The sequence below is a fragment of the Nonomuraea sp. NPDC049625 genome, from assembly GCF_040675285.1.
GTDB lineage: Bacteria > Actinomycetota > Actinomycetes > Streptosporangiales > Streptosporangiaceae > Nonomuraea > Nonomuraea angiospora_A.
In genome coordinates this window covers 279,356-335,978 of record NZ_JBFAOQ010000006.1, presented here as the reverse complement: position 1 = coordinate 335,978, position 56,623 = coordinate 279,356, and the positions used below count along the sequence as shown (strand labels likewise).

50 protein-coding genes and 2 pseudogenes (2 of these 52 cut by a window edge) are annotated in these 56,623 nt (G+C 71.0%); 26 read left to right on the top strand and 26 right to left on the bottom strand.

Translation table 11 applies throughout. The features are described 5' to 3' along the window. Both AB0J87_RS27490 and AB0J87_RS27485 read left to right on the top strand, forming a co-directional pair. On the top strand, positions 1 to 1,668 hold the 3' portion of the coding sequence (locus AB0J87_RS27490) for a PDZ domain-containing protein (protein WP_363969618.1). The gene continues 1,437 nt to the left of window position 1, outside the view; only the last 1,668 of its 3,105 coding nucleotides appear in the window; its start codon lies off the left edge, out of view; the stop codon is at positions 1,666 to 1,668. A gap of 157 nt (positions 1,669 to 1,825) precedes the next feature. Beyond that, on the top strand, positions 1,826 to 3,139 hold the full coding sequence (locus AB0J87_RS27485) for a glycosyltransferase family 4 protein (protein ID WP_363969616.1): 1,314 nt from the start codon (positions 1,826 to 1,828) through the stop codon (positions 3,137 to 3,139). Between the two features lie 12 nt (positions 3,140 to 3,151). Here the strand turns inward: AB0J87_RS27485 and AB0J87_RS27480 are convergent, their stop codons facing one another. The 3 genes from AB0J87_RS27480 to wrbA all read right to left on the bottom strand — a co-directional run bounded on the left by AB0J87_RS27480 (position 3,152) and on the right by wrbA (position 6,243). Continuing rightward, complete coding sequence (locus tag AB0J87_RS27480; protein WP_363969614.1) at positions 3,152 to 4,072, bottom strand: trypsin-like peptidase domain-containing protein; 921 nt, start codon at positions 4,070 to 4,072, stop codon at positions 3,152 to 3,154. Between the two features lie 81 nt (positions 4,073 to 4,153). Then, positions 4,154 to 5,587 carry an MFS transporter gene (locus AB0J87_RS27475; protein ID WP_363969612.1) on the bottom strand — a complete coding sequence of 478 codons (1,434 nt, stop codon included), beginning with the start codon at positions 5,585 to 5,587 and terminating at the stop codon, positions 4,154 to 4,156. Beyond that, positions 5,584 to 6,243, bottom strand: coding sequence for an NAD(P)H:quinone oxidoreductase (gene wrbA, locus AB0J87_RS27470; RefSeq protein ID WP_363969610.1), 660 nt, complete (start codon positions 6,241 to 6,243; stop codon positions 5,584 to 5,586). Before wrbA ends, AB0J87_RS27475 begins: the two co-directional genes overlap by 4 nt. Positions 6,244 to 6,322: 79 nt before the next feature. Here wrbA and AB0J87_RS27465 point away from each other — a divergent pair, with 79 nt between their 5' ends. Then, the gene (locus tag AB0J87_RS27465; protein ID WP_363969608.1) at positions 6,323 to 6,784 is read left to right on the top strand and encodes a MarR family winged helix-turn-helix transcriptional regulator; all 462 of its coding nucleotides are present in this window, start codon (positions 6,323 to 6,325) and stop codon (positions 6,782 to 6,784) included. A 130-nt stretch (positions 6,785 to 6,914) separates the two neighbouring features. On the opposite strand, the gene AB0J87_RS27460 is transcribed toward AB0J87_RS27465, so the two are convergent. Next, complete coding sequence (locus tag AB0J87_RS27460; RefSeq protein ID WP_363969606.1) at positions 6,915 to 9,818, bottom strand: AAA family ATPase; 2,904 nt, start codon at positions 9,816 to 9,818, stop codon at positions 6,915 to 6,917. A gap of 353 nt (positions 9,819 to 10,171) precedes the next feature. On the opposite strand from AB0J87_RS27460, the gene AB0J87_RS27455 reads away from it, so the two are divergent. Further along, positions 10,172 to 10,642, top strand: coding sequence for a hypothetical protein (locus AB0J87_RS27455; protein ID WP_363969604.1), 471 nt, complete (start codon positions 10,172 to 10,174; stop codon positions 10,640 to 10,642). On the opposite strand, the gene AB0J87_RS27450 is transcribed toward AB0J87_RS27455, so the two are convergent. Then, complete coding sequence (locus AB0J87_RS27450; RefSeq protein ID WP_363969602.1) at positions 10,577 to 11,425, bottom strand: LLM class F420-dependent oxidoreductase; 849 nt, start codon at positions 11,423 to 11,425, stop codon at positions 10,577 to 10,579. The genes AB0J87_RS27455 and AB0J87_RS27450 overlap by 66 nt on opposite strands. 561 nt (positions 11,426 to 11,986) lie before the next feature. Then, a complete protein-coding gene (locus AB0J87_RS27445; protein ID WP_363969600.1) occupies positions 11,987 to 12,571 on the bottom strand; it encodes a TetR/AcrR family transcriptional regulator in 585 nt (194 codons plus the stop codon). Between the two features lie 160 nt (positions 12,572 to 12,731). Here AB0J87_RS27445 and AB0J87_RS27440 point away from each other — a divergent pair, with 160 nt between their 5' ends. The 3 genes and pseudogenes from AB0J87_RS27440 (at position 12,732) to AB0J87_RS27430 (ending at position 15,873) form a co-directional block, all read left to right on the top strand. Further along, a complete protein-coding gene (locus AB0J87_RS27440) occupies positions 12,732 to 13,535 on the top strand; it encodes an alpha/beta hydrolase (protein ID WP_363969598.1) in 804 nt (267 codons plus the stop codon). Between the two features lie 47 nt (positions 13,536 to 13,582). Beyond that, positions 13,583 to 13,951, top strand: a pseudogene (locus tag AB0J87_RS27435) (dihydrofolate reductase family protein); the annotation flags it as partial. Further along, positions 13,879 to 15,873, top strand: a complete 1,995-nt coding sequence (locus AB0J87_RS27430) for a carboxylesterase/lipase family protein (RefSeq protein WP_363969596.1) — start codon at positions 13,879 to 13,881, stop codon at positions 15,871 to 15,873. The pseudogene AB0J87_RS27435 and the gene AB0J87_RS27430, both read left to right, overlap by 73 nt. 225 nt (positions 15,874 to 16,098) lie before the next feature. Here AB0J87_RS27430 and AB0J87_RS27425 read toward each other — a convergent pair whose 3' ends face one another. Beyond that, complete coding sequence (locus tag AB0J87_RS27425; protein ID WP_363969594.1) at positions 16,099 to 17,238, bottom strand: serine hydrolase domain-containing protein; 1,140 nt, start codon at positions 17,236 to 17,238, stop codon at positions 16,099 to 16,101. A gap of 379 nt (positions 17,239 to 17,617) precedes the next feature. Here AB0J87_RS27425 and AB0J87_RS27420 point away from each other — a divergent pair, with 379 nt between their 5' ends. The 3 genes from AB0J87_RS27420 to AB0J87_RS27410 all read left to right on the top strand — a co-directional run bounded on the left by AB0J87_RS27420 (position 17,618) and on the right by AB0J87_RS27410 (position 19,545). Further along, positions 17,618 to 18,499: a sigma-70 family RNA polymerase sigma factor gene (locus tag AB0J87_RS27420; protein ID WP_363969592.1), complete on the top strand. Its 882-nt coding sequence runs from the start codon at positions 17,618 to 17,620 to the stop codon at positions 18,497 to 18,499. Positions 18,500 to 18,575: 76 nt separating this feature from the next. After that, positions 18,576 to 18,962 carry a VOC family protein gene (locus AB0J87_RS27415; protein WP_363969590.1) on the top strand — a complete coding sequence of 129 codons (387 nt, stop codon included), beginning with the start codon at positions 18,576 to 18,578 and terminating at the stop codon, positions 18,960 to 18,962. A gap of 175 nt (positions 18,963 to 19,137) precedes the next feature. Continuing rightward, positions 19,138 to 19,545: a hypothetical protein gene (locus tag AB0J87_RS27410; RefSeq protein WP_363969588.1), complete on the top strand. Its 408-nt coding sequence runs from the start codon at positions 19,138 to 19,140 to the stop codon at positions 19,543 to 19,545. 58 nt (positions 19,546 to 19,603) lie between these two features. Here AB0J87_RS27410 and AB0J87_RS27405 read toward each other — a convergent pair whose 3' ends face one another. Both AB0J87_RS27405 and AB0J87_RS27400 read right to left on the bottom strand, forming a co-directional pair. Continuing rightward, entirely contained in the window at positions 19,604 to 21,163 is a 1,560-nt protein-coding gene (locus tag AB0J87_RS27405; protein WP_363969586.1) for an endonuclease/exonuclease/phosphatase family protein, read from the bottom strand. A 309-nt stretch (positions 21,164 to 21,472) separates the two neighbouring features. Beyond that, entirely contained in the window at positions 21,473 to 22,504 is a 1,032-nt protein-coding gene (locus AB0J87_RS27400) for an Rv2578c family radical SAM protein (protein WP_363969584.1), read from the bottom strand. Between the two features lie 134 nt (positions 22,505 to 22,638). On the opposite strand from AB0J87_RS27400, the gene AB0J87_RS27395 reads away from it, so the two are divergent. Then, positions 22,639 to 22,923: a DUF3040 domain-containing protein gene (locus AB0J87_RS27395; protein ID WP_350732026.1), complete on the top strand. Its 285-nt coding sequence runs from the start codon at positions 22,639 to 22,641 to the stop codon at positions 22,921 to 22,923. A gap of 564 nt (positions 22,924 to 23,487) precedes the next feature. Next, positions 23,488 to 24,150 (top strand): DUF4097 family beta strand repeat-containing protein, encoded by a 663-nt coding sequence (locus tag AB0J87_RS27390; RefSeq protein ID WP_363969582.1) that lies wholly within the window; start codon positions 23,488 to 23,490, stop codon positions 24,148 to 24,150. A 151-nt stretch (positions 24,151 to 24,301) separates the two neighbouring features. Here the strand turns inward: AB0J87_RS27390 and AB0J87_RS27385 are convergent, their stop codons facing one another. After that, positions 24,302 to 24,910, bottom strand: a complete 609-nt coding sequence (locus AB0J87_RS27385) for a TetR/AcrR family transcriptional regulator (RefSeq protein ID WP_363969580.1) — start codon at positions 24,908 to 24,910, stop codon at positions 24,302 to 24,304. A gap of 144 nt (positions 24,911 to 25,054) precedes the next feature. Between AB0J87_RS27385 and AB0J87_RS27380 the strand changes: the two genes are divergently transcribed. The 3 genes from AB0J87_RS27380 to AB0J87_RS27370 all read left to right on the top strand — a co-directional run bounded on the left by AB0J87_RS27380 (position 25,055) and on the right by AB0J87_RS27370 (position 28,314). Next, positions 25,055 to 25,963: an NADP-dependent oxidoreductase gene (locus AB0J87_RS27380; RefSeq protein WP_363969578.1), complete on the top strand. Its 909-nt coding sequence runs from the start codon at positions 25,055 to 25,057 to the stop codon at positions 25,961 to 25,963. 224 nt (positions 25,964 to 26,187) lie between these two features. Beyond that, positions 26,188 to 26,976: an alpha/beta hydrolase gene (locus AB0J87_RS27375; protein WP_363969576.1), complete on the top strand. Its 789-nt coding sequence runs from the start codon at positions 26,188 to 26,190 to the stop codon at positions 26,974 to 26,976. Positions 26,977 to 27,342: 366 nt separating this feature from the next. Further along, positions 27,343 to 28,314, top strand: coding sequence for an MASE1 domain-containing protein (locus tag AB0J87_RS27370; RefSeq protein ID WP_363969574.1), 972 nt, complete (start codon positions 27,343 to 27,345; stop codon positions 28,312 to 28,314). Positions 28,315 to 28,418: 104 nt separating this feature from the next. Here the strand turns inward: AB0J87_RS27370 and AB0J87_RS27365 are convergent, their stop codons facing one another. The 3 genes from AB0J87_RS27365 to AB0J87_RS27355 all read right to left on the bottom strand — a co-directional run bounded on the left by AB0J87_RS27365 (position 28,419) and on the right by AB0J87_RS27355 (position 30,460). Further along, positions 28,419 to 29,252 (bottom strand): polysaccharide deacetylase family protein, encoded by an 834-nt coding sequence (locus AB0J87_RS27365; RefSeq protein ID WP_363969572.1) that lies wholly within the window; start codon positions 29,250 to 29,252, stop codon positions 28,419 to 28,421. Positions 29,253 to 29,351: 99 nt separating this feature from the next. Beyond that, complete coding sequence (locus AB0J87_RS27360; protein ID WP_363969570.1) at positions 29,352 to 29,819, bottom strand: OsmC family protein; 468 nt, start codon at positions 29,817 to 29,819, stop codon at positions 29,352 to 29,354. Further along, positions 29,816 to 30,460, bottom strand: coding sequence for a GntR family transcriptional regulator (locus AB0J87_RS27355; RefSeq protein ID WP_363969568.1), 645 nt, complete (start codon positions 30,458 to 30,460; stop codon positions 29,816 to 29,818). Before AB0J87_RS27355 ends, AB0J87_RS27360 begins: the two co-directional genes overlap by 4 nt. Positions 30,461 to 31,297: 837 nt before the next feature. Between AB0J87_RS27355 and AB0J87_RS27350 the strand changes: the two genes are divergently transcribed. Further along, positions 31,298 to 33,457, top strand: a complete 2,160-nt coding sequence (locus tag AB0J87_RS27350; RefSeq protein WP_363969566.1) for a tetratricopeptide repeat protein — start codon at positions 31,298 to 31,300, stop codon at positions 33,455 to 33,457. A gap of 14 nt (positions 33,458 to 33,471) precedes the next feature. Here the strand turns inward: AB0J87_RS27350 and AB0J87_RS27345 are convergent, their stop codons facing one another. From AB0J87_RS27345 to AB0J87_RS27320, 6 genes are all read right to left on the bottom strand, one after another. Further along, on the bottom strand, positions 33,472 to 34,023 hold the full coding sequence (locus AB0J87_RS27345) for a MerR family transcriptional regulator (RefSeq protein WP_363969564.1): 552 nt from the start codon (positions 34,021 to 34,023) through the stop codon (positions 33,472 to 33,474). Between the two features lie 252 nt (positions 34,024 to 34,275). Further along, on the bottom strand, positions 34,276 to 34,857 hold the full coding sequence (locus tag AB0J87_RS27340) for a TetR/AcrR family transcriptional regulator (protein WP_363969562.1): 582 nt from the start codon (positions 34,855 to 34,857) through the stop codon (positions 34,276 to 34,278). Then, on the bottom strand, positions 34,858 to 35,244 hold the full coding sequence (locus AB0J87_RS27335) for a hypothetical protein (RefSeq protein ID WP_363969560.1): 387 nt from the start codon (positions 35,242 to 35,244) through the stop codon (positions 34,858 to 34,860). Positions 35,245 to 35,276: 32 nt separating this feature from the next. After that, positions 35,277 to 36,473, bottom strand: coding sequence for a Xaa-Pro peptidase family protein (locus AB0J87_RS27330; RefSeq protein ID WP_363969558.1), 1,197 nt, complete (start codon positions 36,471 to 36,473; stop codon positions 35,277 to 35,279). 47 nt (positions 36,474 to 36,520) lie between these two features. Beyond that, positions 36,521 to 38,098 carry a penicillin-binding transpeptidase domain-containing protein gene (locus tag AB0J87_RS27325; RefSeq protein WP_363969556.1) on the bottom strand — a complete coding sequence of 526 codons (1,578 nt, stop codon included), beginning with the start codon at positions 38,096 to 38,098 and terminating at the stop codon, positions 36,521 to 36,523. Positions 38,099 to 38,155: 57 nt separating this feature from the next. Further along, a complete protein-coding gene (locus AB0J87_RS27320) occupies positions 38,156 to 38,815 on the bottom strand; it encodes a lysophospholipid acyltransferase family protein (RefSeq protein ID WP_350732048.1) in 660 nt (219 codons plus the stop codon). Between the two features lie 753 nt (positions 38,816 to 39,568). On the opposite strand from AB0J87_RS27320, the gene AB0J87_RS27315 reads away from it, so the two are divergent. Then, entirely contained in the window at positions 39,569 to 41,266 is a 1,698-nt protein-coding gene (locus AB0J87_RS27315; RefSeq protein WP_363969554.1) for a TROVE domain-containing protein, read from the top strand. A gap of 30 nt (positions 41,267 to 41,296) precedes the next feature. On the opposite strand, the gene AB0J87_RS27310 is transcribed toward AB0J87_RS27315, so the two are convergent. Genes AB0J87_RS27310 through AB0J87_RS27300 form a run of 3 tightly spaced genes read right to left on the bottom strand, consistent with a single transcriptional unit; the run spans position 41,297 to position 43,764 of the window. Further along, positions 41,297 to 41,893: a CoA pyrophosphatase gene (locus AB0J87_RS27310; protein WP_363969552.1), complete on the bottom strand. Its 597-nt coding sequence runs from the start codon at positions 41,891 to 41,893 to the stop codon at positions 41,297 to 41,299. Positions 41,894 to 41,941: 48 nt separating this feature from the next. Beyond that, positions 41,942 to 43,114 carry a HAMP domain-containing sensor histidine kinase gene (locus AB0J87_RS27305; protein WP_363969550.1) on the bottom strand — a complete coding sequence of 391 codons (1,173 nt, stop codon included), beginning with the start codon at positions 43,112 to 43,114 and terminating at the stop codon, positions 41,942 to 41,944. Continuing rightward, positions 43,111 to 43,764: a response regulator transcription factor gene (locus AB0J87_RS27300; protein WP_363969548.1), complete on the bottom strand. Its 654-nt coding sequence runs from the start codon at positions 43,762 to 43,764 to the stop codon at positions 43,111 to 43,113. Before AB0J87_RS27300 ends, AB0J87_RS27305 begins: the two co-directional genes overlap by 4 nt. A gap of 153 nt (positions 43,765 to 43,917) precedes the next feature. On the opposite strand from AB0J87_RS27300, the gene AB0J87_RS27295 reads away from it, so the two are divergent. The 4 genes from AB0J87_RS27295 to AB0J87_RS27280 are packed head-to-tail and all read left to right on the top strand — an operon-like array spanning position 43,918 to position 47,466. Further along, complete coding sequence (locus tag AB0J87_RS27295) at positions 43,918 to 44,439, top strand: hypothetical protein (RefSeq protein WP_363969546.1); 522 nt, start codon at positions 43,918 to 43,920, stop codon at positions 44,437 to 44,439. Further along, positions 44,436 to 45,494, top strand: coding sequence for a peptidoglycan-binding protein (locus AB0J87_RS27290; protein WP_363969544.1), 1,059 nt, complete (start codon positions 44,436 to 44,438; stop codon positions 45,492 to 45,494). Before AB0J87_RS27295 ends, AB0J87_RS27290 begins: the two co-directional genes overlap by 4 nt. 44 nt (positions 45,495 to 45,538) lie before the next feature. Continuing rightward, positions 45,539 to 46,255, top strand: coding sequence for an ABC transporter ATP-binding protein (locus AB0J87_RS27285; protein ID WP_363969542.1), 717 nt, complete (start codon positions 45,539 to 45,541; stop codon positions 46,253 to 46,255). After that, positions 46,252 to 47,466, top strand: a complete 1,215-nt coding sequence (locus AB0J87_RS27280; RefSeq protein WP_363969540.1) for an ABC transporter permease — start codon at positions 46,252 to 46,254, stop codon at positions 47,464 to 47,466. Before AB0J87_RS27285 ends, AB0J87_RS27280 begins: the two co-directional genes overlap by 4 nt. Before the next feature lie 7 nt (positions 47,467 to 47,473). Here the strand turns inward: AB0J87_RS27280 and AB0J87_RS27275 are convergent, their stop codons facing one another. The 4 genes from AB0J87_RS27275 to AB0J87_RS27260 form a co-directional block, all read right to left on the bottom strand. Then, positions 47,474 to 48,331, bottom strand: a complete 858-nt coding sequence (locus AB0J87_RS27275; protein WP_363969538.1) for an alpha/beta hydrolase — start codon at positions 48,329 to 48,331, stop codon at positions 47,474 to 47,476. Between the two features lie 175 nt (positions 48,332 to 48,506). Next, positions 48,507 to 49,154: a PadR family transcriptional regulator gene (locus AB0J87_RS27270; protein ID WP_363969536.1), complete on the bottom strand. Its 648-nt coding sequence runs from the start codon at positions 49,152 to 49,154 to the stop codon at positions 48,507 to 48,509. Between the two features lie 361 nt (positions 49,155 to 49,515). Then, on the bottom strand, positions 49,516 to 49,821 hold the full coding sequence (locus AB0J87_RS27265; protein ID WP_350732067.1) for a hypothetical protein: 306 nt from the start codon (positions 49,819 to 49,821) through the stop codon (positions 49,516 to 49,518). 87 nt (positions 49,822 to 49,908) lie between these two features. Then, complete coding sequence (locus tag AB0J87_RS27260; protein ID WP_363969533.1) at positions 49,909 to 52,038, bottom strand: ATP-binding domain-containing protein; 2,130 nt, start codon at positions 52,036 to 52,038, stop codon at positions 49,909 to 49,911. 68 nt (positions 52,039 to 52,106) lie between these two features. On the opposite strand from AB0J87_RS27260, the gene AB0J87_RS27255 reads away from it, so the two are divergent. The 5 genes and pseudogenes from AB0J87_RS27255 to AB0J87_RS27235 form a co-directional block, all read left to right on the top strand. Then, positions 52,107 to 52,730, top strand: a complete 624-nt coding sequence (locus AB0J87_RS27255; RefSeq protein ID WP_363969531.1) for a TetR family transcriptional regulator — start codon at positions 52,107 to 52,109, stop codon at positions 52,728 to 52,730. A gap of 234 nt (positions 52,731 to 52,964) precedes the next feature. After that, a complete protein-coding gene (locus tag AB0J87_RS27250) occupies positions 52,965 to 54,587 on the top strand; it encodes a SulP family inorganic anion transporter (RefSeq protein WP_363970124.1) in 1,623 nt (540 codons plus the stop codon). Between the two features lie 307 nt (positions 54,588 to 54,894). Next, positions 54,895 to 54,981 (top strand): annotated as a pseudogene (locus AB0J87_RS27245) (helix-turn-helix domain-containing protein); the annotation flags it as partial. A gap of 383 nt (positions 54,982 to 55,364) precedes the next feature. Beyond that, positions 55,365 to 56,105 (top strand): transposase, encoded by a 741-nt coding sequence (locus AB0J87_RS27240; RefSeq protein WP_363969529.1) that lies wholly within the window; start codon positions 55,365 to 55,367, stop codon positions 56,103 to 56,105. Positions 56,106 to 56,225: 120 nt separating this feature from the next. Beyond that, positions 56,226 to 56,623, top strand: the 5' portion of a protein-coding gene (locus AB0J87_RS27235; protein WP_363969527.1) for a hypothetical protein. The gene runs 160 nt beyond the window's last position; the window shows 398 of its 558 coding nt (coding positions 1–398); the start codon lies at positions 56,226 to 56,228; the stop codon falls past the right edge of the window.

Here is a 56,623-nt window from a genome sequence, read left to right as displayed (position 1 = left end):
CTCCAGTTCGACCTGGGCTTCCCGCTGGGGACGCGCCCGTATGCGGTGGCGCTGCGGGCGGACGCGCCCGACCCGTTCATGCCCCTGCAACGGCCCCTGGGGGAGGACGAGGAGGACGGCGACGAGCCGGAGCCGCTGCGCGTCGACGTCGAGGGGCTGACCCGGCGCGTCACCCAGTTCCCGCTGCCCGAGGGCCGCTACGAGAAGGTGGCCGGGCTCAAGGGCAAGGCGCTGATCCTGACCAGCCCGCTCGAAGGCGAGAGCTCGCTGCACCTGTTCGACTTCGCCAAGGGCAAGAAGGTGCACTTCGCCGACGGCGTCACCGACTTCGAGCTGGGCCGCGACCACAAGACGCTGCTCTACCGCGCGGACTCCAGGCTGCGGGTGGTCAAGGCGAACGAGGCGCCCGAGGACGAGGAGGCGCCGGGGCGGGAGAGCGGGTGGATCGACCTGTCGCGGATCAAGGTGTCGGTCTGCCCGGAGGCGGAGTGGCGGCAGATGTTCCGGGAGGCGTGGCGGCTGCAGCTGGAGAACTTCTGGAGCGAGGACATGGCGGGCATCGACTGGCCGGCCGTCTACGACCGCTACCGGCCGCTGGTGGAGCGGGTCACGACCCGGGGCGAGTTCTCCGACCTGCTGTGGGAGCTGCACGGCGAGCTCGCCACCAGCCACGCCTTCGAGAGCGGCGGCGAATACCGTCCCGGGCCCGACTACACGCAGGGCAAGCTGGGCGTCGACTGGGACTACCGCGACGGCGTCTACCACATCCGCTCCATCGTGACCGGTGACCCGTGGGATCCGGAGGCGACCTCGCCGCTGAACCGGCTCGGTGTCGACGTACGTACGGGCGACGCGGTCCTGGCCATCAACGGCGCGCCCATAGGCGAGGCCGCGACCCCGAACGAGCGCCTGGTCAACCAGGCCGGCGAGGAGGTCGAGCTGACGCTGCGGCGGGAGGACCAGGTGTGCACCGTCACCGTGCGCGCCATCTCCGACGAGCGGCCGGCCCGCTACCGCGACTGGGTCAACCTCAACCGCGCCGAGTGCCACCAGCGCTCCGGCGGCCGGGTGGGCTACCTGCACGTGCCCGACATGGGTCCCGACGGGTTCGGGGAGTTCCACCGCGGGCTCCTGGCCGAGTACGACCGGCAGGCGCTCATCGTGGACGTGCGCTTCAACGGCGGCGGCAGCGTGTCGGCGCTGCTGCTGGAGAAGCTGGCCAGGCGGCGGCTCGGCTACGACTATCCGCGGTGGGGCGACCCGGAGCCGTACCCGCCGGAGTCGCCGCGCGGGCCGCTGGTGGCGATCACCAACGAGTGGGCGGGCTCCGACGGCGACATCTTCAGCCACACCTTCAAGGTGCTGAAGCTGGGGCCGCTGGTCGGCAAGCGCACCTGGGGCGGCGTCATCGGCATCTGGCCGCGCCACCAGCTCGCCGACGGCACGGTGACGACGCAGCCGGAATTCTCCTTCGCCTTCGACGACGTCGGCTGGCAGGTGGAGAACTACGGCACCGATCCCGACATCGAGGTCGACATCACTCCGCAGGACTACGCCAGGGGCGTGGACACGCAGCTCGAGCGGGCCATCGACGTCGCGCTGGAGCTGCTGGCCGAGCGTCCGCCGCACACTCCCGATCTCCGGCATCGGCCGCGCATGCAACCTTAGTGACGTTACAGGCGTCTAAGGATCATAGGTGGGGAAAGCGCATAGGGGATGAACACGTGCACTCCGCCGAAGCGAGACAATAGGCCGGTGGCGAGATTCCTCGTCACCGGCCATGTGTGTTGAGACTTCTTCCGGGTGACAAAGGGGGATCTGTCAGGTGCGCGCATTGGCACGCAAGGGCAAGTCGGCGGTGCGCCGACTGTATCGGGGGTACAACCGGCGCAAGACGCTCAACGCGCCGCCGCCTTCGACGCGGAAGATCCGCATTCTGCTGCTGCACGCGTACGGGATGGGGGGCACGATCCGGACCGTGTTCAACCTGGCCAGCTACCTGGCCAAGGAGCACGACGTCGAGATCGTGAGCATCCTGAAGGAGTCCGAGGAGCCGTTCTTCCCCATCGACCCGCGGGTGAAGTTCCGTTTCCTCGACGATCGGATCAACCCGAGCGCCGACCCGCTGCGCGCGATGCTGTCGAAGATGCCGAGCCGGATCATCCCCAAGGAGGAGTCGGCCTACCACCGCTTCAACCTGTGGACCGACCTCAAGCTCGCCCGCTACATCCGCTCGCTCGACACCGGCGTGCTGATGGCCACCCGCCCCGGTCTCAACCTGGCGGTGGCCCAGTTGGCGCTGCCCAACGTCATCACGATCGGGCAGGAGCACGTGGCGCTCCGCACCCAGGCCGAGCCGATGCAGGAGCTCATCAAGTGGCGCTACCGCCGCCTCGACGCCCTGGTCACGCTCACCAAGGCCGACCTGCGCGACTATCGTGAGACGCTGCCGAAGAAGCCGAAGAAGCTGACCCGCATCCCCAACGCCGTGCCACCGATGACGGGCGGCATCTCCAAACTGGACGCCAAGGTCGCCATCGCGGTCGGCCGGATGACGCGCATCAAGGGCTTCCACCGGCTCATCACCGCCTGGGAGACGGTCGCCGCCGCCCATCCCGACTGGACGCTGCGCATCTTCGGCGCGGGGCCGCAGGAGGAGAACCTCGCCCAGCAGATCGCGGAGGCGGGGCTGCAGGGCAAGGTCGAGCTGCCCGGACCCACGTCCGACGTGGGGGCCGAGCTGGAGAAGGCGTCCGTCTTCGTGCTCAGCTCGCGTCACGAGGGCTTCCCGATGACGATCCTGGAGGCGATGGGCAAGGGGCTGGCGATCGTCAGCTTCAACAGCCCGCACGGCCCCAAGGAGATGATCACTGACGAGGTCGACGGGCTGCTGGTGAAGCCGCGGACCAACGCCAACCTGGCCTCCTCGATCATCCGGGTGATCGAGGACGAGCAGCTGAGACGGGACCTGGCGGCGGGGGCGCTGGAGACGGCGCTCACGTACGACGTGGACGCGGTGGGGGAGAAGTGGGACGCGCTCCTCGACGAACTCCTGGCCCGCCGCAACGGCACCTACGTCCGCCCCCAACCCCCCGCGGCCTCTCACGCCCCGGGGCCGGACGCCCCGGCTTCTGCCTGAGGCGGCGCGGGCTCAGACGCCGGAGCCGGTGAGTTCCACCGGCTCCGCGATGACATCGACCAGCGCGCCGTTCCGATGGACGGTGATCGGTAACGGCTGCCCGATGGCGTCGGCGAACATCAGCCTTTGCAGGCTCTGCGCGTCCCCCACCGGGTTGCGCCCCGCGCTCAGCACCAGGTCGCCGGAGCGCAACCCGGCCCGGTGGGCGGGCGAGCCCGGCACCACCTCCACCACGCGCAGCGCCCCCGTCTGCCCGGTCCGCCGCCGCAGCGCGTCGGGCAGCGGCGCGGGCGAGGTCACCAGCCCCAGGAACGCCCGTCGTACCCGCCCGTCCCTGATCAGGGCGGCGATGATGGATCGGGTCGTGGCGTTCATGGGCACGGCGAGCCCCACTCCCACGCCAGCCACCGCCGTGTTGATCCCGACGACCCGCGCCTGCGAGTCGGCCAGCGCGCCGCCGGAGTTCCCCGGATTGAGCGCGGCGTCGGTCTGGATGACGTCCTCGATGAGCCGGACGGCCGACCCGCTGCGCGCGGGCAACGACCGTCCGAGCCCCGACACCACCCCGGCCGTCACCGATCCGGCCAGGCCGAGCGGATTGCCCACGGCCACGACGAGCTGTCCCACGACCAGCTCGTCGCTGTCGCCGAGCGTGGCCGGCGGGGGCGTGGCCGTCTGCGCCCTGAGCACCGCCAGATCCGACAGCGGATCCCGGCCCACCACGATGAAGTCCCCGGAGCTCCCGTCGGCGAAGGCCACGGTGCCGTCCCGGGAGTTGCCGATCACGTGCGCGTTGGTCAGCAGGAACCCGTCGGCGGTGAACACCACCGCGGACCCGCTACCCTGGCCGGCCCGCACGCTGGCCACCTTCGGCAGCAACTCGGCCGCCACGGACGAGACGACGCGCGAGTAAGCGTCGAGTGGATCCGCCATCGTGCACTCCTTTGCTTACAGGATTACACGTTAACTCCACATTCGCCCGCGCGCATTCCAGGCGCTCAAGCATGCGGAGCTCTATCGGCCGCGGCGGTGCCGCGGCAGCAGCAGGCTGACCACCGCGATGGCCAGGCCGAGCCCGGCCGCCGTGAGGAAGACCAGGTCGTAGCCGGTGGCGAGGGCGTCGACCGGGGAACTCCCGGCGGCCTCCGACGCGGCGGCCCTGGTGCCGGCGGCCGTCGCGAGCACCGCCAGCCCGATCGATCCCCCCGCCTGACTGGCGGTGTTGGCCAGGCCGCCGACGATCCCCGCGTCGCCCTCGGGAACGTCGGCGGTCGCCACCGCCATGAGGGTGGGGAAGGTCAGCCCGATGCCGACCGCGATGAGCAGGGTGGGGCCGAGCACGCCGGTGACGTACGCGCTGTCGGCGTGGCCCAGGGAGAGCCAGCCGAAACCGGCCAGGAAGCAGGCGCTGCCCGCCGTCACGAGGGGGCGCACACCCGTTCGCGGCAGCAGGGCCGCGGCCCATCGCGCGATCACCATGAACGTCACCGCCGCGGGAGTCTGCCCGAGCCCGGCCTGAAGCGCGCTGAAGCCGAGGACGTTCTGCAGGAACAGCGACGAGAAGTACCACATCGCGATGGCGATCCCACCGAACAGCAGCAGCATGCCGTTCCCGACGGCCACCCCCCGGATCCTGAACAGCCGCAGCGGCACCATCGGCTGGCCGGCGAAACGCGCCTCCACCACGACGAAGACGCCGAGCAGGAGCAGACCCGCCACCACCGGCCCGGCGACCGGCGCGGACATCCAGCCATGATCGGCGCTCTGCATGACCCCGTAGATCAGCGCCGCCAGCCCCGCCGTCCCGGTGACCGCGCCGAGGAGGTCGAGCGATCCCCGCCGGCCGGTGCTCGTTCCGGCCAGCGACATCATCGCCACGACGATCAGCACCGCGCCGATCGGCAGGTTGATGAGGAAGACCCACCGCCACGACAGGCCGGTCGTGATGGCACCGCCCGCGAGCGCGCCGACCATGCCGCCCACGCCGCCCGAGGCGGACCACGCGCCGAACGCCCTGGCACGCGCGTTCGGCTCGGTGAAGGAGGTGTTGATCACGGCCAGCGTCGCCGGGGCCATCATGGCGGCCCCGACGCCCTGCGCGACCCGGGCCGCCACCAGGACCTCCGGCGCGGTCGCCAGGCCGCCGGCCAGGCTCGCGACGGAGAACGACAACAGCCCGGCGACCAGCATCCGGCGCGGCCCGAACAGGTCGGCGGCACGGCCCCCCAGCAGCATGAAACCGGCGAAGCTGAGCAGATATCCGTTCACCACCCAGGCCAGTCCGGTCGCAGTGAAACCGAGTTCCTCGCGGACCGAGGGCAGGGCGACGTTCACGATGGACGCGTCCAGGATGACCATGAACTGGCTGGCACAGGCCAGCGCCAGGACCAGCCAGGGGAGGCCGGCGTACGGCCTGGCCCGCTGGGACGCGTTACTGGTATTTGTCATGACTCGCTGCTCACACTCGTCGCGGCCACGCTCTCGCGTACGGCGGCGTGGCCGTCCCCCAGCAGCCGGATCGTGATCCGGGCCAACCGCCGCCCCTGGTACCTGGCCGCTTCCAGCACCGCGGCGTCCGGCCCGGCTCCGTTCGGGCCGGTCACCAATGACGTGCCGTACGGGTTGCCGCCGGCGCCGTACACGACCGGATCGGTGAACCCGGGCGGCACGATCAGCGCTCCCCAGTGGTAGAAGACGTTGCTCAGCGACAAGATCGTGGCCTCGCTGCCGCCGTGCCGGTTGAACGCCGAGGTGAAGGCCGTCACCGGCTTGTCCGCCAGCACGCCTTCGCGCCACAGCCCGCCGGCCTGGTCGATGAACTGCTTGAGCTGCGCGGCCGGCGCCCCGAACCGCGTCGGCGTCCCGAACGCGAACGCATCCGCCCACGCCAGATCCTCCACCGAGGCCTGGGCGATCGACGTTGCGGCGTCGGCGTGCCGTCGCCACCGCGGGTCCTGGTCGATCGCGCTGTCGGGCGCCAACTCGGCCACCCGCCGCAGCCGTACCTCGGCCCCGGCCGAGGCGGCACCCTCGGCGACGGCCTGCGCGAGCGCGTACACACTGCCTGTCGCGCTGTAGTAGATGACGGCGACCTTCACGGTCATGCCCGGCTCCTCGCTGTCGTGTTAAGATTAGTTATGCAGATAACTATTATCTGCATAACTAATCTGTCAAGGAGCGCCCATGGACTTCGAGCAAGCCGACGCCCTCAACCAGGCCATCCGCCTGCTGAGCCTGCGCCACCGGGCCAGGGCCGCGGCGCTGCTCGCCCCGCTCGGCCTGCACCCGGGTCAGGAGGCGCTCCTGCTCGAGCTCGACCGGACCGGCCCGAGGATCCAGGCCGAGCTCAGCGAGGCGCTCGGCTGCGAACCGCCCAGCGTCACCCTCATGACCCGCAAGCTCGAAGCCTCCGGCCACATCCGCCGCAAGCCCGCCCCCTCCGACAGGCGCGCCAGCATCGTCGAACTCACCGACAGCGGCCAAGCTCTGGCCGACCAGGTCAAGCAGCTCTGGTGCGCCCTGGCGGAGGAGACCGTGACCGGCCTGCCCGCCGAGACGGTGGCGGCACTACCCGGCATCCTCAACACCTTGACCGGCAACGTGGACACCAGAGCCCACCGCCACGGCCGACGCCCCGGGCGGTAACCGGCTCAGCCGGCGCCGACACGCCCGCCCAGCGCCCGGGCCACGCCGCCGCAAAGCCTTCGTAGGTCGTCCGGCTCCAGGGAGTCTGTCGCGGTCTCCTCGGCGCCGCATCATCGGCAGGCCGGCTTACCTACCCATGCGGCATCACGAGCTGGGCCAGGTCCACGCGGCGGGTCACCCCCAGCTTCGGGTACGCCTTGTACAGATGGTGACCGACTGTGTGGGGGCTGAGGAACAGCCGGGCCGCGATCTCTCGATTGCTCATGCCCGCCGCCGCCAGCCGTACCACTTGAAGCTCCTGGGGCGTGAGCCGGGCGAGCGGATCGAGGGCCCGGGGGTGGGCCGAAGGCCGCTCGCCCAGGGCGGACAACTCCGCGCGGGCCCGGCTCGCCCACGTCCGGGCGCCGAGCCGCTCGAAGGCGCCGAGCGCGTCGGCCAGCTGGTCCTTCGCCTCGGTGTGGCGGCGATGCCGGTGCAGCCATTCCCCGTACGCCAGCCGGGTCCTGGCTTCGTCGTACCGGCGGGGGTCGCGCTCGTGCAGTTCCAGCGCGGTCGTGAAGTGCCCGGCGGCGGCGTCCTCGTCGGCCAGCAGCGCCGCGCAGCGGCGGGCCAGCGCGATCGCGTGCGGCCGGCCGGTCTGCTCGGCCCAGTCGGACAGGGCGGGCAGATGGCGGGCGGCCTGCTCGGGGAGCCCGGCACGTACGGCCGCCTCGACATGATCGGGTACGGCCCTGATGAGGAAGTCGTGCCGGGCCGGGCCGCCGCACACCTCGTCCAGCCGGGCCGCGGCCTCGTCGAACCGGCCGCCGGCCAGGTGGAGCAGGCCGAGCGCCCACGAGGCCAGCGCGGCGTCGGTGGGGTGCCTGGTGCGGTGCTCCAGTACGCCGGCGGCCAGCGAGCGGCACGAGATCTCGTCGCCGCCGACCGCGGCCAGCCATGCGGCGATCGCGTTCAGCACGACGACCTGCAGGTCCTGGCCGAGGTCGGTGGCCAGGGAGACGGCCTCGGTCACGCCGGCGTCGGCGTCCATGAACCGGCCGCGCAGCAGCTGGACGATCGCCAGGGATTCGAGCGCGTACGTCAGGCGGCCCACCGCGCCCTGCTCCCGTACGTCGGCGACCAGCGACTCCAGCACCTCCGTGGCGATCTCGTCCTCGGCCACCAGCATCCCGGCGAACCCGGCGATGAGCCGCTCCACGAACCCGTCGGCCTTGCCCTGCCTGGCGGCCCCGGCCAGCTCGCGCATGGGTGGCACGCCCGCGTCGGGCCGGCCGTCGTACAGGTGCCGGAACCCGATGAGTCCCGCCACGACCGGCGCCCCGGTTTCGACGGTCTCCAGGAGGGCGGCGCACTGGCGTACCAGGTCGTGGTCGCCGGCGTCGCGGGCGTACCAGACGGCTTCGGTGAGGATCGACACGGCCCGCTCGGGGTCGGTGGCGGCGATGGAGCTGGCACCGTCCAGCGCCAGGGCGGCGGCGACGGCGGGCGAGCCGCGCTCGTACTCGACCTGAGCACGGATCCACGCCGCCTCGGCCGTCAGCGACGGGTCACGAAACGGGCGCGCGGGCTGGTCGGCGGGTTGCGGAGCCCCGCCGGCCGGCCCAGCATTGCGGTTGGTCAGCCCCAGGGCCCGATCGACCGAGCCAGTGGGCCGGTCGGGCATCCCCGCAGCCTGGTCAGCCAGTTCGACGGCGCGATCGGGGAGGCCCGCTTCGTAGGCGGCGCGGGCGGCGGCGATCAGCCGCCACGCCCGGCGCGTCTCGTCGGTGCTGAGCTGGGCGGCGCGTTCGAACGCGCTCATCATCGCGGTCACCCCGCCCCGTCGGCCGGCCCGGCGGGCGGACCGCTCCAACTCGGCGGCGACCTCCTCATCCGGGCCCGGGGTGGCGGCGGCCAGGTGCCAGACGCGGCGGTCGGCATCGTACTGGCCGTCAAGCGCCCGTGCGAACGCCTCGTGGACCTGAACCCGCCCGGCGTGCGGGGCGACCTGGTAGGCGGCGGCCCTGATCAGCGGATGCCGGAAGGTCACGCTGCCGCCCGGCGACAGCCCGTCGGACAGCACAACCAGCCGGGCCCGTTCGGCAGGCTCCAGGTCGGCCGCGGAGACGCTGAGCAGCGTGCCGATCCGCAGGATCGTCTGCAGGCTGCCCGTGCCGTCGGCCGCGGCGATCAGCAACAGCAGCCTCGTCGCCGCAGGCAGGCCGGCGATCTGCGCCTGGAAGGCATCCTGGACGTGGCCCGCGGCGGGCAGCAGCGGCGCGGAACGGTCATTGTCCTGCAGGGCGTTGAGCATGGTGGCCAGCTCGATCACGGCGAGCGGGTTGCCGCGCGACTCGGCGAGCACGCGCTCGCGCAACGGCCCGGCCAGGCCGCGCGCGTGCGCGTCGAGCAGCGACGTGGCGCTCTCCTGGTCCAGGGCGGAGAGCCGGAGCACCTCCAGGCCCGGCACGGGTGTGGCGAACGACACCGACGCCGAGTCACCGGCGAGAGGGACGGGGCGGACGCAGGGCCCCGCCTGGCGTGGCGGAGCGTCCCCGTCCCCGCTCCTGCCCGCGAAGATCATCGCGATGGGGTCGGTGTGCAGCCGCCGGGCGGCGAACAGCAGCGCGTCCAAGGACGCCCGGTCGAACCACTGGGTGTCATCGATCAGGCACACCAGGGGGCGATCGCCGCTCAGCTCCGACAGCAGCGACAGGGTCGCCGCGCCGATCAGGAACCGGTCGCCGACCGTCGCCTCGTCCAGCCCGAACGCCGTCCGCAGCGCCGCCGCCTGCGGGCCGGGCAGCGTCCCGAGCCGGTCGAGGTACGGACACAGCAGCAGGCGCAACCCCGCAAAGGGCAGTTCGGCCTCCGACTCGATGCCGACGCCACGCAGCACCCGCAGATCGGCCGCCGCGGCGGCGGCATAGCCGAGCAGCACGGTCTTGCCGATCCCGGCCTCACCCGTGATCAACAGTGCTCCGCGGCGGCCCGCACGGGCGCTCGCGAGCAGGTCGTCGATCCGGGCCCGCTCGGCGATCCGCCCCAGAACCATGCGGAAACAGTAACCCACGCCACTCTCGGAACGATCTCTCCACGCGGACGTGTCCCTGGAGCGGCACACAGGGGCGAACTTTCCGGCAAGCCCAGTGCCGATCGAGGCCCGCGGATCATGAGTCGGCTCTTAAGTGCCGCTCAGCGTTGTTTGTATCGCTGCGGCTGGGATTCTCCCCGCCGGCAGGCCGTCCCACTCGACCACCACGCGGTTGCGTCCGCGGCCACAGCCATCGCACGCCCGCCTCCAGTGTCCACCATGGCGGGCACGTTGACCATGGTCGGCAGGCCGCCGTAGTTGTGCACTCGCAGCCCGCAATCTTCATTACAGATCCTCGCCGCGCCGGCTGACCGATGACGAGCGCGATCACCTCTATCTGCTGTCCCGCCACCGTCCGCGGCCGGCCTGCCGACCTGCACGAGGTGGCGGTCCGGCGCTCCTGCCGGATGCGGCTCGCCCATTCCGCAGTCGGTCCCATCGACCGGCACTGTGAGACTCTGCTCAGCCCCGCCGAGGACCAGCGGCTCATCATCTTCACTCCCGCACTGGGAACCTCCGCGATCGACCACCTGAGGTTGCTCCGCGTGCTCGGCCACGACGACTTCGGCACTGCTCAGATTCCAGCCTTCGCCTGGAACCGGGAGGCCAACCGATCATGCACGGTGATGGGTCACAGGAGGACTGCGCGTCGCCTGCGGTGCATCCGGACGGCCTTCGGCTGCGTACGCAGGTTGTGGTGCGGCTCCACTCCGTCGCGCTCACGTGACCTGTCGCCACATGGACGCGAGCGGTGCCCACGCATCGAGTTGGGCGAGCATCTGTGACTCTGTCCCGGCCGGCAGTAAGAGCAGGCACCGGTCCAGGCCGGCGTCGGCGAGCGTGTCGAGTAGTCGCCGGTCCGGCGGGGTGTTGAACACCGTGATCGGGATCCGTCCCCGGCCGGTGTCGGCGGCACGCCGGCGTAGTGTCACGGCACGCTCACTCAGTTCGACAGCGTCCGCGAGCCCTTCGCATTGCGGGAACCAGCCGTCGCCGAACGCCAGAACCCGATCCTCGGCGCCCGGCCCGTTACCGCCGACCAAGACCGGTGGATGCGGCCGCTGGAGCGGCTTGGGCCAGGACCAGATCGAGTCGAAGTTGACGTACTTTCCATGGAACTCGGCCTCTTCATCGGTCCAGATCCGGCGCATCGCCTGCACTCGTTCGGCGAGCAGCGCCATCCGGGTGCGGGGGTCGGTGCCGTGGTTGGCCAGCTCCATGCGGTTCCAGCCGGCGCCGACGCCGAAGAGAAGCCGGCCGCCGGACAGCCGGTCAAGGCAGGCGACCTCCTTGGCCGTCACGATCGGGTCCCGTTGGGTCACCAGGCACACCCCGGTGCCGAGCTTGAGAGTGCGGGTGACTGCGGCGACCGCGGACAGCGCCACGAACGGGTCGTAGGTTTCGGCATAGGCCCGGGGGGAGCTCCCGTCGGGCCGCCGACTGTGCACGGGGATGTGGGTGTGTTCCGGAAAGAACAGTGACTCGAAACCGCGTTCTTCAATCGCGCGACCGATCGCGGGCGGCTCCATGCCATACGCGCCGGCGAAAGTGGTGATCCCAATATCCACGCCGTCAATCTAGAGGAGGTTCGCCGCGCCGGAAACACATTTTATGGCCCGCCCGTAGTGATCCCCTGGCGCGCCCGGTGTCTCGCCACACTCGCGACAGGACGCACCCGAATCGGCAGATCTGCGTAGGTGCCCGACGGGAGCCACGCTGATCTGCCTCAATGGAGGGTGACGGGGCGAGGCCCTGCTGGGAGATCTGCTCCGTTGCAGTGATCGACATGTGGCGTCGGTTCTCAGGTACTGGGTTGACTCCTGAGCAATGGCAATTGCCGGCCCAATTCTGCGGTGCCATAAAAGAACTGGACCGGTCCGGATACGGTGGCAAATCGTGGCCTGCGATCAAAGTGCCCAGCAGATTCGGCGGCAGCGGGATGGGGCGGCTCGACGCCCATGCTTGTCCGGCACGACGATCCGACGGGCGCGATGATCTTCGACGCGAACCAGGTTTGCCGCCCAGATGTGGCGGCGCGCCAACTGGTGCCAGCGCCACACTGGCACGCTCGTCCTCGCATCGGGAAGCGGCGTGATCCACGACCACACCCGCGCCCACTCGTGGAGGTTCTACCCGGGTGTGCGGTAGGCGGCGAGGAAAACGTGGGCGGCGGCGTCGGCGTAGTGATCGAGCTCGGACGGTGGGAAGCGGATGTCGTCGCCGCAGAACATGACCTTGTTGACCGGGATCGACGAGACGAGCCAGGTGAAGTGATTGGCGGCGAGCACGGGTTCGTCGATCTTCAGCAGTCCGCGGCCTGTCAGTTGCTCGAAGCACGAGGCCAGGGCGGCGTGCACGCGCTCGGGGCCCGCCTCGAAGTAGGCGTGGCCGAGTTTCGGGAAGCGGCCCGCCTCGGCGATGACGAGGCGGCGCATGCGCAGGTGGGACGGTTGTGTGAGGGTGTGGATGAACCGGCGCGCGACCGCCCGCAGGGTGGTCTCGACGTCGTCCGTGGTGGCCAGCTCGCCCATGGCGTTCCGGAAGATCTGGTCGATGCCGACGAGGCGATCGAGCACGATCTGCTCGAACAGGCTCTCCTTGGGCCCGAAGTGCTTGTAGATCGTCTGCTTCGACGCCCCCGCCGCGGTGGCGATCTCGTCGGTCTTGGCGCCGACGTAGCCGTCACGGAGGAACACCTCCAGCGCCGCATCCATGATCCGGCGTCGAGTCTGCGCATGTGGGGGTGCGGCGTGTGGCATTTCGGCCCTCCTGAGTTCGCGCCGGGCGACCGTTGACATCCTCTCGAAGTGTACCGTACGGTACTGTTCGCTCTATCGGTACAGTACCGTACGGTACGAGGTGAAGGGAACCAAGATGGGCACTGTTCAGTCCAAGGACGGCACCGAGATCGCCTTCGACGTATGGGGCGACGGCCAACCACTGATCATGATTGACGGGGCCACCGCCCATCGCGCGGTCAACCCGATCAACGCCGAGGTAGGGCAGCTGCTACGCGATGAGTTCCGGGTCTACGCCTACGACCGCCGCGGCCGCGGCGAGAGCACCGACACCGCACCCTACGCGGTGGAGCGCGAGTTCGAGGATCTTGCCGCTCTGATCGACCACGCCGGCGGGTCGGCCATCGTGTTCGGCTGGTCCTCCGGGGCCGTGCTGGCCCTGCACGCCGTGGCCGCCGGCCTGCCGATCACCCGGCTGGCGCTGTTCGAGCCGCCGTTCGTCGTCGACGACAGCCGCCCGCCGCTGCCGGCCGACTATGTCGAGCGGCTCGACGCCTGCGTCGCTGACGGCCGCCCGGGCGACGCGGTGGAGGTGTTCATGACCGCGGCGGTCGGCCTCCCGGCCGAGATGGTCACCGGGATGCGGCAAAGCCCGGTCTGGCCTCCCACGGAGGCCGTCGCGCACACGATCGCCTACGACGGACGGATCATGGGCACCACCATGTCGGGCGCCCCGCTGCCCCGCGATCGCTGGGCCGCGGTCACCGTACCCGTCCTGGTCATGCACGGCACCGGCACCATGCCGTGGCTGATCACCGGGGCCCGGGCGCTGTCCGATCTCCTGCCCACCGCGACCCTGCGGGCGATACCCGGCGAGAACCACGGCACCACGGCTGACGTGCTCGCCGCCGCGCTGCGGGAGTTCGCCTACGGCCACTAGACACACCCGAAGGTACGCAGACGCCCTACGAGTCCTTCGCCGGCGCCTGGCCCCACTACCAAGGTCCCTTGGCCGACAAGTACAACAGCATGCCGAAGTACGTGCTCTCCAGCACGTTCACCGACCCCGAGTGGAACAACACCCGCGTGATCAAGGGTGACGTGGTCGAGGAGGTGACCAAGCTGAAGGAGGAGGTGGACGGCGAGATCCAGGTGCCCGGCAGCATCCGGCTCGTGCAGGCGCTGATCGCCGGTGACCTCGCCGACGAGATCCGCCTGATGACCTTCCCGGTCATTCTCGGCACCGGCAGGCGACTGTTCGGGAAGACCACGCGCAAGACGACGTGGAGGCTGACCAAGTCCAAGACGGTCGGCGAAGGCATCCCGATCACGACCTTCCAGCGGGCAGGCGGATAACCCTTGCCGCGTCCGCCGGTGAGGCGCCGTCGGCGGCCGGCTTCCTACGTGTCGCGTGCGAGGGGCGTGACTGTCGCTGGCAAAGCAGAGGCTTTCCATGGCCGGCCGGCAGCGCGAACCTCCGTAGTAGGGCTGACCGGAACCCGGCCTGGGGTGCTGCCGGGAGTGTGTCACCAGGTGGTCGGCGCAAAAGTGAACCACGGGCTTTCTTTCTTTTGCATGTGGCAGGGGGAGCGGTGGATCATCTACGCGCAAGGCCGTGGACATTCAGGAGTCGAGGGCGCGGGACGCTCGCGCGAGCCGGCCGGGGCACTCTGGCGGTTGTGGCCGGGCTCGGTCTGTTATGCGGCCCCGCTGCCGCGTGGGCGGAGAACACGGATGAAGCGGGGCAGGGCGCCGTGGTCACGATCGACAGTGGCCAGGTGCGTGGTGTCGTCGCCGGGGATCAGCGATCGTTCCAGGGCATCCCGTTCGCCGCGCCTCCGGTCGGCGACCTGCGGTGGGTCTCGCCGCAGCCGGTCGTACCGTGGGCGGGGGAGCGCGCGGCCACGAAGCCGGGCCCCGCGTGCGCGCAGACCGCCGGTGTGCTGGGCGAGAAGCAGAGCACGAGTGAGGACTGCCTGTATTTGAACGTGACCACACCGCGCGGGGTGAAGCGCGGCAAGCCGCTTCCCGTGCTCGTTTGGCTGCACGGTGGCGGCTTCCGGAACGGCTCTGGCGCCATGTACGGCGCGAGCCGGCTGGCCACCAGGGGTGACCTCATGGTCGTCACCGTGAACTACCGGCTCGGCATCTTCGGCTACCTGGCCCATCCTGCCCTGGAGGGAGCGAACGCCGAGAACCTGTCGGGCAACTTCGGCATCGAGGACCAGCAGGCGGCGCTCCGGTGGGTCAAGCGGAACGCCGCCGCGTTCGGCGGCGACCCCCGCAACGTGACCGTGGCCGGCGAGTCGGCCGGAGGTGCGAGCGCCTGCGCACACCTGATCTCGCCGAAGTCGGCCGGGCTGTTCCACCGGGCGATCATCCAGAGCGCGCCGTGCCTGATGGCGCGCTGGCCGGCCGGGTGGAGCTGGTTGCCACGGCCGCTCGCGCAGGCGTACCAGCATGGTGAGGCCACGGCCGAGCGGCTCGGCTGCACCGACGCCCGCGCCGGCGCCGTGGCAGCGTGCCTGCGGGCCAGGACCTCGGCGGAGTTGCTGGCTCAAAGCCAGAACGAGTTCGCACCAGTGATCGGCGGGCCGCTGCTACCGCTGGGACCGGCCGAGGCCCTCGCCGAAGGACGGTTCAACCGGGTGCCGGTGATGCACGGCGTCACCCGCGACGAGCATGTCACCTTCAACCAGGAGATGGCGGGCGCGCCACCGCTCACTGACGCGGGGTACGTCCAGCAGATCAACGCCTTCTTCGGCGAACGGGCCGCCAAGGTGCTGGCCCGCTATCCGCTGGACAAGTACGGCGAACCTGGTACGAGCCGTGCGGGCCTCGCCATGCAGTCCGTCATGACCGATCACCTCTGGGCGAGTCCGGCAACCGAGACCAACCGGCTGCTCGCCGCCCGCGTGCCGACATACGCCTACGAGTTCGCGGACCGATGGGCCCCCTGGGTGAGCAGCACTCCGGTCGTGCCGAGCTTCCCCACCGGCGCCTTCCACGCCTCCGAGCTGCAGTACCTTTTCGAGGCCGATTACTTCGCCGGCCGGACGTTGTCACCGGCTCAGTCACGGTTGTCCGGCACGATGATCGACTACTGGAGCCGTTTCGCCCACCACGGCGATCCCAACGGAACCGCGACACCGCCCTGGCCCGCCGTACGCGCCGGGCAGGACGACGTCCAGCGACTCGCCCCCGGCGCGTCCGGGATCCGTCCGGTGAACCTGTGCCGGGAGCATCAGTGCCGCTTCTGGCAGTCCCTGGACAGGTGACTGAGCAACAGCTCCTGAGTTGAGTTCTTGGGAGCTTCCCCGAAGTCCGGTAGTCGGCGTTCTCCGGCCTTGTCTGCTCATCGGCTGCCTGACCCAGACCGGATCACCCTCCAGAAACGCGAGACCCAAGATCGCTAGGGGCGAAAGGCTTTGCGGACGCGTTCGCCGTTGTTCACCGGAATGGCCGCGAGCGCGTGCGCGGCGTCGTACCCATGATCGGCACGCCTAGCAGAGAGCGTGGTCGATCAGGGAGGTCGAGGCCTTGATCTGGGGAAGCGGGTCCTGATCAGGGCGGAGTGCGCTGGAGTACGCCACGGAGGCGACGCGGCGGCCGTCGGCGGTGACGGCGTTGTCGCTGATGGCGTTCCACCCGCCCCCGCCGTGGAACCAGACCCACCCGCCGCACGGCAGCCGCCGCTTCATGATCCCCAGGCCGTACCCGGCATCGCGCCAGAAGGCCCGGAACGGAGTGGCCGGCACGGTCTTCGTCATCTCCGCCAGCTCGGTCGGGCGCAGTATCCTGCCCCCGAGCAGCGCGCTGAAGAACCGGTTGACGTCGTCCGGCGTGCTGACCAGCGAATGATCGGATCCGCCCGGGAAATACGTGGTCACGTCCACCATCGGCCCATCCGCCGTGAACCGCTTGTACGTCGTCATACGCGGCTGCGGCAGGAACGGCGACGTACCCGGCGCGTAGGTGTGCCGCAATCCCAGCGGCTCGATCACGCGCTCCAGGAACTGCTGCTGCCAGGGGGTGCCAGTCACCTTCTCAATGATCATACCCGCCAGCACGTAGTTGGTGTTGGAGTACGCCCAGCCCTTGCCCGGCTCGAACGCCGGTTTGTGCCGCATGGCCATCGCCACGAACTCTTCGGGCCGGTAGACGCGGAACCGCTCGCGCCGGAATGCTGACTCGCTGGTCACTCGCTCCAGCGGGACGTCATCGGCATACTCCGGCAGGCCGCTGGTCTGCCCGAGCAACTGCCGCACCGTGATCTTCGCCCCGTCGTTGCCGTTGCCCTCCACCAGTCCGGGCAGCCATCGCTCGACGGTGTCGTCCAGCCGCAGCTTGCCCTCACCCACGAGCTGCAGCGCGATCGCCGCCACGAACGTCTTGGTGGTGCTGCCGATCCGATAGTACGCATTCCACGGGACGGGCTCGCCGGTCTTCAGGTCGGCCACGCCGCTGCGGGCGGCCGAGGTGCCTCTCGGGGTCGTGGCCGCGGCCAGGACGCCGGTGGCCCCGGTGGCCTTGAGCGCGTCGGCGTCGCGCTGAAGCTGCTTGGGCTGGTCGGCGGCCCAGGCCGGGGTCGCGATGGCGATGCCGGTAAGGGCCGCTGCGGTGACGAACTGCTTGATGTTCATGATCCCCCAGCCTTCCGCCGAGGGGCGGGTTCCGCCATGAGGGATCCCCCGGTCTGATCCCTGGCCCACCCTCGGCCGAACCAGGGGTCGAGCGCATCAAAATCCCACGCCGGCGGCCACGGATCAGCACACGCAAGGTCACGCTATAACGAGCGACTCCCCGATGGTGGTGGTCGGACAGGGCAGCCGGAGGTCCGGGCCATGGCTGAGGTTGATCAAGGGGACGAGTTCACGCGTCGGGGACCTCCGTTGAGCCGGCCCAGTCGCGCCCGTGGGGACTGCGATCTTCTTGCCTGCCGGCATGTTCCTGTCGCGAGGTCACATTCGCGATGTTCGGTCGGTCAGTGCTGTAACACGAACGGACGAACGGGTGTGGCGGATGGACGACAATCAGTGGTTGGCGGAGCGATTTGAGGCGCATCGCGCCCAGCTCAAAGCTGTGGCGTATCGGATGCTCGGATCGGTGAGTGAGGCCGACGATGCCGTCCAGGAGGCGTGGATCCGGCTGAGCCGCTCGGACGCCGGCGAGATCGGTAACCTCGGCGGATGGCTGACGACGGCGGTGGCGCGCGTCTCGCTGAACATGCTGCACGCACGCCGAACGCGACGCGAGGAGTCTCTGGACGCCGTGCACGTGCCGGAGCCGATCGTCGACCGCGTCGATGGCACCGACCCCGAGCATGAGGCGCTGCTGGCCGACTCGATGGGCCTGGCCCTGCTCGTCGTGCTGGAGAAGCTGAGCCCGGCCGAGCGGCTCGCCTTCGTGCTGCACGACATGTTCGCGGTGCCATTCGACCAGATCGCGCCGATCGTCGACCGTTCCCCGGAGGCGGCACGCCAGCTCGCCAGCCGCGCGCGCCGCCGCGTGCGCCTTGAGGAGACGGTCCCCGACAGCGATCCCCGGACTCAATGCGAGGTCGTCGAGGCATTCCTGGTGGCCGCGCGTGAGGGGGACTTCGACCGGCTGGTCTGCGTGCTGCACCCGGACGCGGTGCTCAGAGCCGACGTCGGTCCCGCCCCTGGGTCGGGCGAGGTCCGCGGAGCAGAGGCGATCGCCCGCCAGGCGGTGACCTTCTCCCGGCTCGGCCTGGCCATTGAGCTGGCGCTGATCAACGGCGCGGTCGGGGTGGTCACCAGGCGGGACGGTGAGCCCGAGTCGGTCGCCGGATTCACCGTCAGGGGCGGCAGGATCGCCACGATCGACATTCTCGCCGACCCCGAGCGCCTCCGCCGCCTCGACCTGACTCCGCTCGACTGGTGACCCGGAGGCCGGTGGTCACATTCGCTCGTCGCCATCGGTCATACCGGTAACGACCACGAACCCAGGAGGGACAACGATGCTGAAAGAAATCGCGTACGCGACCGTGTTCGTCAGCGACCAGGACAAGGCGCTCGACTTCTACACCAACGTGCTTGAGTTCGAGCAGCGGTTCGACAACCCGACGCCCGACGGACCACGGTTCCTGACGGTCGGTCTCCCCGGGCAGAAGTTCCAGCTGGTTCTGTGGCCGGGGACACCCGGGCATGCCCAGCCGCTCAAGAGCCACACCCCAGGGGCGTACACCATCGACACCGGAAACTTCCAGAAGGCATACCAGACGCTGAAGTCACGCGGCGTGCAGTTCGATACCGAGGTGCTCGAGTACCCGTGGGGCTGTCTCGCGGTCTTCCAGGATCCCGACGGCAACCGGCTGCAACTGCGCGAGGTGCGAGTAGGCCGCTAGTCACCAGCCCGTCGTCGATCGAAACAGGACACCCGAGCCCAGGCTCGGGTGTCTTTCACATCGGCCGGCCCTCGAGTTCCGTCGCCGGTAAGGCGGCGCTGCCCCGGATTTCCGCCGGCGGTTCGCCAGGGAGGTCGCCGTCGCCCAGCAGGTCGGCGGGGATTGGACGGCCGCCGTGCTGGCCGCCGACCCGGAGGCGGCATTGCCCTGGATCCCCACGGCGTACGTCGCAGGGCCGACGCCGCACCAGGTAGTGGGTGATCGACTTCGGCATCATCCGCCCCTTGAGTTCCACAGGCGAGCGGCCGTGCTCCTGGTGAGGACGGGATCGGGCGGCGGAGCTGGACGACCGAGCTCTCGCTGCGGCGCCGCCGAACTCGATGCCGAACCCGGCCGCTTGGCGATCCATCATCCGAAGCGCACTGCCGAGTTGTTGACGCAGCCCGACGGCGTGGATCTCCTGAGCTGGTTGCGCGAGGTGGTGCCCGATCTGCCCGAGCCTGTGATGTCGGCCGGGCAGCCCGTGGTGTCGGGGTCGGTGGTCGAGCGTTACGGCTACAACGCGACCGGTACGGACCGCTGACTCCGTACAGGTCGCTTCTTCCCGCGCCTCCGCAGGTCACGTCCCCCCGCTTGGGCGGTCAGAGCCGGGAGGTGCGGAACGTGGTGAGTACGGCGGCGTGGTCCGAGGACCAGGCGTTGCCGCGGTGGTTGGGGACGGCCGTCGGCGTGCCCTCGACCAGGGCGCTGGAGCCGGTCACTCGGAGCGGGCCCGCGTAGTAGACGAAGTCGATCCGGTCCTGCGGCTCGGGCTCTCCCTTGTGCGGGTCGTACCCGTAACCGCCGGTGAACACCGGATAGATCGGCGACCAGGTGATGCCCGGCGCGGTCACCGGGTTCGGGTGCGCCACCCGGTAGGAGTCCCGCAGCCCCGCCTGCGCGGGCAGCACCGAGGTCGGCCACGGGACCGTGGTGTACCCGCACCGGCGCGTGTCCTTGGTCCAGTCCAGATGGGACGGGGCGTTGAAGTCGCCCGTCAGCAGCACCGGCGTACGCCGCGCCGCGGCCAGGTCCGGTGCCATCTCGCCCAAGACGGCCTGGATCTGGGGCGTGCGCCCGGAACGCTCCTCGTTGGCCAGCAGCTGTTCCTGCGTCAGCTTGCCGAAGCACGTGTCGTACGGGCCGTACGGGTTGTAGCCGAGGTGGACGTTCCACACCACGACGTCCTGGCGCTCGCCGATCCGCACCCGGACCTTGGTCGCCACCGACAGCGGGCCGCTGTCCACCGGAGCCTTGCGTTCGGTGATCGGGTAACGGCTGATCACGCCGATGTCGGTGCCCGACTGGTGATAGTCCCAGCCCAGCGCTTCGGCCAGCTCGCGGGTGGAGACGGCCGAGGTCTCCTGGAGACCCACGACGTCCACATCGGACTGGAGCAGGAACCGCAGCTCCTTCTCCCGGCCGCCGTCGACCTGGCTGCCGCTGTGCCACAGGTTGAAGCTCATCGCCCTGAGCTCGGGCACCAGGTCCTGGCCCGGCCGCCGGACGTCGATGCCGACCGTCGCCGTGCTGGTCTCGGCGCGCGTGTTGCGGGCCTCGACCCGCAGGGACTCCGGACGCAGCGAGTCGCGCAGGCGCGGCGTCCCGGTGACCTCGCCGTCGGCCGACACGCTGATCCACCGCGGCCCGCTGACCTTGCGGAAGGTGAGCCCGTCGGTGTCCCCCCGTACCAGACCTCCCACCCTCGCCTGGTACGGGGCGAGGGCGCGGGCGTTGCGCAACTTGAAGGCGTCGGTGACGAAGTGCAGCGGCGCGTCGCTCGTGATCCGGACCTTCACCGGCGCGGCGAGCCACTGGTAGCCGTCCTGCGCCAGAGCGAAAACGAGGTAGTTGCCCGGCTCCAGCCCGTCGGTCGGCAGGGTGGCCGCACCGCTTTCCCCGGCGATGTACGTCCAGCGCACCGACGGACCGACGAACTTCTCGTCCACCGGGCCGTCGCCCGGGTCGGTGTAGAGGCCGAGCCAGTTGGTCGGATCGGGGCGGGGCGTGGTGTAGGACGCCTTGATCGGCTCGCCACGGCGCACGGTCGACGAAGCGAGTGTCAGCGCGCCGTCCGGGGCAGCGGACACCGACGCCGACGCCGGGACCGCGCCAGTGGACAGGACGAGCATCGCCACGACGAGCGACTTGAGCCAACGCATTCGCGCCTCCTTGATCTGCACCAAGCAGCGTCGGCCGGGCCGGTGACGATCATGTAAACGGGTAGTGGCAAACCGCTGGCGGCCTGGGGAAACCCTGGGCCGCGATGCCGTTGTGCGCCGATCAAGGTGCCCCGTCTGGCGAGACCTTGATGAACAGGAAGCTCGCGCTCCACACGACGGCGAGAGCCACGAATTACGCACCGACCGACCCGGCACACGCCGTCGAGTCCGCCGACGTCATTTCCTGCGCCGGCCCATGATCGCGTACGGGATCGGCGCGGCGAGGGCCGTGATGGTGTCGCGAGGAGCTCAGAGCAGGCGTAGCTGCTCCGGCTCGTGCGTGACCAGCGCGGGCCGGGGTGGGATACGGCGGGCCATGGCCGCGGTGGCGCGGCCCACGCCGTGGCGTTCGGCCAGCTCCTTGACCAGGCCCGTCACCCGCTCCTGGTACGCCTTGGGCGCGTACGCGCCGCGCCCGTACAGCTCCAGATAGCGCGGCACCAGGCGCGGATGCTCGCGCGACAGCCACCCCAGCCACCACTCCCGCGCCCCCGGCCGCAGGTGGAGCACGATGGGGACGATGTGGGTGGCGCCGGAGGCGGCGATCTCCTTGACGGTGGTCTCCAGCTGGGCGGGGGAGTCGGTGAGGAACGGGAGGATCGGGGCCATCAGGACACCGCACGCGATCCCGTTGTCGTTGAGCGTCGCGCACACCTCGAGGCGCCTGCGCGGGTTGGGGGTGCCCGGCTCCACCGCGCGCCACGCCTCCGGGTCGACGAAGCCGACGGACACGCTGGTGCTCACGTCCGCGACGTCCGCGGCCTCCGTCAGCAGGTCGAGGTCCCGCAGGATCAGCGTGCCCTTGGTGAGGATCGAGAACGGGTTGCGCGCGTCGCGCAACGCGGCCAGGATGCCGCGCATCAGCTTGTAGCGGCCCTCCGCACGCTGGTAGCAGTCGACGTTGGTGCCCATGGCCACGTGGTGGCCGCCCCAGCGTGGCGAGGCCAGCTCCTTGCGGGCCAGCTCGGCGGCGTTGACCTTGACGACGATCTTCGAGTCGAAGTCCGCCCCGGCATCAAAATCTAGATATTCATGCGTTTTTCGGGCAAAACAGTAAATACAGCGATGCGTGCACCCGCGGTAGGGGTTGATCGTGTACTCGAACGGGACCCGGCTGGCCCCCGGAACCCGGTTGATGATGGATCTGGCCCGGATCTCATAGAAGGTCATCCCCCTGAACTCGGGCGTGTCGAAGGTGCGGGTGACCGCGCCGCGAGCGAACAGCGGCACGGCCGGATCGTCCTGGCCGGGCCCGGCCAGGCGCAGGTTGTCCCAGCGCATGCCATGATTAGAACAAGAGTTCGAGCATGATCGCAAACTGAAAAGAGGTTGCAATTACCTGGTCAGGCGGGGGCTAATGATCTTCAGGGTTGGGCAGAAAGACGTCGCAGAGCTTGCGTTCGGGAGGTGCGCCTATGGCCTGGTCGCAGGACGAGGAGCGGATGCTGGCCCAGATTGAGCAGCACCTCGTCGCCGACGATCCGCGACTCGTCGCACGACTGGAGTCGTTCAACGAGCGGGTGCGTCGCAGCGAGGCGAAGGCCAAGGGGCAACCGGGCCGCCGGAGGCGGCCACGCCGCTCGACGGTCATCATCCTGATCAGCTGGCTGCTCATAGCCACGCTGGTCGCCACGCTCCTGATCATGGTGCTTCGCCACGAGGCCGCCGGCGCGCTCGCCTTGGCCGCCGCCACTTTCTAGCCGCCCCTTCACGGATCGGCGCCTTCCGGGCGCCGCATGAACCCCCTCCCACACGCTGCGTCACCGGCCGTTCTCGGCCTGTTCATGCCGCGTTCCCAGGGTCGTCGTCGATCCGTTCCGGGGAGTTGGCCCCTGCGTCCCGTCTGCGGCGCCTGCGCCGGACCCGCGTCGTACGGCAGTCATGCCGGATGCGCGTCGCATGGTGGTCGTGGTCCTCGGCGTCCGTGACCTTTGGGTAGTCGCCGGCGGCGCGACGGCCTCAAGGACTTCCGGCGGCTTGAGGGTGTCGGCCCGAGCGGCGGGTCGATCGACAGCGATCTGAACAGGCAAGGTGACCGAACGACTTGCGGTGCCGGCACAGGTGAACCGGCCGCCGCCACCAAGCCACTCAAGCTGGTGCGGGCCACCCTGACACCACTGGCGAGGGCCAGGCGCCGGCCTCGCCCTGAACGCACGCAAGAGGCCTGCCGGATGTCAGTGGCGGCGTCAGGACGGCGACAGCCCCATATCAGAGCGGTCGGCGATCGTAGGGGCATCGAAAGAACACCGCACAAGGAGCACACGATGCAGAAGTTCGACACCCCCGCCCCGATCGCCGCCGTCCTGCACATCCCCGCGGGACGCGTCCAGCTCATCGCCGCCGACCAGGCCGACACCACGGTCGAGATCCAGCCCACCAACCCCTCCAAGAGCCGTGACGTGAAGGCGGCCGAGGAGACCACGGTCGCCTACGCCGACGGCGTCCTGCGGATCGAGACCTCGGTGAAGGACCGGTACCTCGGCCCGTCCGGATCCATCGACGTGACCGTCAAGCTGCCCACCGGCTCCCGCATCGAGGCGAAGGCGGCCGCCGCCGAACTCCGGACCCTCGGCCGGCTCGGCGACGTCGCCTTCGACGGCGCGTACCGCCAGATCACGCTCGAGGAGATCGCGAGCCTGCGCCTGACCGCGACCGACGGCGACGTCGAGGTCGCCCGCCTGGACGGCCCCGCGCAGATCAGCACCGCACGGGGCGACATCCGCATCGCCGAGGCCGGCGGCGGCAAGGTCGTGCTCCGCACCCAGTCCGGCGACATCGCGATCGCCGCCGCGGCCGGGGTCTCGGCCGCGCTGGACGCCGGCACCACCTACGGCCGCATCACCAACGCCCTCAAGAACAACGGCATCGCCGAACTCGACATCCACGCCACCACCTCCAACGGCGACATCACCGCCCGCAGCCTGTGACCCGCAGCCTCCCAAGGAGAGGCAGACCAAGCCCGCCGACGACGAACGGCCCCGGTCCATCCACGCGGACCGGGGCCGTTCCAGCTCCAAGTGGCCAGGGTGCCCGTCACGCCCCTGCACGAGGACGGCGCGGAGGGCTGACCCGCGGCGGTCAGGTCTCCATCGGGTTCGCCTGCAGTGCGCCCGCACGCTGCAGGGTGGTGAGCCACTGGGCCACGACGGCATCGATGAAGGCGTCGCTGACCTGGCCGCGGTCGAGGAGGAGCCTGGCGAGGACGGGCCCGTACAGCAGGGTGTATTCGTCGTCGCTGATCCGAACGCCCGAAGGCTCCAGCAGCTTGTTCAAGGCGGCGTGGCGGTCTTCGCCGATGCGGACGAGTGCCTGGGCGCTGTCGGGGTCGTGGTCGGCCTGGGCGGTGACGGCCAGCACGGCGGTGCGCATGGCCGGGACGCTGACGCCGGCACGCAGGCTCTTCAGCCAGGCGGTGGCCACGGCGCGCACGTCGCTGCCCGGTTCGGGGTAGGTGCCGAGGTCGGGGCCCTCGAGGATGAGATCGAAGAGCAGCGCGGCTCGGTTCGGCCAGTGCCGGTAGAGGGTCTGGCGGGTGACATCTGCCCGCTCGGCCAGCAGAGCATAGGTCAACCCGGCCGGTCCGACCTCAGGTAGCAGTTCTCGCGCGGTGGTCAGCACATGGTTGCGGGTGCGCTGCACGCGTGGGTTGCTCGGGGTCGGCTGACGGCGGTGGACCGGCTGCTTCATGCCACCACCCTAACAGGCAATCACACATCATGTGTGATTGACGTCACAGCTCAAATCATACGCCGCGTGTGATAAATAGAGAGAGTAATCACACGCACTGGATGATTCTTGCGTGTGCGGTTCCCTCTCCTCAGGAAGTGCCTGATGTCCACTGCGATCACCTTCTCCGAGTACGGCGGGCCGGAGGTCCTCACCCTGTCGGAGGTTCCGCCGCCGGAGCCGGCTCCGGGTCAGATCCGTATCCGCGTACGGGCGGCCGCCGTCAACCCGATCGATGCGCGGATCCGCGCCGGGATCATGCAGGACGCCTTCCCCATCGAGTTCCCGCACCTGCCTGGGTGGGACGTGGCAGGCGTGGTCGACAAGGTCGGCGAAGGCGCGAGCTTCGCGGTCGGCGACGAGGTCTTCGGCGTCGCTTCGGTGGGCGGCTACAGCGAGTACGCACTGCTGGACCGGCCGTTCGCCAAGCCGAACCAGCTGTCGTACGAGACCGCGGCCGGCATGATCACGGTCGGCGAGGCCGCCTACCGGGCCTTGGAGCACCTGGGGATCGACAAGGGCCAGACCTTGCTGATCCACGGCGCGAGCGGCAGCGTCGGCACCATCGCGGTGCAACTGGCCGCCGCCCGCGGCATCGCCGTGATCGGCACAGTCGCCGAGCGGGACATCGAGCGGGTCGATCGCCTCGGCGCGACCGCCGTGCGCTACGGCGAGGGCTGGGCCGAGCGGGTCAAGGGCGCGGCCCCGAGCGGTGTGAACTTTGTCTTCGATGCCTGCGGCGCGGGCGTGCTCGCCGAATCCGTCACCCTGGTCGGCGATGCGGGCAAGGTCATCACCATCGCCGATCCGTCCTTCGCCCGGCACGGCGTGCGGTTCACCGGCATGAGCCCCGAGGATCGCTTCCCCGAGGCCCTGCCGCAGCTGGCCGACCTGATCGCCACCGCCGCGTTCGATCTCCCCGTCTGGCGGGCCTACCCGCTCGGCGAAGCCGCCCAGGCCCACGTCGACATCGAAGCCCGCCGCAACCGGGGCAAGATCGTCCTCCTGCCCTGACCCCTGGCCACCGCCTCACCCGAGCTCAACGAGGCCGCGGCCCCGACGCGCTCCACCGACCGGCCACGAGCACCGGAAACCGATGGAGCCCGCACCACCCTCCCGCCGCTGAGGCGGGCGCGGACCTCGCCGCCGCATTCTAGGTCCGGGGCAGCCACGCGCCCGGCGCCTGCATGCAGCTGCCCGCCCCACCAGCATCAAGATCCTCTGAAAGATGGCTGACCATGTCACCTCGCACCCTGCCCGAACCCACGTTCGCACGCACTCGCCTCGGCTCCGGCCCCGGCCTGCTCCTCGCCCACGGCGCCGGCAGCAGCCTGGCCAACACCTACGGCCCCATCCTGGAAGGTCTCGCCGCCCGCCACACCGTCGTCGGCATCGACTACCCCGGCAGCGGCGACACCCCCCGCTCCACCTCCCAGCTGTCCGTCGACGACCTTGCCGACCAACTCGTTGCCGCCGCCGATGCGGAGGGCCTCGACCGCTTCGCTCTGTCCGGGTTCTCCCTCGGCGGCTCGGTCGCCATCCGCGCTGCCGCCCGTCACCCCGAGCGCGTCACCGCACTCGTCCTGACCGCCACCTTCCCGTACCGCGACAACCGGCTCGCTCTTGCCTCCTCGGTCTGGAGAAAGATCGCCGCGTCCGGCGACCGCGAGACGCTCGCCGAATTCCTGCTCATGATGGCCCTCGGCACCCAGGCGCTGGAGTCGATGTCGTCCGAGCAACTGCAGGAGACCCTCGGCTTCGCCGCCGCCACCGCAGCCGACGGCTCCCCCGAACAAGTCGACCTGGTCGGCCGGGTCGACGTCCGAGACGACCTGGCCGGCATCAAGGTCCCCACCTTGGTCATCTCGACCACCGACGACTGGGTCACCTCCACCGCCCTGCACCGCCGGCTCGCCGAGACCATCCCCGGTGCCCGACTCACCGAAATCGCCGGCGGCCACCTCCCGATGCTGGAGCGAACCGACGAGTGGTTGCAGCTCATCACCGACTTCCTCGGCAAACACTGAAAGCACACCATAGGTGGGGCCACGCAGCGAACATCGGCGCGGTCCCACGACCTGCCTGCGCAACCCCAGCGTCGCACCGAATCAGGCGCCAAGCCACGCGTCCGCATAGCCGCGACGGAGGAGCCTTTCCCTTTTCTATGGCTGTATCGCTTTTGACGTATATGTCGATTACCTGGCGTTGGGTCCCATCTGGCGGATTATGACTAGTTTTGAGACAGGGCCGGTCATGCCACGCCAAAGGCCGGAACCCGAGCCTGAACAGACGAGTGTTGCCGCGGTACGCGCTAGACCGGGCGTCGATTCGGCGGGGCCGGAGGTGTTCCTATGAGGGCTGTCGCCGTCCACTATGGGCTACGGGATCATGCCATGACGGCCGTGAAGATCCTCGCCGTCGCGATCGCCTATCTCGTGGCCGCCAAGCTGGGGCTGCGACTGCAGCTGGTCCGAGGGCAGGTGACGCCGCTGTGGCCCTCGACGGGAATCGGGCTGGCCGCCCTGCTCATCTTCGGCCTCCGGACCTGGCCGGGCATCACCCTCGGCGCATTCCTGACCAACGTGTCGATCGGGCCGACGATGGCCGCCGTCCTGGGCATCTCCGTGGGGAACACGCTCGCGCCGGTATGCGCCTACCTCCTGATCGAGCGCGTGGGCTTCCGCATCGAACTGGACCGGCTGCGTGACGCGCTCGCCCTGGTGTTTCTCGGTGCCTTCGCCGGGATGCTGGTCAGTGCGACCGTCGGCGCCGGCTCGCTGGTGCTCGCCGGCGGGCTGCGGCCCGGCGAGTTCTGGCCCGCGTGGTCGGTGTGGTGGACGGGCGACGCGATGGGCGTGCTCGTGGTCACGCCGCTCCTGCTCGCGAGCCGCACGACCCGGCTGCCGCGGGACGCCCACCCGCTCCGCTGGGTCGAAGGGGCGGCGCTGCTGCTGGGCACCTTCCTCGTCACGCTGGTGGCGACCGCGGGCCCCATCAACCTGCTCTTTCTCGTGTTCCCCTTCCTGATCTGGTCCGCGCTGCGTTTCCAACTCCTCGGGGCCGCGGCGTGCGCGCTGATCACGTCGACGGTGGCGATCGTCTCCGCCGCGCGCCACTCCGGCCCGTTCGCCCAGCACGACCTCCTCCTCAACATGGTCGCCCTCCAGGCCTTCAACGGCTCCGCGGCGCTGACCGCGCTGCTGCTTGCCGCGATCATCGCCGAGCGCAACAAGGCCCACCAGAACATCAAGGACGTCTGCGCCCGGCTCAACGAGGTGGCGCACCGGCTTGCGCGCGACAAGAAGCTGGTCATCCGGCTGCCGCCCCCACGCGCCGGCGAGCGGAGCAGGGATCGGTCGCAGTAGCCGGACGATTCGGCGCCGCCGTCGGTTGCGTCAAGGGGAGGCAGCCATCACAACTCCACGGCGCCGCAGCGCGCCTCCGACTTCGGCCTGGGGGATCAGCGGCATCATTTCACCCAGATCTCCTGCAGGACCCGGTAGTCGAGCACGACGATCCCCTCGCTCCGCAGGATCTCGCGCGCCTCGGGGGAGGTGAGGAACTCGTAGTCGGTCCGCCGCACGCGCCACCCGCCGGGCTCGATCGCCTGAGCGTCCTCGTCCCCGAGCCCCGGATGGACGGCCCATTCGCTCAACCCGACGGGCACCTCGCGCAGCAGCCTGGCGTACGTGGCCGCCTTGCCGTCGAGTTCGAGCCGGAAGCTGTCCAGGAAGTCGTGGTCGACCGCCGGCAGCCCGCGCGCCCGTACCTTCTGGCGGGCCGGGTCGAGCCAGGCCCGCACCGCCAGGCCGTACTCCTGGGCCAGCGCCACCGTCAGGTCGAAAACGTCGGCGCGCCCGCCATCGGCCAGGCAGTGCCAGTCCAGGTGGGTGGGCGCCAGCCCGGCATCGGTAACGGCGGCGATCTGCGCGCGGAACTCGCGCTCCACCTCGTCGAGACGGGCCTGGGCGAGCAGCTCCGGTATGCGATCGGGCGTGAACAGCTCACCCGCCGCATCGAGCAGCGACGGCACCTCCTCCTTGGGCGTCAGCGGCCCCCACCTGCGGCGAGGCGTGTCGCACACCAACGTCAGATGGATCCCGAACGGGATCTCCGGCCGGTCGCGGAGCAGCCGCATGGCGTGCTCCGCCCCCGGGCAGGGCGTCATCAGGCTGCACGAGCCCGAGATCCCCTCCTCGATCGAGCGCACGACCGCGTCGTTGATCGTCCGGTGCATTCCGAAGTCGTCGCTGTTCACGATCAGCAGGCGCGCGTCGGGCTCGAACCCGGGGAGATCGTTCATGCTCCAAGCCTGCCGGGCGTGAAGGGCGACATCCAACCGGTTTCCGGCCCGCTACGGCCGTACGGAGCAGGCACCTGCCCACCCGGGACGAACCTACGGTCACACGGCGCGGATGGTCGGCTCGACGCGTACCGGGAAGTTCACGGAGCTGGCGATGAAGCATGCCTTGTGCGCGTCTTCGTGCAGCTTGGCGGCGGCATCGGCCATCTCGGGCGACGTCACGGTGATCGAGGGGCGCAGCACCACCTCGGTGAAGTGGCCGCCGTCCGCGGTCTCGGCCATGGTTCCGACCGCGTTGTCGACGTACTCGGTGACGACGACGCCTGCCGTGGCGCACTTGTGCAGGTACGACAGCATGTGGCACTGGGACAGCGAGCCGACGAGGAGCTGCTCCGGGTTCCAGCGTGTCGGGTCGCCGCGGAAGGCCGGGTCGGAGCTGGCCGCGATGGCCGGCGGGCCTTCTGCGGTCAGCTCGTGCTCGCGGCCGTAGTCACGGTATCCGCTGGTGCCGGTGCCCTTGTTGCCGGTCCAGGTCACCACGACCGGGTATGTGTGCTCGCGGGTCATGCTTCGTCCTCCTCGCTGTGGGTGATGTTACGGGTGTCGAGTACGTGTGCGCGGGCGACCCTGGCGGCCTCCTCCGGGTGGCCCAGAACGATCGCGGCGACGAGCTCCTCGTGCTGGCCCGACACGTACGCGGGCCGCGACGGCGGCGCCAGCGAGCGCAACGTGGACACCTGGATCTGATCCCAGATGCGTTCCAGCGCGTGCAGTGCCATCGAGTTGGCCGACAGCTCGGCGATCACCCGGTGGAAGCGGCGGTTGAGCCGCACGGCCTCGGCCAACCGCCCCTCGGCGGTGGCCGTGGCGGTTTCGATCGCGATCTCGCGGAGCGAGGCGAGGTCGGCGGGGGCGATGCGGCCCTCGCGCTGGCGGGTCGCGGCCAGTTCGGCGGTGAGCGCCTCCAGCGCCGCCCGCACCTGGTACGCCTCGTTCAGGTCGCCCTGCTCCAACGCCACGACCACCACGCCGCGCCCGGAGGGCTGCACGAGCCCGTCGGCGGCCAGCGCGCGGAGCGCCTCGCGGACGGGGGTGCGGCTCATGTCCAGGGCGGTCGCGACCTCCATCTCGGTCAACCGCGCCCCGGGCGGGTACGTGCCGTCGAGGATCAACTCCCTCAGCCGCCTCCGCGCCACATCGGTCTGCATGCGGATCAGGTTAGCGGATGGCATACATTGCATGCAATGGACACACTGTATGCAACCCCGCCTCTGTTTGACGGACAAGCGCGATCGCTCCCGGTCGTGTACAGACGGGGCAGCCGCACCAGGAGTCGTGGGGTGAGGCGGCGGTGGGGTCGGCGGTGCCGGAGTTGCGGGATCGGCAGGGGCGAGATTGGCGATGGCGGTGGTTGTGAGGTTGCGTTGGCCTGACGTTGAGGGTGTCGAGGGTTGTGGTCTGGCGGTGGAGCGAGGCTGGTGGTGCGGGGGGTTGCGGGGTTGAGGTCGGTTGTGGGGTCGGCGGTGCGGGGGTTGTCGGGTTGGGGGCGGAAGCGAGGTTGGCGGCGTCGAGGGTCGCCTGGCAGGCAGCGGGGCGAGGTCGTCTGCGCAGGGAGCCGTCGGGTTGGCGGCGGTAGTGAGGCTGGCGGTGCCGGGGAGTCGTCGGGTTGGGGGCGGTAGTGAGGTCGGTGGTGCCGGGGGTTCTCGGGTTGGCGGCGGAAGCGAGGTTGGCGGTGCCTCGGGTTGTGGGGTTGGTGGCGGGGGTGAGGTTGGCGCGGCCGGGGGTTGCCTGGTCGGCTCTTTGTACGTTGATCCATGAGATCAAGCTCGATGGCGACCGCGTTCGAGGTGAGAGACGCCGCGAGTTCGGGGACGGCTTTGTCGGTCCGGGTCTGGCCCGAGGGGGACCTGGGAGCTCGTGGCTTCCGGCGCCTGCGGCGAGCCCTCCCATGATCGGCCCGCGACAACGTGATGGCGGCGTGTGACACTCGTCGAGTACGGCCTTCCGATTCATCACAGAACCGTTCTCGCGCAGAAAGGGCTGAGATGCCGCGCTGGCTCAAGGTCGTGATCGCGGCGACGCTGCCGTCGACGGCCGGGGTTCTGGCCTGGTGGATCTGCGTGGCGAACGGGCTCGGACTGGACAGCACGAGCATCGTCGTCGGTCTGGTCGTCCTGCTCCCCGGAACGCCGCTCGCCATCTGGGCCGGTCAGGCGGAACCGGGCGCCGGCCCGCCGTCCGGTTCGAAGCGGGACCTGCGCACGGTCGGTGACGTGCCGCGCGAGCCGAAGGCCTTCCAGCCGCGTTCGGATCTGAGCGAACGCATCGACAAGCTGTTCTCCGCCCGCCGCACGCCGGCGGTGTGTGCGCTGGTCGGGGGACGCGGCGTGGGCAAGACCCACCTGGCGGCCGCCTATGCCCGGCGCTGCATCGAACGCGGCATCCCGGTGGCGTGGCTGCACGCCGAGACCGTCGACCAGCTTCACGGTTCCGTGGATCAGCTGGCCACCGAAGCCGGGTTACGCAGCGACGCGGACGACCCGGCGACCGTGGCCCGCAAGGTCAGAGCCTGGCTTCAGGAGCGGCGCGGGCCGTATCTGGTCGTGTTCGACAACGCGACGGACCCCGATCTGCTCGCGCCGCTGCTCCCGTCGCACGGCCGAGCTCGCGTGCTGATCACCACCAATGATCATTCGTTCGAACGGCTCGCCACGATGGTTGCGGTGGAGCAGTTCACAGAGGCCGAGGCGGTGAAGTACCTCCGCACGCGGGTGGGCGCGGACGACGAGGGCTTCCGGTTGCTCGCCGAGGAACTGGACCGCCTGCCGCTCGCCCTGGGCATCGCCGCAGCCGCCCTGGTCGGCCCGCCGCGCCTGTCGTGCGACTCCTACCTGGGGCGGCTGCACGCCACCCCCATCGAGGTGCTCCTCGCGCGGCCTCGCGGAGAGCAGTACCCCACCGGAGTCGCGCAGGCGATCATGCTGTCGGTCGGGCAGACCGGCCCGGCGGCCGCGCGCCTGCTCGGAGAGTTGTCCGTGCTGTCGACCTCCGGCGTCGGGTTCGAGCTGCTCGGCCCGCAGGCGGAACCGGCTCTGGCCGAGCTGGGCGCACGATCGCTGGTCACCTTCAGCCGGAGCGGCACGACCGCGTTCGTCCACCGCCTCGTCCGGCGTGCGGTACGTGATCAGGCCGGACGCGACCGCACCCTGGCCGAGCTGATCGAGACAGCCGGGCAGCGGCTGTGCGTGGCGGTCGAGGACGTCTCCGACCAGGACACCTGGCGGAAGTTCCCCACGATCATGGCGGTGTCCGAGCACGCGGCGGCCTTGTGGGAGGCCGTCGAGCGGGTCCCCGACGACGAGTTCGCGCACCTGCGCGCGGCGGCCGAGCTCGTGCTGCGGGTCCGCCACGTCGTGGCCTCCCATCTGGTCTATCTCAACGACGGGCTCCGGGCCGTCCCGGTCGCCGAAGCCGTCGTCAGAGGGCGCGAGAGGCTCCTGGGCGCTGAGCACCCGGACACCCTCGCGGCCCTGCACACGCTGGCGCACGCCTTCGAGTACGCCGGCCAGGCGATGAAAGCCGCCGCCCTCTACCAACGCGTCGCGGCCGACCGCTCCCGCGTCCTCGGCGACGATCATCCGGATACGTTGTGGTCACGCGCGTCGGTGGCCTTCTCGTACACGATGGGAGGCAGGGCACCGGAGGCGGTGCCGATGATCGAGCAGGTGGTGGCCGACCAGGAGCGGGCACTCGAACCCGGCCATCCCACCCTGCTCGCGGCGCGCTATTTCCAGGCGTACACCAACGTCGAGGGCGGCCGGCCCGAGCGCGGCATCGAGCTGTTCCAGCGGCTGATAGCCGATCACGAGCGGCTCTTCGATCACGACTATCCCGATACCTGGGTCGTCAAAGGACAGCTCGCGCGCGCTTACAAGGCGGCGGACAGGGCCGATGAGGCCGTCCAGCTGTACGAGCACGTCGCCGGGCAACAGGCGCGGCTGCTGGGCGCAGACCATCCCGACACGCTGATCACCCGGCACGGCCTGGCCACGGCGTACGAGGCAGTGGGACGGATCGCGGACGCGCTCGCCGAGTACGAATGGGTCGTGAACCGGTTCGAGGCCGTCATGGGCCCCGAGCAGACGCTGACCAAGACCGCCAGAGACGACCTGGAGCGCGCCCGCCGGAGTCTCCGGCCGAGGTGATCGGGGTGAGGTGGTCAGTGGGAGTGGGCCTCGTGGAGAGGGGATCCGGCGAGGCGGGCGGCGATGACGCGGGCGAAGGTGGGGCAGTGGAAGATGCCCTCCGGGTGCCCGCAGGCCAGGCCGTGGGCGATGGCGGTGCGCGCGGCCTGCGCCTGGGCGATCCGTTCGTCGAGCTCGGCGAGCTTGCGTTCATGGAGCTCGCGCCAGGCGTCGACGTCTTCGTAACGAGAGGTGATGAGCACCTTCAGCTCGCGCAGCGAGAAGCCCACGTCCTGCAACGAAAGGATCAGGCCGACGATCGCCAACGCCGAGGCGGGGTAGCGCCGTTGGCCCGAGACCCGGGTCGGGGCGGGGAGCAGGCCGAGCTCTTCCCAGTAGCGCAACGCCGAGGTGGCCACGCCGGTGGTCCTGGCCAGCTCGCCGATCGTCAACAGCTCGTCCGGCTCGGCTTCAAGGGCACTTGGAGCCGTTGACTGGCGTCCGTGAGATCGAAGACGCTCAAGCAGCCCGTGATAGCCCAGGTCGTACGTCAGTTCGGCCGGCCGGCCGGATACGTTGTGGCTCACCGCGTCTCCAATCGCCAACGCAACCGCTGGGTGGTGTCCCAGCTCGACGTGCAGCCCACGGACCGGGTGTCGGTCCCGGTCTGGCCATCGCCGAGCCGGCGCGCCACGCCACCCGAGGACGAATCTACGGTATCGACCGTTCCGTGGTTATGGCCCGCCGAGTCGTGGGGTCGGGCGTGAGCGCGCCTGCGCTTCGCGGTGGCCCGCGAGGTCAGGCGTGAGTGCGCCCGCGCTGCCGGGTGATAGGCGAGGTCAGGTGCGCGTGGCGCGGTCGAAGATCTCGACCAGTTCGTCCGCGCACCGATCAGGGTCGAGGCCCTTGACGAGGCGGTCGGCCACCCCGTCGATGGACGCGCGCAGCGTCGTACCCATCAACACCCCGTCGAACTCCCGGAACACCCCCGCCCGCTGCCCCTCCGCGAACAGCGCCGCCAGCCTGGCGACCGCGGCGTCCTGCTCCTCACCGCCCACGGGCACCTGGTTGAACGCGATCTGCTGCACCGCCCGCACGTGCTCGGGATGGGCGGCGATGAAAGCGATGTTCGCCCTGATGAACGCCTCGAGCTGGGCGCGCGCCCCGGAGGCGGCGTCGAGCGCCGGGCGCATGAAGGCGGCCGCGTCCTCGACGACCTGGCGGACGACGGCCTCGAACAGCTGGTCCTTGCTGGAGAAGTGGTAGGAGATCAGCCGCTTGCTGCTGAGCCCCGCCTGCTCGCAGATGGCCTCGAACGTGGTCTCCGCGTAGCCGCGCCGCGCCAGCACGGCGATCGTGGCGGAGGCGATCTGTGCTTTGCGGGCCTCGGTGGCCGCCCGGCGGGGGGCAGAGCTCTGCATTCAGCCCAGCTTGCCACGCTTCGGGAACGCCTGCCGTACGGCACGTCGGTTGACGAGGAGGGCCACGGCGGCGACCAGCACGCCGACCACGGCCTGCTCCGCCTTCATCCAGCCGGGATAGCCGCTGTCCGGGGCGACGAGGATGAGCACGATCCCGATGGGGGCGGCGATGGAGACGAAGCGGATGCGTACGTAGGCCGACCTCTTGCCCCGGGCGGCCTGCCCCGCCAGGGCGACGAGCCAGACGGCGGCCACGGCCACGGCGGCGCCGCGGAGCCACACCACCCAGTTGCCGCCGATGAGGGCGGCCACGCCGAGGGTCGCGACGGAGATGACGAGCACGGCCACGAAGAGGGCCCGGACGGGAGCCCACACTTTGTTATCCATGCGAGTAAATTTACACAGCCGGATAACAAGTCTCAAGGGTCGCGGGTGATGACTTCGGGGCCGGAGTCGGTGACGATGACGTCCTCCTCATGGCTGGCGCCCCCCACGGAGTGCATCGCGATCCTGCGCTCCAGCGCCAGGCACATTCCGGCCTCGATCAGGCCGTCCGAGTCGGGCCCGCCCTCGGTGATCCACGGTGGCTCCAGCGACAGGCCGAGCCCGTGGCCCCAGAGGCCGTCCGTCTCCGACCAGGGCAGTCCGTGGTGGACGGCGAACGCCGACCGTTCGAACACCTGCTGGCACCGCCGCGCCACCTCGCCGAAGCGCCGGCCGGGCCGCAGCAGCTCGATCCCGGCCGAGACGCTCTCCCGCACCGCCTCCAGCAGCCGCCGCTGCTCGGTGGTCGGCTCGCCGCCGACGACCCACGTACGGGCCAGGTCGAACAGGTAGCCGCGCACGGAGCCGTACAGATCGATCCTGATCAGGTCGCCCTCGGCCAGCCGCCGGTCGGCGGAGTAGGGCGTCGGGCCGGAGGCGGCGAAGGTGTAGGACTCGGCGCCGGAGGAGATGCCCATGCCGGAGTAGGCGCCGCCCGCCCGGACGATCTCGGCGATCGCGGCCGCCGCCACGTCGGCCTCGGTGGCGCCCGGTACGGCGGCCTCCCGGGCGGCGGACACCGCGCGCACCCCGAGCGCCCCCGAGGCGCGCAGCAGGTCAAGCTCGGCAGGGCTCTTGATCCGGCGCGCCTCCCAGGCCAGGTCGTCGGCGCACACCAGCTCGTGCCCCGGCAGCACCGAACGCAGCCGGCACCACCACGGCGCGGCCATCGCCTCGTAGCCGATCAACGCGACCCGGCCCGGCCGGATCGACTCCCTGATCTGCTCGGCCAGGGCGTCCACGAGATCGGGCGTCACATGGACCCGCGCCGCCGGCCGGGGCTCCTGGAGGTCCTTGGAGTTGGTCAGCAGGACGGCGGTGTGCTCGCTGAGAGGAGGGTCGTCCACGGTCAGGACGACGGCCGCGTGGCCCCGCGCCCGCCAGTGGCCGGGGAAGTCGGGGATGAACGGCTGGTGCTGGTAGAAGCCCGTCAGGTAGTAGACGTCGGCGTAATGGTCCTGCGCCGAACCGCCTCTCGACCAGGCCACCACCCCGCGGAACCCCGCACGCGCGGCCAGCCGCCCCATGGCCGCCTGCCGCGCCGCGTACTCCTTGCCACCGATCCCCAGCACAACCGAGTTCTGCCCAGGTCAGAGGCCGGTTCACCTGGTCGCGGCCGTCAGAGCCCCTTGAGGAACGACGCCGCCACCGGCGCCGCGACCTTGCCGCCCGCGCCGCCGCCCTCCACGACCACCGCGAACGCCACGTCCTCCTTGAAGCCCATGAACCAGGCGTGGGTGTCCAGGTCGTCGCCGGTGCCGAACTCGGCCGTGCCGGTCTTGCCGTACGTGCCGGCGGGCAGGCCGGCCGCCTTGGCCGTGCCCTTGGACACCACGGCCGCCATCATCGAGTGCAGCTGGTCCTTGACCCCGTCGGGCAGCGGGCGCTCGGCGGCCTTCTGCTTCAACGAGGGCACCAGCGTCGGCGGCCGCCACGTGCCGTCCGCGATGGCGGCGGCCACCGAGGCCATCGTCAGCGGGCTGGCCGTGATCCTGGCCTGCCCGAACGACTCCGCGGCCAGCTCCGCGTCGGACTCGGCCCGGGGGAAACTGGCCTTGGCGGCCGGGACCCCGATGTTCAGGGGCTGGTTGAAGCCCACGTCCTCGGCCGTCTTCAGCAGCTTGTCGGCGCCCAGCTTCTGCTCGGCCAGCGGCGCGAACGTCGTGTTGCACGAGTGGGCGAACGAGTCGAGGAACGACAGCGACCCGAACGCCTCCTTGTCGGAGTTGCGGACCTTAAGTCCGCCGATGGTCGCGTACATCGGGCACGTCACCGTGTCCGACGGCGACATCCCGGCCGCCAGCAGGCCGATCGCCGTGACCGCCTTGAACGTCGAGCCGGGCGGGTAGCGGCCGTCCAGCGCCCGGTTGAAGCCGCCCTGGTTGTTGACCACGGCCAGGATCTCGCCCGTGGACGGCTTGATCGCCACCATCGACGTGGGCTTCTTCATGTCCTTGACCGCGCCCACCGCCGCGGCCTGCGCGCGCGGGTCGAGCGTGGTCTGGACGGGCTCGCCGTCGCTGCCCTCGATGGTCTCCAGCGTCTTGTCGCCGAGCTGGATCTCGGTGGCGGGCGTGCCCGCCAGCCGCTTCTGGAACGTCTCCTGCAGCCCGCCGCGCCCGATCGCCTGGCCGACCTTGTAGGAGGAGCCCAGCTTGGCCACGTCCTTCTTGCCGGCCTTGTCGAGGTAGCCGACGAGCTGCTGCACCGACCCGCCGACCGCGCCCGTGTCGATCCGGTCTCCCTGGGCGTCGGTGATCTCGGCGCGGTCGGGCCAGCGCGTCTTGAGCTTGAACTCGGCCCCGGCTGTCATCGACGGGTAGAGCGTGGCGGGCTTCCAGTCGACCTTCCAGGTGCGGTCGGCCACCATGAGGTCGATCTGGCCCTGGTAGGACCACTTGCCGATGTTCTTGAGGTTCAGGGTCGCGGTGTAGGGGGCGCGGGCCCGGTTGTCGCCGGTCTCGGTGATCTTGCCGAGCTTGATGTCCGTCGACTCGACGGCGAGTGCGCTGCGTTGCTGGTCGTACGCGTTGAGCTGCTGTGGTTTGGCGAGCTCCGCCCCCATGGCGGCCCAGTTGCCGGCCTGCCATGCGGCGGAGAAGCGCTGCGCCGTCTCGGCGGGCGTCCCTCTGGTGTGCAGCAGGTAGTACGCGCCACCGGCCGCGGCCCCCACCGCGAGCACGGTGGCGCCGGACACGATCGCGATGGTACGACCACGCGCCACGCTAGATCCCCCTGATCCTCGACGACATTGTCATGACACGCCGTTGGCCGCCTTGAAGCTGGCGGCGTAGGTCGGCACGTATTCCTGCCCGGACAGCTTCTGGATGGCCGCCATGATCTCGTCGGTCACCCGCCGCCGGTCGCGGGCCTTGGTGTGGTCGCCCTCGAACCGCATGGGCTCGCCGATGGCGATGCCGATCCGCGCGGGCCTGGGCACCTTCGAGCCGACCGGCAGCACCCTCTCGGTGCCGCTGAGCGCCACGGGAAGCACCGGGGCGCCCGTCTTGAGCGTCAGCCAGGCCACGCCGACCTTGCCGCGGTAGAGGCGGCCGTCGGGGGAGCGGGTGCCCTCCGGGTGGATGCCGAACAGCTCGCCGCGCTCCAGCAGGTCCGCGGCGGAGTCGAGCATGGTCTGGGCGGCGTGCGCGCTCTCCCTGTCGATCGGCAGGCTGCCGCCCAGTCGCATGAAGAAGCCGGAGACCGGGTTGCCGTCGAAGTACTCGTTCTTGGCGGTGAAGGTCACGTGCCGCGGCAGCAGCGCGGGCAGCAGGAACGAGTCGAGGATCGACAGGTGGTTGGCGGCCAGGATCGCGGGCCCGCTCCTGGGCACGTGCGCCGCGCCCGAGATGTGCGGCCGGCACATCGCGTTCGCGAGCGGCGCGGCGGCGAACTTGACCACTTCGTACAGCAACGAGCTCTCCTGATCATCGGGCCGGTCGGCCACCCCACCATAAAGCAGGCGCCCCGCCGGTGGGCGGGACGCCTGGAAAAGTCGTTAAGGCCGATGTGGCGGTCGCCTCCTCGGCGAGGTGCACAACACGGCTCCAGCCGAACGGTATTCCGTGAAGGCGGTAATTTGCGGCCCGGGGGACACAGACCACATCGGCAACTCGAGTTAAGCACACGGTCCGGGCATGGGGGTAATCGCGCCCCCCTCATGGGCGACACGTGACCTGAGCTTGGCGATCTTCGACCCCCGGCCGCCCGGTTCGTCCCGGTCACTCACGGTGAGCGCGGCCCCGCTCGCCCTCGACGAGATCGGGAAAATGATTTGAGCCCCCATTGGCATTCCGTGTTGAATCCACAATGTCAGTGAGACTCGGTGAGGGCACGGGTCGAAGTTCGTCGGTTACCACTTTTAATGGGGAGTCGCAGGTTCGAGTCCTGCCCGGGGCCAACGCTCCGGTAGCTCAGTCGGCAGAGCGCCAACGCCGGTGGACACCCCCATATCCGTGCCCTCTCCGAGCCTCGGGGGCGGGTCGAAGCAGGCCGGTCATCGCTTCAGGTGCCGGAAGCGCGGGGTTCGACTCCCCGCCGCGCGGGTGCGCCCGCGCGTCGCGTAGTGGCAGCGCGCCGTAAAAGGCCGGTTGGCATTTCCACATCCGCCCCCATTTTTTCTGCATATCCGCCATTCGGGCGGGTCGAGACGTACGAGGTGAAAACTATGGCGCGAAACCGTGACCCCCTCGCCGGCGTTTCCGCGTTCGCCACGCCGCAGACCCAGCCGCTGCCCGGCCGCACCGACCAGGTGCGCAACGCGGCGGGCGGCTTCGTCTTCGAGAAGGACCTGTGGCAGCGCGTCGAGGACTTCCTGATCCTCGGCACCACGGGCGGCACCTACTACGTGTCGCAGGAGCAGCTGACCGCCGGCAACGCCGCCGCGCTGTTCGAGGCGATCGCCGAGGACGGCCCGCGCGTCGTCGAACTGCTCACCGGTATCTCGACCGCGCGCCCGCCGCGCGCTCCCAAGCAGCGACCGGCGCTGTTCGCGCTGGCCGCCGCCTACGCCCGCGGCGACGCGGCCACCCGGCAGGCGGCCAAGCTCGCCCTGCCCAAGGTGGCCCGCACGACCGACCACCTCGCCTCCTTCTTCGGCTACTACAAGAACCTCGGCGGCAAGCCGACCGCGCGCGGCACCGCGCCGGTCACCGGCCGCTCGCTGCGTACGGCGCTCGCCTCCTGGTTCACCACCGGCAGCCCCGACGACGTCGCGTTCAAGGTGTGCAAGGCCCGCCAGCGCAGGACGCCGCAGGGTGAGACGTTCGACCTGCGCGACGTCCTGCGCATCGCCCACCCCAAGGCGGACGGCCCGCAGCGGGCGCGGCTGTTCGGCTGGATCGCCGGCAACGTCTCCGACGAGCAGGCGCGCGAGACGCTGGAGTCGGTGGACCGGTTCCTGAGCGCCAAGGCCGTCACCACGGCCCGCGAGGCGATCCAGGTGGTGACCGAGCGCAAGGTGCCCTGGGAGTTCCTGCCCGACGCCGTGCTGAGGGATCCGAAGGTGTGGGACGCGCTGGTCGACACGATCGGCATGACCGCGCTGCTGCGCAACCTGGCCCGCATGACGCGGATCGGCACGCTCACCCCGACGGGCGAGGCCACCCGGCGCGCGGTCGCCCGGCTCACCGACCGCGACGCGCTGCTGCGGGCGCGCATCCACCCGATGGACGCGTTCCTGGCGCTGCGCGTGTACGGCTCGGGCCGCGCCCAGCCCAACCCGCGCGCCGACGCGCACACGTGGGCACCGGTCGCGGCGATCCGGGACGCGCTGGAGGAGACGTACGAGCTGGCGTTCGGCACCGTCCGGCCCACGGGCCGGCGGCTGCTGGTCGCGGTCGACTCCTCCGGGTCGATGTCGGGCGGCTGGTACGGCGGCGACGTCGTGGTCGGCGGTTCGAAGATCGGCTCGCCGTACGAGGTGGGCTGCGCGATGGCCGTCATGCTGGCCCGCATCGAGAAGGGGACCGTGCACGTCATCGACGTCGACACCGGCGTCCACGCCTCGAAGGTGACCCCGCGCACCAACCTGCGCGAGATCGGCTCCTGGCGGCCGTCCGGCGGCGGCACCGACCTGTCGCTGCCGTTCCGCTGGGCGCGCGAGCAGCGGATGGCGGTGGACGGCATCGTGGTGTTCACCGACAACGAGACGTGGGCGGGGCGCGCCCACCCCTCGCAGGAGCTCGGCGCCTACCGCCGCACCGTGGCGGCGGAGGCGCGCGTGGTCGTCGCGGCGATGACCGCCGCGGGCTACTCGATCGGCGACCCCGGCGACGAGGGCGTGCTGAACGTGGCGGGCCTGGACGCGTCGCTGCCGATGATCGTCAACGCGTTCGTCCGCGCGCAGGACGCGCAGGACGCGTAGGACGCTTTGGACCTGACCGGGCGCGCCCGGTCAGGTCCTCGTCCAGCGCGGCTGCTTCACGTCGAAGACCCGCTGCTCGCGGCCGCGCAGCGCCACCTCGGCGAACTGCCACAGGATCGCCCCCGTCGGCGCGTGGACCACGATGGACGGCCCCAGCGGCATCTGCAGCATCTTCCCGCGCCAGCGCGGCACCCCCGGCGCCAGGAACCACTCCAGCGGCACGTCGTGCACCGAGGCCACCTCGCGCGGGTCGGCCACCGGCTGCTGGACGCCGCCGAACGCCACCACCGGCGTGATGACGAAGCCGGAGTCGGTGACGAAGTCGTCGAGCATCCCGGCCACCTCGACCCCGGTGACGCCCGTCTCCTCGGCGAGCTCGCGCAGCGCCGCGTCCACGGGGCGTTCCCCGTCGTCCAGGCGCCCGCCGGGCAGCGCCCACTGACCCGGGTTGCGCCCGTGGGCGGCCCGCTTGATCAGGATCGTGTACGGGACCCGTTCGGCGTCCTCCAGGACGCACACGGTGACGGCGGCCCTGCGCACCCCGCCGGTGGGCGGGACCTGCCGGCGGTCGAAGGCGGTCAAATGGGACCTGATCTGCTCCTGCAGCACGTCGATTGGCGACAGCACACTTCAAGGATGTCACGGAGGTCCGGACGGGGACGCCGGGGCCGGGTCTCACGACGGGCCGTGCGGCAGCCGTACGGTGACGCTCAGCCCGCCCTCCGGCCGGGCGGCCGCGGTGACCTGGCCGCCGTGCGCACGCACGATGGCCCGCACGATCGACAGCCCCAGCCCCGCGCCCTTGAACGAGCGCACCCGGTCGCCGTGGAGCCGGCTGAACGGCTCGAACAGGTCGTCCACCTCGTACGGCGGCACCGCCGGCCCGGTGTTGCGCACCGTGACCACCGCGTCGCCGCCCTGCCGCCGCAGCGCGAGCCAGATCTCGCCGTCGCGCACGTTGTGCTTGATCGCGTTCTCCAGCAGGTTGAACACGCACCGCTCCAGGAACAGCGGATCCCCCTCGACCAGCACCGGCCGCAGGTCCTGGTGGAGCGTGACGGGCCGCTTGCGCGACTGCAGGTCGATCTGCTCCAGCGCGGTGCGCACGACCTGCTCCAGATCCACCGGCTTGCGCACGGTGAGCTCCTGCTCCGACTGCGCGAGCAGCAGCAGGCCCTCGATGAGCCGCTCGTAGCGGGCGTTCGTGCCGAGCAACGCCCTGGCCAGCGCCTTGAGATCCTCCGACGCGGCCGGCTCCTCCAGCGACACCTCCAGCACCGTACGGTTGATCGCCAGCGGCGTGCGCAGCTCGTGCGAGGCGTTGGCGATGAACCGCCGCTGCGCGTCGAACACCCGGTGCAGCCGCTCCAGCATCGCGTCGAACGTGTCCGCCAGCCGCCTGACCTCGTCGGGCGGGCCCCGCATCCCGATGCGCTCGTGCAGGGTGCTCTCCGACAGCCGCTGCGCCGCCTCCGTCACCCGGTCGAGCGGGCGCAGCGCCCGGTCGGCCACCACGTAGCCGAGCACGAGCGCGACCACGCCGACCAGGATCATCACGAGCATGGACGAGCGGACCATCTCGCTGAGCACGTTGCCGGCCCGGTTCTCGATGTCGCCCTGGAAGATGACGTCCCCGACCATCGGGCGCGTCGCGGCCACGTCCGCGGGCGGGTTCTGGATCTTCCGGAAGCCGGTGACGAACTGCTGGTTCAGCGCCTGGCCGGTGATGAGGTAGGTGAGCCAGAGCAGGATCGACCCGGCCACGAAGAACAGGCCGCCGTACAGCAGAGTGAGCCGCAGCCGCAGCCGCCTGCTGCTCCACCACGACCGCCCCTGCTCGACGATCAAAGCCGGTATCCTTTGCCGGGCACGTTCAGGATCGCCGACGGCACGCCGAGCTTCTTGCGCAACGACGTGATCGTGACCCGCAGCGCGCCCGTGCCCGCGTCCGCGTGCTCGTCCCAGACGCGCCTGCGCAGCTCGCCGGAGGTGACCAGCTCGCCGCCCGCGCCGAGCAGCACGCGCAGCACGTCGAACTCCTTGCGGTTCAGCGACACGGGCCGCCCGTCCCTGGTGACCGTGCGGCGGGACGGGTTGAGCACGACGCCGCCGCGTTCGAGCAGGGGCGCCGCGGAGCGGGGCGAGCGGCGGGCCAGCGCCCGGACCCGGGCCACCAGCTCGGCGAACGCGAACGGCTTGACCAGGTAGTCGTCCGCGCCCAGCGACAGCCCGTCGATCTTGTCGCGGATCTGGCCGGCCGCGGTCAGCATGAGCACCCGGCCGCCCCCGCCTCCCTCGCGCAGCCGCCGGCACACGTCGTCGCCGTGCACCTCGGGCAGGTCCCGGTCGAGCACCACCACGTCGTAGTCCACGTACGCGGCCCGCTCCAGGGCGTCCTGCCCGTCGTAGGCCACGTCCACGGCGATCGCCTGCAGCCGGAGCCCGCGCGCGACCGCGTCCGCCAGCCGTTCCTCGTCCTCGACGACAAGCACCCGCATCGCCGGCCCCTTTCCTCTGGCACCCGAGCGTGACGGATCACGTGTTAGGGCCGGATAAACGCGCAGGGCGGGCTTATCCGGTTCTAGCACCCCATGGGCTGGAGTGAGGCCGCACCCCGGGCGAAGGACCCCGGGCGCGGAGGAGTGAATGTCATGAATATACGGCTGTTGCTGGTAGCCGTCCCGCTCACGCTGGCGCTGGCCGCGTGCGGAGGCACGGCGCCCAAGGACGACGGCGTGGCCAGCGCCGGCACCTCGTCCGCCGGACCCACGGCCTCCCCGTCGGTGTCAATGGACCCGGAGGAGGCTCAGCTGAAGTTCGCGCAGTGCATGCGCGAGCACGGCATCGACGTCCCCGACCCACAGAACGGCCAGTTGAAGGTAGAGGTCCCCAAGGGTGTGGGCCGCGACAAGATGGACAAGGCACACAAGGCCTGCCAGCCCATCATGGACGCCGTCGTCCGCGACCACACGCCCAGCCAGCAGGACTACGACCAGATGGTCAAGTTCGCGCAGTGCATGCGCCAGCACGGCGTGGACATGCCGGACCCCAAGCCCGGCGAGGGCATGCGCTTCGAGATGAGGAACGGCTCGCAGCAGAAGATCGAGGCCGCGCACAAGGCCTGCGAGCAGTACGCGCCCGGCGGCGGCAAGAAGCCAGGGGAAACGTCATGAGGAAGGGCATCCTGCTGAGCGGCGGCACCGTCCTGGCCGTCGCCGCGACGTGGACCGCGGTGGCCGTCATGAACGACGGCGTCCCCGGCGCCGCCACGCCCGCCAGACCCCCGGTCCCCGCCACCGCGGACATCACCCGGCAGGACCTGGTGGAGACCAAGACCGTGGACGGCGCCCTCACCTACGCGGGGGAGCGCCGGGTCGCCTCGGGCGCCTCCGGCACCGTGACGTGGGTGGCCGCCCAGGGAGCGGTGGTCCGCCGCGGCCGCCCGCTGCTCAAGGTGGACCGCAGGCCGCTCGTGCTCATGTACGGCAGCCTGCCGCTTTACCGGACCCTGCAGCGCGGCGTGTCCGACGGGCCGGACGTCGAGCAGCTGGAGCGCAACCTCAAAGCGCTCGGGTACGGCGACTACCTCACCGTGGACGACCACTTCAGCTACGCCACCGAGCAGGCGGTCAAGGACTGGCAGGAGGACAGGGGACTGGAGGAGAGCGGGCGGGTGGACGCGGCCCAGGTCGTGTTCCAGCCCGCCGCCGTACGCGTGACCGACGCCAAGGCCGAGGTCGGCGCCAGGACCGCGCCTGGACAGCAGGCGCTCACGGTGAGCGGCATCCGCCGCCTGGTGCACGTGGACCTGGACACCGGCGACCAGTCGCTGGCCCGCAAGGGCGCCAAGGTCACGGTGACCCTCCCCGGCGGCGAGCGGGCCGCCGGCCGGATCACGTCGGTCGGGACGGTCGCGGAGTCCTCCGGGTCCGAACGGGACGCGACCACCACCATCGACGTGGACATCACCCTCGCCAGGCCGCCGCGGACGAAGCTGGATCAGGCGCCGGTCGAGGTGGAGATGGCCAGCGCGCGGCACGCGAACGTGCTGGCGGTGCCCGTCGAGGCGCTGCTGGCGCTGCGCGAGGGCGGCTTCGGGGTCGAGGTGGCGGAGGGCGCGGCGAGCCGGATCGTGGCGGTCGAGACCGGGGCCTTCGGCGGCGGCCTGGTCGAGATCAAGGGCGAGGGGCTGGCCGAGGGCATGAAGGTCGGGGTGCCGGTCCAGTGAACGGCCCAGGGAACGGCCCCGTGAACGGCCCAGGGAACGGCCCAGTGAACGGCATCGTCGAGTTGTGCGGGGTGACCAAGACGTACGCCGGAGACGTGCACGCCCTGCGCGGCGTGGACCTGACCATCGACCGGGGAGACCTGCTGGCCATCGTCGGCCCGTCGGGATCGGGCAAGTCCACCATGCTCCACATGATCGGCACCCTCGACCGCCCCACCTCCGGCACCGTGCGCGTCGCCGGTCACGACGTCGCGACCCTGTCGGACCGGGAGCTGTCCGGGCTGCGCTCGCGCACCCTGGGGTTCGTCTTCCAGCAGTTCCACCTCTCGCCCGGGGTCAGCGCGCTCGACAACGTCGCCGACGGCCTGCTCTACACCGGCACGGGCCGCCGCGCCCGCCGCGAACGCGCCGCCGCCGCGCTGGACCGGGTCGGGCTCGGCCACCGGCTCCGGCACCGGCCGTCGGAGCTGTCCGGCGGCGAGCAGCAGCGGGTGGCCGTCGCCCGGGCCGTGGCGGGCGACCCGCCGCTGCTCCTGGCCGACGAGCCGACGGGCAACCTGGACTCCCACGCGGGCGCCGACGTGCTGGCCGTCCTGGCGGACCTGCACGAGGCCGGCACCACCGTGGCCGTCATCACCCACGACGCCGAGATCGCCGGCTGGTGCTCCCGCCAGGTACGCCTGCGCGACGGGCTCGTCGTCGACGGCCACGAGCACGACCACCTGAGCCCCGTGGAGCTGTTGAGAGGAGCCGGGCGTTGACCGACCACCACCACCGAGCCGGGGCGCGGCCCGCGCCCGGCCGGCTCAGCCCCGGGGACGTCCTGCGCGTCGGGGCCGCCGGGCTGCGCGCCCGCCCGACGAGGGTGATCCTGTCGGCCCTCGGCATCGCCATCGGCATCGCGACGATGATCGCCGTGATCGGGATCTCGTCCTCCTCCCGCGAGCAGCTCCTGCGCCAGCTCGACAAGCTCGGCACCAACCTCCTCACGGTGGCTCCGGGGCAGACCATGTTCGGGGAGGAGGCCAAGCTGCCGACCGGCGCGCTGGCCATGGTCCAGCGCATCCGCCCGGTCCGGACGGCCGCGGCGACCGGCGGCGTGGAGGCCACCGTACGCCGCAACAACCACATCCCCGCGTCCGTCACCGGCGGCATCGCCGTCCAGGCGGCCAGCACCACCCTCCTGGCCACTCTGGAGGGCTCGGTGACCAAGGGCACCTGGCTCAACGACGCCACCGCCCGCCAGCCTGCCGTCGTGCTCGGCGCGCAGGCCGCCGAACGGCTCGGGCTGGCCAGGACCGGCGTGCAGGTGTGGATGGGCGGCCGCTGGTTCACGGTCGTCGGGATCCTCGGGCCGATGCCGCTGGCTCCGGAGATCGAACGCTCGGCCCTGGTCGGCTTCCCCGCGGCGCAGGAGCTGTTGGGCTTCGACGGCTACCCCACCACCATCTACGAGCGCTCCTCGGACGAGGCGGTGGAGTCGGTGCGCCAGGTGCTGCCCCGCACCGTCAACCCCGAGAATCCGGAGGAGGTCACGGTCAGCAGGCCGTCGGACGCCCTGGCCGCCAAGGCCGCCGCCGCGGGCGCCTTCACCAACCTGCTGCTCGGGCTCGGCGCGGTGGCCCTGCTCGTGGGCGGGGTCGGGGTGGCCAACACCATGGTCATCTCCGTGCTGGAGCGGCGCAAGGAGATCGGCCTGCGCCGCTCGCTCGGAGCCACCCGCGGCCAGGTACGCATCCAGTTCCTGGCCGAGTCGCTGCTGCTGTCCACCCTGGGCGGGGTGGTGGGCGCGGTCATGGGGGCCCTGGCGACCGCGGGTTACGCCCTGTCGCGGGGCTGGCCGCCGGTGGTCCCGCCGTGGGCGCTGGGCGGGGCGGTCGGGGCGACCCTGCTGATCGGGACGCTCGCCGGGCTCTACCCCGCCATGCGCGCCGCCCGCCTGTCGCCCACGGTCGCCCTCGCCACCACCTGAGGGCCCGCTAGGAGAGGAAATCGCGGATCGCGGCCGCGACCTGCTCAGGGCGTCCGCGCTGGTCGGCGTTGCAGGTGGCGCTGTGGTCGAGGCCCTTCAGGTCCACGCGCCGGACATGGGGCAGGACGCGCTCCAGCCCCGTGAGCACGGACTTCAGGTGGGCGGGGCTCCGGGTGCCGCCGAGCAGGAGCACCTCCGCCCCGATCGGCCGGTAGACGTCCAGGCTGCCGGCCGTCTCCGCCACCACCTGCCCGTCGTAGTGCAGCGTCGGGGCCAGCTCCCGGAACGTCGGCTCCCCGTCAACCGCCGCCTTGTCCTGACTTTTCAGCATCATGCCCGTGAGCAGCTCCAGGACCGCCCGCGGCATGACATTGAAGAACTGCGGCCCCAGCCGCGCCGCCCTCATCCCGGTGACCAGCGCCGCCGGGATCCGGCCGGCCGCGAGCTCCCGGTCGAAGCGCTCCAGCCAGCCGGCCGGGTAGAAGCCGTCGACGTCCAGCGGCGGCTCGAAGATGACGGCCTTGCGCAGCTCGGGCCGTACGAGCGCGGTGCGCAGCGTGACGATGGCGCCCGAGCTCACGCCGACGACGCGGTCCGCCCCGGTCGCGGTGAGCAGCGCGTCGAGGTCCTCGACCTCCCGATCGAGGCGGTAGTCCGGACCGTACGGGCCGCTGCGGCCCCGGCCGCGGCGGTCGGGCACGTAGCACGTGAACTCGTCGGCGAGGGCCTGGGCCAGCTCGATGTTGCTGTGGCCGCTCTGCATGACTCCGTGCAGGAGCACCAGCCCGGGGCCGCGGCCGAGCCGGCGGTAGCTGATCGTGGTGCCGTCCTTCGAGGTCACGGCGTCGAGAGTGGTCGTGGTCATGATGGCTCCCCATGGTTCGGTCCGTGAAGGGGAGCCCGGCTATTGTTGCGAGTGCCATCTCGTGTCCGGGGTCCCGCTTCGCGGGCATTTCGGTACGAAGATCTCCCGGCGGCGGTGTTCCCGCACCGCCGCCGGTCTTGCGATCGGCCACCGGGCTCTTCGCCGGTCGCCGGGGTCAATCCGCTGTGCTGCCCCTCTCCGCGATGTCCGCCACCTCGGGGGGCAGGTCGCCGGTCCGGTGGAAGGCCCGCCATCCGTCCAGGCCGGGGAACGTGCCGGAGGTCAGCTCGGCCACCAGCGCGCTCACCCAGCCCGCCTCGGCCTCCCGCATCGCCAGCGCGTACTCGGACTCGAGGAGGAACAGCCTCGGCACCTCCTCCCGGTCCCGCTCCAGAGCCCGGCGCGCGTCCTGGAGCTGCTGCTCCAGCAGCTCCAGGCGCTGCCGCAGCAGCGGCACCACCTCGTCCGGGCCGAGCCCGGCCAGCACCGACAATCCCGCCTCGAACGCCGACGGCTCCCGCACGGGCGTGGACAGCAGTTCGCGCGTCCAGTCGTCGGCCTCCTCCCGGCCGGCTTCGGTGACGCGGTAGACGGTCCGCTCGGGGCGGGCGCCCTGCCTGCCGCTCTCCACGGCCTCGATCAGGCCGTGCTTCTCCAGGTTGCGGACGACGGTGTAGAGGGATCCCCACTTGATCGGCATGTCCTGGTCCTTGCCGCGCGCCCGTAGCACCGAGGCCATCTCGTACGGGTGCATCGGCCGCTGCCCGGCCACCGTCAGCACGGCCAGAGCCAGCAGGTTCGCGACCCTGCGCCGCTTCGTCATCCGGCTCATCTCCTCGTGGACGAATACTCGTACACGAGCATACGTGCGCGAGTATCCGCTACGCAATGGGGAATCGCTGTGCGTTCTACGTTTGGAGACAGCGTCGGATCCGCGTTCTGCGGTCGGACGCGTCGGGTCGTTGAGCCCGGTGCCTGGCCGGTGTGGCGCGTCGAGAGAGCGGCCCGGTGTGCGCCGCGCGTCCCGTGGTCGGAGGCGGCGGGCGGGCGCTTGGGGAAGGCGGCTCACCGGTGGACGGCGAGCGGGCGCGGGCCGTGCCTGAATGGGGTGGGGCGGGAAAGGCGGCGCCGCCCCGGGAGGGGGTCACGTCAGACGGAGTCGGTGACGCCCGGGGCGGCTCGGGTCAGGACATGCTGCTCACGAGGATCACGCCGAGGGCGATGCCGATGATCATCCCGACGCCGGCGGCGACGGCGGCCCACTTGCCCAGCGGCTCGCCCCGCGTGTGGCCGACGATGCCCAGCACGATGCCGGCCAGGCCGAACAGGATCGGGATGAACAGCACGGCCACCACCGCGCAGACGAACCCGATGATCGACAGGACCTGGTTGCTCGGCGGCTGCTTGTAAGGAGGCTGCGGATACGGGGGCGGCTGCGACCACTGGGTGTTGGGATCGTCGCCCTGGGGCGGATCCTGCGAAGAGGTCACTTGCGGGCTCCTCTCGAGACGTGAACAACATCACACACCGAAGGGCCCAGTCCTGTCGAGCCGAACGAACCAGGACATATACCGATTTCAAACTGCTTTTATGGGATGAGATAGCTGGGGCGGCAGAGGCCTGGCGTGAACGACGTCCAGCCGGGAGACGGCCCGGGTGAGGGCGACGTACAGGCGGTTCAGGCCGCGCCGCTCGGCTTCGGCGACGGCGGCGGGCTCGGCCAGGATCACATGGTCGTACTCCAGCCCCTTGGCCAGCGAGGCGGGCAGCACGGTGAGGCGTTCGTCCACGTCCATGCCCTCGTCCCGGAGCGCGGACGTGATCGCCTCGACGTCGGCGTCCGCCGCGATCACCCCGATCGACCCCTCGAACGCCATCGCCTCGCGCGCCGCCTCCACCACGCCCTTCTCCAGCCCGCTCACGCGGGTGACCCGCAGGCGGCCGTCGGAGCGGTACGAGCGCGTCGCCGGCACCTGCGTGCCGAGCGCCGCCAGCAGCGTGTTGGCCAGCTCCACCACGGCCGCCGGGACCCTGAAGCCGGTGGTCAGGGCGATGACCTGGCCGTCCGGCTTGCCCAGCAGCGCCATGCGCTCCGGCCAGGAGGAGGCCGCCCACGGCGTGGTGCCCTGGGCCAGGTCGCCGAGCACGGTGAGCGAGCCGTGTTCGCTGCGCCTGGCCACGGCCCTGCACTCCATGGGGGACAGGTCCTGGGCCTCGTCCACGATGACGTGGCCGTAGCCGCGCGGGCGCTCGATGAGGGCGGCGATCTCGTCGAGCAGCACGAGGTCGGCCGCCGTCCACTTGGCGCTCTTGACGCTGCGGGGCGGCTTGGCCCAGGTGATCGCCTCCCATTCGGCCCCCGTCAGCGCGCCGTCCCGCCTGCCCTTCGCCGACCCGCCGTCCCGCGTGCCTTCCGCCGGGCCGCTGTCGCGCCTGCCCTTCGCCGACCCGCCGTCCCGCGTGCCTTCCGCCGGGCCGCTGTCGCGCGTGCCCTCGGCCGGGCCGCTGTCGCGCGGGGCCTCGGCCGGGCCGCGCAGGATCTCGTACAGGACCTCTTCGGGTTTGACGGCGGGCCAGACGGCGTCCAGGAACGGGGTGACGGCGCGGGCGATCTTGCGGGTCCAGGCCGCGCCGGCCGTCTGCCCGCGCGCCTCGGCCTGGCGCTGGATTGCGGCGACCGTCCGGGCCCGCACCCGCTCGCGGCCCACTCCGTACGGCAGGGACTCGCGGCGCGTGTCGTCCACGATGCGGCGCAGCTCCTCCTCGGGCACCCGCCACCTGTACGAGCCGTCCGCCACCGTCACCGGCTCGACCGGCTTCGCGATCCGCCGGTACAGCGCTCTGCGCAGCACCTCGGCCATCCGGACGTCGTGCTTGACCAGCGCGGCGGCCTCGCTGTCGGCGGCGGTGACGGGGAGGGTGACAGCGACGGGGGCCAGCAGGCGCTCCAGGGTGGTCTGCTCGACGTCCACCTCGCCGAGTGCGGGCAGCACGGCCGAGATGTAGCCGAGGAAGGCCCGGTTCGGGCCGAGGACGAGGACGCCGGAGCGTTCGAGCCGCTGCCGGTGTGCGTACAGCAGGTATGCGGCCCGGTGCAGGCCGACCGCCGTCTTGCCGGTGCCAGGTGCGCCCTGGACGCAGATCGAGGTGTCCAGCTCGGCCCGTACGAGGTCGTCCTGCTCGGGCTGGATGGTGGCCACGATGTCGCGCATGGGGCCGACGCGGGGGCGCTCGATCTCGGCGGCCAGGATGCGCGACTCGCCTTCCTCGCCCCGTTCGAGCCGTTCGTCCTCGAAGCCCGTCAGCGTCGTGCCCGACCAGCCGAAGCGGCGGCGTACCGCGACACCCTGCGGGTCGCGGGCGCTGGCCCGGTAGAAGGCCCGCGAGACCGGCGCGCGCCAGTCGATCACCACGGGCGGGCCGCCGTGCTCGCCGGTGATGTGCCGCCTGCCGATGTGGTACGCGCGCCCGCGGTGCTCGGCCGAGCTCTGGCCGAAGTCCAGCCGGCCGAAGAACGGCGGGCCCTCGGGCTCCTCGCTCAGCTCCTTGGCCAGGCTCTTGAGATGGCGGCCCAGCCGCTCGGCGCTGTAGCGGTCGCCGGCCACGGTCTCACCGATGATCACGTTGTCGCGCGCGCCTTCGAGCATCCTGCGCAGTCCGGCCTTGCAGCGTTCGACGTACTGCCTCTCGTCGTCGAGCGTGCCCATCGCGTCCCCCAAAAGCGTTAACTCGGTTAAAAACTTAACCAGGTTAACACTTTGATAGACTGGGTGCCATGACGGGACTACGGGAGATCCAGCGGCAGCGGGTCCACGAGGCCATCTCGACGGCGGCCATCTCGCTCTTCCTGGAGCGCGGCTTCGACGAGGTGCCCGTGACGGAGATCGCGGCGGCGGCGGGGGTGTCGAAGCCGACGCTGTTCAAGTACTTCCCGACCAAGGAAGACCTCGTGCTGCACCGGATCGCCGACCACCAGGGTGAGGCCGCCCGCGTCGTACGGGGGCGGGGGTCGGGGGAGCGGCCGCTGGAGGCGCTGCGCCGCCACTTCCTCGACGGGCTCGCCCGGCGCGACCCGGTCACCGGGCTCAACGACCATCCGGAGGTGGTGGCGTACCACCGGATGGTGTTCTCGACGCCGAGCCTGGCGGCGCGGCTGTTCCAGCACATGGCGCAGGACGAGGAGGCCCTGGCCGAGGCGCTCGGGGAGATCACCGACGAGCTGACCGCCGGGCTGGTCGCCGGGCAGGTGCTGGCCGCGCAGCGGGTGCTCGCCCGGCGCAACTGGGCGATGCTGGCCGAAGGCCGGCCGATGGCGGAGGTCGAGCGGGAGGCGATCCGGGCCGCCGATCGGGCGTTCTCGCTGCTGCCGGTGTTCACGCCTCGCGAACAGCCCGTTTAGGCAGGTGGCAAGGGGTGTACTTGATACGGAGAGCCTCTTGACCAATTGCAAAAATATGCAATTTGGTGCATTGCGGGGCGCTCTTTACTCGTAGGGAGTGATGGTGAGAGGACCTTTCACGCACCAAGACGGTTACATTTCCGGACCGGAAGGTAACAGCTCGTGACCGGCGGGCTGACCCTGGCCTGGGGGCGGCTGCGCGCCGTGCTGCCGGAACGCGAGTCGCTGGCCGCCATGTGCCGCCGCCCCCGCCAGGACCTGCTCGCCGGGCTCACGGTGGCGGTCGTCGCGCTGCCGCTGGCACTCGGATTCGGCGTCTCCTCAGGGCTCGGCGCCGCGTCCGGGCTGGCCACGGCCATCGTGGCCGGGGCGCTGGCGGCCCTGCTCGGCGGCTCCGACCTGCAGGTCTCGGGCACGAGCGGCGCCATGACGGTGATGCTCATGCCGATCTTCGACGCCCACGGCCCCACCGGCGTGCTCACGGTCGGTCTGCTGGCCGGGCTGCTGCTGCTCGCGCTGGCGCTGACCGGCGCCGGGCGCTACATGGCCGTGGTCCCCGCCCCGGTCGTGGCGGGGTTCACCGTCGGCATCGCCTGCGTGATCGGCCTGCAACAGGTGCCCCAGGCACTCGGCGTCCCGCCGGAAAACAGCCACAAGGTCATGATCGTGGCCTGGCACGCCGTCCTCGACTTCCTCGCCCACCCGCACTGGTGGGCCACCTCCGTGGCCGTGGCCGTGGCCGCGGTGGTGCTGGTGGCCGCGCGCGTACGGCCGAGCCTGCCGTTCGCGCTGCCCGCCGTGGCCATCGCCACCGTCGCCGCCGAGGTGGCCGCGCTGCCGCTGGCCAGGATCGGCGACCTGCCCGCCGGGCTGCCCGCGCCGTCGCTGGGGTTCCTGGATCCGGGCGCGCTGCCGTCCCTGCTCACCCCGGCCGTCGCGGTGGCCGCCCTGGCCGCGCTGGAGTCGCTGCTGTCGGCCAACGTCGCCGACAGCATGACCACCGGACGTCGCCACGACCCCGACAGGGAGCTGTTCGGGCAGGGCGTGGCCAACCTCGTCACCCCGCTGTTCGGCGGCATGCCCGGCACGGGCGCCATCGTCCGCACCGCGGTCAACGTCCGCTCCGGCGCCCAGTCCCGGCTCGCGGCGCTGGCCCACGCGGGCATCCTGGCCGCGATCATCTACTCCGCCGCCGGGCTCGTCGCCCGGATCCCGCTGGCCGCGCTGGCCGGGGTCCTGCTGGCCACGTCGGTGCGCATGGTCGACACCGACGCCGTCAAGGCCATGTTCAGGTCCACCCGGGCCGACGCCGTGGTCCTGGTGCTGACGGCCGTCGCCACCCTGACGCTCAACACGGTGGTGGCGGTCATCCTGGGCCTGGTGGTGGCGGGGGCGCTGGCCCTGCGTGCCATGGCGCGCAACGCCCGCCTCGACGCCGAGCCGCTCCGCCACGACCTGCAGCCCCATCACACCGAGGACGAGCACGCGCTGCTCGCCGAGCACATCGTCACCTACCGGCTGGCCGGGCCGCTGTTCTTCGCCGCAGCCCACCGCTTCCTGATGGAGCTGTCAGAGGTGACGGACGTGTCCGTGGTGGTGCTGCGCCTGTCCCGCGTCACCACCATCGACGCCAGCGGCGCGCTGGTCCTGGGCGACGCGATCGAACGGCTCGAGGGGCGGGGCATCCTGGTGTACGTCTCGGGCATCCCGGACGGCCACCACCAGCCGCTGGAGGCGCTGGGGGTGCTCGCCCGGCTGGACGAGGCGGGGCAGGTGTTCGCCACCACCGACGAGGCCATCGCGGCCGCCCGCGACCGCCTCCACCACACGGGCGTCCTCCCCCACCTGGCCGGCTGACCCCTCCACCCCACCCGCCTCCCCCAACCCACCGGGGGAGGCACCTCACCCCGCGGGGTGCGCCAGCTGTGGCGACGTCCATTGACCATGCGGCGTCGCTGGGTGGTGCCGGGCCCTCGGGTCGTGGCGCGTGTCCGTCGCCGGAGAGGCCGTCCTGCCTCCCGCCGCCTCCAAAGGACCTCAGCCGAAGCCGGGAGCGGGAGGGCCGCCAACGCCCGAGCGTGCCCTGACCTGTCAGGTTCGTGCGTCACAGAGTTCTTCCGGGTTTTGTCGGTGCCAGCCGATACCGTGGTGTTCTCGTTACCGAATGTGGGAGGTGGGCGTGCGCAGGTCGTTCAAGTTCCTGCTGCGCCCCACCAGCAAGCAGGCCGCTGCGCTCGCGCAGTGCCTGGAAGAGCACCGCACGCTGTACAACGCCGCTCTCGAACACCGCTGTACGGCCTACCGCAAAGCCGGGGTGACGGTGCGCTACGGCGACCAGTCGGCGGAGCTGAAGCACATCCGCGCCGACGACCCCGACGGTCAGGGCCGATGGTCGTTCTCCTCCCAGCAGGCCACCCTCCGCAGGCTGGACAAGGCGTTCCGCGCGTTCTTCGACCGTGTCAAAGCAGGCCGCACGCCAGGGTTTCCACGTTTCAAGGGCGGGGCTGGTTCGACACGGTCGAGTGGCCCAATGACGGCGACGGCTGCCGGTGGGACTCCCAGCCCTGCCACCCGGCCGCGACCTACGTGCGGTTGCAGGGCGTCGGGCATGTCCGGGTCCACCAGCACCGCCGTGTGCTGGGCACCGTCAAGACGATCAGCGTCAAGCGGGAAGGCGCCCGCTGGTTCGTCGTGCTGTCGTGCGATGAGGTGCCCGCGCAGACCCTTCCCGCTACGGGCGCGGTCGCGGGTATTGACTTGGGTGTCGCCTCGCTGGCCACGACCAGCGACGGCGACCACCTCGACAACCAGCGGCACCTTGCCACGTGCGCCGGCCGTCTGGCAGCGGCCCAGCGGGAGCTCGCCGGGAAGAAACGAGGATCCAAGCGGCGCCGTAAGGCCGTCGCACGGGTGGCGACCCTGCACGCCAAGGTGCGGCGGCAACGCCTCGACTCGGCGCACAAGGCCGCGCTCGCGCTGGTCCGCGGCTACGACGTGATCGTGCACGAAGCGCTGAACGTCGCGGGCATGACCCGGCGTGCCGCGCCGAAACCGGACGGCGAAGGCGGCTACCTGGCTAACGGCCAGTCGGCTAAATCCGGGCTGAACAAGAGCATTCTCGACGCGGGCTGGTCCGCGTTCCTGACGATCCTGTCGCACAAGGCTGAAAGCGCCGGTCGAGAGCTGATCGCCGTGAACCCCGCCAACACCTCCCGTACCTGCTCGCGCTGCGGGCACTGCGCGAAGGAGAACCGTGTCACCCAAGCCGTCTTCCGATGTACGGGGTGCGGGTTTTCCGCGCACGCCGACGTGAACGCGGCGATCAACATCTTGAGGGCAGGGCTTGCCCTTCGCGAGGCTGCGCAAGCGGCTTAGCGAGAAGCCGCTCCCTTCAGGGAGCGGAGGAGTCACGGATGGGGACCGGCACACCAAGATTTCGGACCTGGAGCGCCCGAGTCCTGTACCCCCCACCACCGCACCGGCGACACTCGGCTCATGACCCGGACCTCCGAACCTCCCCGCGCGCTCCCGGCTGTCGCGCACCGCTGGCCCACCCTGCTCGGGCTGGGCTTCGCCGTCCTCACCCTCCTGGACTTCGAGGACGGCCGCAGCCTGGGGTTCGTCGTCTTCCTGGCAGCGCTCATCTACCTAGGTACGGCGGTCCTCGGCAAGCCCGGCACCGTCTGGGCCCTGTTCGTCATCAGCACCGTGGCGTGGGTGGTGCTGGACCAGCTCGGGATCGACGGCTGGCCCGCCCTGATCGGCGGCGCGGTCTCCCTCGTCGTCCTCGGCCTGGTGGGCGGGCTGTTGCGCCAGCCGTTGCTGACGGCCGCGCAGGTCCCGGCCATGCTGGTCTGCGGCGGGGCGGCACTGCTGGCGCTGACGCTGTCGCC

Coding starts and splice junctions, on each gene's coding strand:
- AB0J87_RS27480 (WP_363969614.1), bottom strand. CDS start 4,072: ATGGCGGATCCACTCGACGCTTACTCGCGCGTCGTCTCGTCCGTGGCG.
- AB0J87_RS27475 (WP_363969612.1), bottom strand. CDS start 5,587: ATGACAAATACCAGTAACGCGTCCCAGCGGGCCAGGCCGTACGCCGGC.
- wrbA (WP_363969610.1), bottom strand. CDS start 6,243: ATGACCGTGAAGGTCGCCGTCATCTACTACAGCGCGACAGGCAGTGTG.
- AB0J87_RS27465 (WP_363969608.1), top strand. CDS start 6,323: ATGGACTTCGAGCAAGCCGACGCCCTCAACCAGGCCATCCGCCTGCTG.
- AB0J87_RS27460 (WP_363969606.1), bottom strand. CDS start 9,818: ATGGTTCTGGGGCGGATCGCCGAGCGGGCCCGGATCGACGACCTGCTC.
- AB0J87_RS27455 (WP_363969604.1), top strand. CDS start 10,172: ATGACGAGCGCGATCACCTCTATCTGCTGTCCCGCCACCGTCCGCGGC.
- AB0J87_RS27445 (WP_363969600.1), bottom strand. CDS start 12,571: ATGGATGCGGCGCTGGAGGTGTTCCTCCGTGACGGCTACGTCGGCGCC.
- AB0J87_RS27440 (WP_363969598.1), top strand. CDS start 12,732: ATGGGCACTGTTCAGTCCAAGGACGGCACCGAGATCGCCTTCGACGTA.
- AB0J87_RS27425 (WP_363969594.1), bottom strand. CDS start 17,238: ATGAACATCAAGCAGTTCGTCACCGCAGCGGCCCTTACCGGCATCGCC.
- AB0J87_RS27420 (WP_363969592.1), top strand. CDS start 17,618: ATGGACGACAATCAGTGGTTGGCGGAGCGATTTGAGGCGCATCGCGCC.
- AB0J87_RS27415 (WP_363969590.1), top strand. CDS start 18,576: ATGCTGAAAGAAATCGCGTACGCGACCGTGTTCGTCAGCGACCAGGAC.
- AB0J87_RS27405 (WP_363969586.1), bottom strand. CDS start 21,163: ATGCGTTGGCTCAAGTCGCTCGTCGTGGCGATGCTCGTCCTGTCCACT.
- AB0J87_RS27400 (WP_363969584.1), bottom strand. CDS start 22,504: ATGCGCTGGGACAACCTGCGCCTGGCCGGGCCCGGCCAGGACGATCCG.
- AB0J87_RS27395 (WP_350732026.1), top strand. CDS start 22,639: ATGGCCTGGTCGCAGGACGAGGAGCGGATGCTGGCCCAGATTGAGCAG.
- AB0J87_RS27390 (WP_363969582.1), top strand. CDS start 23,488: ATGCAGAAGTTCGACACCCCCGCCCCGATCGCCGCCGTCCTGCACATC.
- AB0J87_RS27385 (WP_363969580.1), bottom strand. CDS start 24,910: ATGAAGCAGCCGGTCCACCGCCGTCAGCCGACCCCGAGCAACCCACGC.
- AB0J87_RS27380 (WP_363969578.1), top strand. CDS start 25,055: ATGTCCACTGCGATCACCTTCTCCGAGTACGGCGGGCCGGAGGTCCTC.
- AB0J87_RS27375 (WP_363969576.1), top strand. CDS start 26,188: ATGTCACCTCGCACCCTGCCCGAACCCACGTTCGCACGCACTCGCCTC.
- AB0J87_RS27370 (WP_363969574.1), top strand. CDS start 27,343: ATGACGGCCGTGAAGATCCTCGCCGTCGCGATCGCCTATCTCGTGGCC.
- AB0J87_RS27365 (WP_363969572.1), bottom strand. CDS start 29,252: ATGAACGATCTCCCCGGGTTCGAGCCCGACGCGCGCCTGCTGATCGTG.
- AB0J87_RS27360 (WP_363969570.1), bottom strand. CDS start 29,819: ATGACCCGCGAGCACACATACCCGGTCGTGGTGACCTGGACCGGCAAC.
- AB0J87_RS27355 (WP_363969568.1), bottom strand. CDS start 30,460: ATGCAGACCGATGTGGCGCGGAGGCGGCTGAGGGAGTTGATCCTCGAC.
- AB0J87_RS27350 (WP_363969566.1), top strand. CDS start 31,298: ATGCCGCGCTGGCTCAAGGTCGTGATCGCGGCGACGCTGCCGTCGACG.
- AB0J87_RS27340 (WP_363969562.1), bottom strand. CDS start 34,857: ATGCAGAGCTCTGCCCCCCGCCGGGCGGCCACCGAGGCCCGCAAAGCA.
- AB0J87_RS27335 (WP_363969560.1), bottom strand. CDS start 35,244: ATGGATAACAAAGTGTGGGCTCCCGTCCGGGCCCTCTTCGTGGCCGTG.
- AB0J87_RS27315 (WP_363969554.1), top strand. CDS start 39,569: ATGGCGCGAAACCGTGACCCCCTCGCCGGCGTTTCCGCGTTCGCCACG.
- AB0J87_RS27300 (WP_363969548.1), bottom strand. CDS start 43,764: ATGCGGGTGCTTGTCGTCGAGGACGAGGAACGGCTGGCGGACGCGGTC.
- AB0J87_RS27295 (WP_363969546.1), top strand. CDS start 43,918: ATGAATATACGGCTGTTGCTGGTAGCCGTCCCGCTCACGCTGGCGCTG.
- AB0J87_RS27290 (WP_363969544.1), top strand. CDS start 44,436: ATGAGGAAGGGCATCCTGCTGAGCGGCGGCACCGTCCTGGCCGTCGCC.
- AB0J87_RS27275 (WP_363969538.1), bottom strand. CDS start 48,331: ATGACCACGACCACTCTCGACGCCGTGACCTCGAAGGACGGCACCACG.
- AB0J87_RS27270 (WP_363969536.1), bottom strand. CDS start 49,154: ATGACGAAGCGGCGCAGGGTCGCGAACCTGCTGGCTCTGGCCGTGCTG.
- AB0J87_RS27260 (WP_363969533.1), bottom strand. CDS start 52,038: ATGGGCACGCTCGACGACGAGAGGCAGTACGTCGAACGCTGCAAGGCC.
- AB0J87_RS27255 (WP_363969531.1), top strand. CDS start 52,107: ATGACGGGACTACGGGAGATCCAGCGGCAGCGGGTCCACGAGGCCATC.
- AB0J87_RS27250 (WP_363970124.1), top strand. CDS start 52,965: ATGTGCCGCCGCCCCCGCCAGGACCTGCTCGCCGGGCTCACGGTGGCG.